This window comes from Mycobacterium szulgai, from assembly GCF_002116635.1.
In the GTDB taxonomy this organism is placed as follows: Bacteria; Actinomycetota; Actinomycetes; order Mycobacteriales; family Mycobacteriaceae; genus Mycobacterium; species Mycobacterium szulgai.
Map to the genome: position 1 here is coordinate 171,765 of NZ_LQPW01000005.1, position 57,671 is coordinate 229,435.

The 57,671-nt window shown below is 64.6% G+C and carries 47 protein-coding genes, 6 tRNA genes and 2 pseudogenes (2 of these 55 cut by a window edge); 30 read left to right on the forward strand and 25 right to left on the reverse strand.

Annotation, left to right across the window (positions count from 1 at the left end; translation table 11 throughout):
• Together AWC27_RS01010 and AWC27_RS01015 are read left to right on the forward strand one after the other, a co-directional pair.
• Positions 1-1,696: the 3' portion of a PE family protein gene (locus AWC27_RS01010; protein WP_085668631.1), read on the forward strand. Its footprint begins 29 nt before the window's first position; only the last 1,696 of its 1,725 coding nucleotides appear in the window; its start codon lies off the left edge, out of view; the stop codon is at positions 1,694-1,696.
• 98 nt (positions 1,697-1,794) lie between these two features.
• Positions 1,795-2,316, forward strand: a complete 522-nt coding sequence (locus AWC27_RS01015) for a hypothetical protein (protein ID WP_139836678.1) — start codon at positions 1,795-1,797, stop codon at positions 2,314-2,316.
• Positions 2,317-2,395: 79 nt separating this feature from the next.
• On the opposite strand, the gene AWC27_RS01020 is transcribed toward AWC27_RS01015, so the two are convergent.
• On the reverse strand, positions 2,396-5,728 hold the full coding sequence (locus AWC27_RS01020; RefSeq protein WP_139836679.1) for a tetratricopeptide repeat protein: 3,333 nt from the start codon (positions 5,726-5,728) through the stop codon (positions 2,396-2,398).
• A 362-nt stretch (positions 5,729-6,090) separates the two neighbouring features.
• Positions 6,091-6,948 carry a ribonuclease T2 family protein gene (locus AWC27_RS01025; protein WP_308207144.1) on the reverse strand — a complete coding sequence of 286 codons (858 nt, stop codon included), beginning with the start codon at positions 6,946-6,948 and terminating at the stop codon, positions 6,091-6,093.
• 69 nt (positions 6,949-7,017) lie between these two features.
• Here AWC27_RS01025 and AWC27_RS01030 point away from each other — a divergent pair, with 69 nt between their 5' ends.
• The 3 genes and pseudogenes from AWC27_RS01030 to AWC27_RS01040 all read left to right on the forward strand — a co-directional run.
• Positions 7,018-9,102 carry a hypothetical protein gene (locus tag AWC27_RS01030; protein ID WP_085668827.1) on the forward strand — a complete coding sequence of 695 codons (2,085 nt, stop codon included), beginning with the start codon at positions 7,018-7,020 and terminating at the stop codon, positions 9,100-9,102.
• On the forward strand, positions 9,099-10,433 hold the full coding sequence (locus AWC27_RS01035) for an RNA-dependent RNA polymerase family protein (protein ID WP_085668829.1): 1,335 nt from the start codon (positions 9,099-9,101) through the stop codon (positions 10,431-10,433). The genes AWC27_RS01030 and AWC27_RS01035 overlap by 4 nt, the downstream gene beginning before the upstream one ends.
• 178 nt (positions 10,434-10,611) lie before the next feature.
• Positions 10,612-10,827: pseudogene (locus AWC27_RS01040) on the forward strand (site-specific integrase); the annotation flags it as partial.
• A 31-nt stretch (positions 10,828-10,858) separates the two neighbouring features.
• On the opposite strand, the gene AWC27_RS01045 reads toward AWC27_RS01040, so the two are convergent.
• A tRNA-OTHER gene (locus tag AWC27_RS01045) sits at positions 10,859-10,950 on the reverse strand.
• 858 nt (positions 10,951-11,808) lie between these two features.
• On the opposite strand from AWC27_RS01045, the gene AWC27_RS01055 reads away from it, so the two are divergent.
• Positions 11,809-14,775 carry a protein kinase domain-containing protein gene (locus tag AWC27_RS01055; protein WP_245846767.1) on the forward strand — a complete coding sequence of 989 codons (2,967 nt, stop codon included), beginning with the start codon at positions 11,809-11,811 and terminating at the stop codon, positions 14,773-14,775.
• 9 nt (positions 14,776-14,784) lie between these two features.
• Positions 14,785-14,958: pseudogene (locus AWC27_RS31715) on the forward strand (site-specific integrase); the annotation flags it as partial.
• 49 nt (positions 14,959-15,007) lie between these two features.
• On the opposite strand, the gene AWC27_RS30760 reads toward AWC27_RS31715, so the two are convergent.
• A tRNA-Phe gene (locus AWC27_RS30760) sits at positions 15,008-15,078 on the reverse strand.
• Between the two features lie 627 nt (positions 15,079-15,705).
• Here AWC27_RS30760 and AWC27_RS31720 point away from each other — a divergent pair.
• Together AWC27_RS31720 and AWC27_RS01070 are read left to right on the forward strand one after the other, a co-directional pair.
• Positions 15,706-16,020 carry a hypothetical protein gene (locus tag AWC27_RS31720; protein WP_245846751.1) on the forward strand — a complete coding sequence of 105 codons (315 nt, stop codon included), beginning with the start codon at positions 15,706-15,708 and terminating at the stop codon, positions 16,018-16,020.
• A gap of 373 nt (positions 16,021-16,393) precedes the next feature.
• Entirely contained in the window at positions 16,394-18,151 is a 1,758-nt protein-coding gene (locus tag AWC27_RS01070) for a PPE family protein (RefSeq protein WP_281255871.1), read from the forward strand.
• 686 nt (positions 18,152-18,837) lie between these two features.
• On the opposite strand, the gene AWC27_RS01080 is transcribed toward AWC27_RS01070, so the two are convergent.
• Complete coding sequence (locus AWC27_RS01080; protein WP_139836680.1) at positions 18,838-19,146, reverse strand: hypothetical protein; 309 nt, start codon at positions 19,144-19,146, stop codon at positions 18,838-18,840.
• 94 nt (positions 19,147-19,240) lie between these two features.
• Between AWC27_RS01080 and AWC27_RS01085 the strand changes: the two genes are divergently transcribed.
• Positions 19,241-20,338: a tyrosine-type recombinase/integrase gene (locus tag AWC27_RS01085; protein WP_085668644.1), complete on the forward strand. Its 1,098-nt coding sequence runs from the start codon at positions 19,241-19,243 to the stop codon at positions 20,336-20,338.
• Between the two features lie 41 nt (positions 20,339-20,379).
• Here the strand turns inward: AWC27_RS01085 and AWC27_RS01090 are convergent.
• The 3 genes from AWC27_RS01090 to AWC27_RS01100 all read right to left on the reverse strand — a co-directional run bounded on the left by AWC27_RS01090 (position 20,380) and on the right by AWC27_RS01100 (position 20,665).
• Positions 20,380-20,453 (reverse strand) — tRNA-Phe (locus AWC27_RS01090).
• A 29-nt stretch (positions 20,454-20,482) separates the two neighbouring features.
• Positions 20,483-20,556, reverse strand: a tRNA-Asp gene (locus AWC27_RS01095).
• Positions 20,557-20,592: 36 nt separating this feature from the next.
• Positions 20,593-20,665: transfer RNA gene (locus tag AWC27_RS01100), tRNA-Glu, on the reverse strand.
• Positions 20,666-20,789: 124 nt separating this feature from the next.
• On the opposite strand from AWC27_RS01100, the gene AWC27_RS01105 reads away from it, so the two are divergent.
• A tRNA-Lys gene (locus AWC27_RS01105) sits at positions 20,790-20,862 on the forward strand.
• Positions 20,863-20,941: 79 nt separating this feature from the next.
• Positions 20,942-21,751: a TIGR04255 family protein gene (locus AWC27_RS01110; protein WP_085668645.1), complete on the forward strand. Its 810-nt coding sequence runs from the start codon at positions 20,942-20,944 to the stop codon at positions 21,749-21,751.
• Between the two features lie 16 nt (positions 21,752-21,767).
• Here the strand turns inward: AWC27_RS01110 and AWC27_RS01115 are convergent, their stop codons facing one another.
• Complete coding sequence (locus AWC27_RS01115) at positions 21,768-22,673, reverse strand: class I SAM-dependent methyltransferase (protein ID WP_085668647.1); 906 nt, start codon at positions 22,671-22,673, stop codon at positions 21,768-21,770.
• An 83-nt stretch (positions 22,674-22,756) separates the two neighbouring features.
• Between AWC27_RS01115 and AWC27_RS01120 the strand changes: the two genes are divergently transcribed.
• Genes AWC27_RS01120 through AWC27_RS01130 form a run of 3 tightly spaced genes read left to right on the forward strand, consistent with a single transcriptional unit; the run spans position 22,757 to position 23,931 of the window.
• Positions 22,757-23,269, forward strand: a complete 513-nt coding sequence (locus AWC27_RS01120; RefSeq protein WP_085668649.1) for a nucleoside deaminase — start codon at positions 22,757-22,759, stop codon at positions 23,267-23,269.
• Between the two features lie 47 nt (positions 23,270-23,316).
• On the forward strand, positions 23,317-23,688 hold the full coding sequence (locus AWC27_RS01125) for an ArsR/SmtB family transcription factor (RefSeq protein ID WP_085668651.1): 372 nt from the start codon (positions 23,317-23,319) through the stop codon (positions 23,686-23,688).
• A gap of 39 nt (positions 23,689-23,727) precedes the next feature.
• Entirely contained in the window at positions 23,728-23,931 is a 204-nt protein-coding gene (locus AWC27_RS01130) for a zinc transporter Slc39a7 (protein ID WP_085668833.1), read from the forward strand.
• Between the two features lie 4 nt (positions 23,932-23,935).
• Here the strand turns inward: AWC27_RS01130 and AWC27_RS01135 are convergent, their stop codons facing one another.
• The gene (locus AWC27_RS01135) at positions 23,936-24,937 is read right to left on the reverse strand and encodes an oxygenase MpaB family protein (RefSeq protein WP_085668653.1); all 1,002 of its coding nucleotides are present in this window, start codon (positions 24,935-24,937) and stop codon (positions 23,936-23,938) included.
• Between the two features lie 72 nt (positions 24,938-25,009).
• On the opposite strand from AWC27_RS01135, the gene AWC27_RS01140 reads away from it, so the two are divergent.
• The 5 genes from AWC27_RS01140 to phoU all read left to right on the forward strand — a co-directional run bounded on the left by AWC27_RS01140 (position 25,010) and on the right by phoU (position 30,974).
• A complete protein-coding gene (locus AWC27_RS01140; protein ID WP_085668654.1) occupies positions 25,010-25,639 on the forward strand; it encodes a TetR/AcrR family transcriptional regulator in 630 nt (209 codons plus the stop codon).
• A gap of 151 nt (positions 25,640-25,790) precedes the next feature.
• The gene (locus tag AWC27_RS01145; protein WP_085668656.1) at positions 25,791-26,807 is read left to right on the forward strand and encodes an acyl-ACP desaturase; all 1,017 of its coding nucleotides are present in this window, start codon (positions 25,791-25,793) and stop codon (positions 26,805-26,807) included.
• A gap of 7 nt (positions 26,808-26,814) precedes the next feature.
• Positions 26,815-27,948, forward strand: coding sequence for a tRNA dihydrouridine synthase DusB (gene dusB, locus AWC27_RS01150; protein WP_085668658.1), 1,134 nt, complete (start codon positions 26,815-26,817; stop codon positions 27,946-27,948).
• A 150-nt stretch (positions 27,949-28,098) separates the two neighbouring features.
• A complete protein-coding gene (locus tag AWC27_RS01155) occupies positions 28,099-30,249 on the forward strand; it encodes an LCP family protein (protein ID WP_085668660.1) in 2,151 nt (716 codons plus the stop codon).
• Positions 30,250-30,305: 56 nt separating this feature from the next.
• Positions 30,306-30,974, forward strand: a complete 669-nt coding sequence (gene phoU, locus AWC27_RS01160; protein WP_085668661.1) for a phosphate signaling complex protein PhoU — start codon at positions 30,306-30,308, stop codon at positions 30,972-30,974.
• 4 nt (positions 30,975-30,978) lie between these two features.
• Here phoU and AWC27_RS01165 read toward each other — a convergent pair whose 3' ends face one another.
• The 11 genes from AWC27_RS01165 to AWC27_RS01215 form a co-directional block, all read right to left on the reverse strand.
• Entirely contained in the window at positions 30,979-31,992 is a 1,014-nt protein-coding gene (locus tag AWC27_RS01165) for a methyltransferase (protein WP_169726684.1), read from the reverse strand.
• A gap of 11 nt (positions 31,993-32,003) precedes the next feature.
• Positions 32,004-33,227, reverse strand: a complete 1,224-nt coding sequence (locus AWC27_RS01170) for a cytochrome P450 (protein ID WP_085668665.1) — start codon at positions 33,225-33,227, stop codon at positions 32,004-32,006.
• A gap of 11 nt (positions 33,228-33,238) precedes the next feature.
• Positions 33,239-34,309: a hypothetical protein gene (locus tag AWC27_RS01175; protein WP_085668667.1), complete on the reverse strand. Its 1,071-nt coding sequence runs from the start codon at positions 34,307-34,309 to the stop codon at positions 33,239-33,241.
• A gap of 18 nt (positions 34,310-34,327) precedes the next feature.
• Positions 34,328-35,254, reverse strand: coding sequence for a branched-chain amino acid transaminase (locus AWC27_RS01180; RefSeq protein WP_085668669.1), 927 nt, complete (start codon positions 35,252-35,254; stop codon positions 34,328-34,330).
• Positions 35,251-36,261 (reverse strand): hypothetical protein, encoded by a 1,011-nt coding sequence (locus AWC27_RS01185; protein ID WP_085668671.1) that lies wholly within the window; start codon positions 36,259-36,261, stop codon positions 35,251-35,253. The genes AWC27_RS01180 and AWC27_RS01185 overlap by 4 nt, the downstream gene beginning before the upstream one ends.
• 127 nt (positions 36,262-36,388) lie before the next feature.
• Positions 36,389-37,165: a phosphate ABC transporter ATP-binding protein PstB gene (pstB, locus tag AWC27_RS31725; RefSeq protein ID WP_085668673.1), complete on the reverse strand. Its 777-nt coding sequence runs from the start codon at positions 37,163-37,165 to the stop codon at positions 36,389-36,391.
• A complete protein-coding gene (pstA, locus tag AWC27_RS31730; protein WP_085668675.1) occupies positions 37,166-38,092 on the reverse strand; it encodes a phosphate ABC transporter permease PstA in 927 nt (308 codons plus the stop codon).
• Entirely contained in the window at positions 38,089-39,006 is a 918-nt protein-coding gene (gene pstC / locus AWC27_RS01200) for a phosphate ABC transporter permease subunit PstC (protein WP_139836681.1), read from the reverse strand. Before pstC ends, pstA begins: the two co-directional genes overlap by 4 nt.
• 86 nt (positions 39,007-39,092) lie before the next feature.
• Positions 39,093-40,211, reverse strand: coding sequence for a phosphate ABC transporter substrate-binding protein PstS (pstS, locus tag AWC27_RS01205; RefSeq protein ID WP_085668678.1), 1,119 nt, complete (start codon positions 40,209-40,211; stop codon positions 39,093-39,095).
• A 74-nt stretch (positions 40,212-40,285) separates the two neighbouring features.
• Positions 40,286-41,170, reverse strand: coding sequence for a mycothiol synthase (gene mshD / locus AWC27_RS01210; RefSeq protein WP_085668680.1), 885 nt, complete (start codon positions 41,168-41,170; stop codon positions 40,286-40,288).
• Positions 41,167-41,937 carry a winged helix-turn-helix transcriptional regulator gene (locus tag AWC27_RS01215; RefSeq protein ID WP_139836682.1) on the reverse strand — a complete coding sequence of 257 codons (771 nt, stop codon included), beginning with the start codon at positions 41,935-41,937 and terminating at the stop codon, positions 41,167-41,169. Before AWC27_RS01215 ends, mshD begins: the two co-directional genes overlap by 4 nt.
• Before the next feature lie 493 nt (positions 41,938-42,430).
• On the opposite strand from AWC27_RS01215, the gene lmeA reads away from it, so the two are divergent.
• The 6 genes from lmeA to AWC27_RS01245 all read left to right on the forward strand — a co-directional run bounded on the left by lmeA (position 42,431) and on the right by AWC27_RS01245 (position 49,431).
• Positions 42,431-43,240 carry a mannan chain length control protein LmeA gene (gene lmeA, locus AWC27_RS01220; protein WP_085668682.1) on the forward strand — a complete coding sequence of 270 codons (810 nt, stop codon included), beginning with the start codon at positions 42,431-42,433 and terminating at the stop codon, positions 43,238-43,240.
• Between the two features lie 253 nt (positions 43,241-43,493).
• Positions 43,494-44,327: a sulfurtransferase gene (locus AWC27_RS01225; RefSeq protein ID WP_085668683.1), complete on the forward strand. Its 834-nt coding sequence runs from the start codon at positions 43,494-43,496 to the stop codon at positions 44,325-44,327.
• Between the two features lies 1 nt (position 44,328).
• The gene (locus AWC27_RS01230; protein ID WP_083111745.1) at positions 44,329-44,631 is read left to right on the forward strand and encodes a DUF1416 domain-containing protein; all 303 of its coding nucleotides are present in this window, start codon (positions 44,329-44,331) and stop codon (positions 44,629-44,631) included.
• A 141-nt stretch (positions 44,632-44,772) separates the two neighbouring features.
• Positions 44,773-45,447, forward strand: a complete 675-nt coding sequence (locus AWC27_RS01235) for a heme-binding beta-barrel domain-containing protein (protein WP_085668685.1) — start codon at positions 44,773-44,775, stop codon at positions 45,445-45,447.
• 15 nt (positions 45,448-45,462) lie between these two features.
• Positions 45,463-47,838: a hypothetical protein gene (locus AWC27_RS01240; RefSeq protein ID WP_085668687.1), complete on the forward strand. Its 2,376-nt coding sequence runs from the start codon at positions 45,463-45,465 to the stop codon at positions 47,836-47,838.
• Positions 47,839-47,928: 90 nt separating this feature from the next.
• Positions 47,929-49,431 (forward strand): sensor domain-containing protein, encoded by a 1,503-nt coding sequence (locus AWC27_RS01245; protein ID WP_085668689.1) that lies wholly within the window; start codon positions 47,929-47,931, stop codon positions 49,429-49,431.
• Between the two features lie 245 nt (positions 49,432-49,676).
• Here the strand turns inward: AWC27_RS01245 and AWC27_RS01250 are convergent, their stop codons facing one another.
• On the reverse strand, positions 49,677-50,540 hold the full coding sequence (locus tag AWC27_RS01250) for an aminodeoxychorismate lyase (protein WP_085668838.1): 864 nt from the start codon (positions 50,538-50,540) through the stop codon (positions 49,677-49,679).
• Positions 50,541-50,664: 124 nt separating this feature from the next.
• Between AWC27_RS01250 and ygfZ the strand changes: the two genes are divergently transcribed.
• On the forward strand, positions 50,665-51,777 hold the full coding sequence (gene ygfZ / locus AWC27_RS01255; protein WP_085668690.1) for a CAF17-like 4Fe-4S cluster assembly/insertion protein YgfZ: 1,113 nt from the start codon (positions 50,665-50,667) through the stop codon (positions 51,775-51,777).
• A gap of 99 nt (positions 51,778-51,876) precedes the next feature.
• Positions 51,877-52,053 carry a DUF3073 domain-containing protein gene (locus AWC27_RS01260; RefSeq protein WP_085668691.1) on the forward strand — a complete coding sequence of 59 codons (177 nt, stop codon included), beginning with the start codon at positions 51,877-51,879 and terminating at the stop codon, positions 52,051-52,053.
• Between the two features lie 29 nt (positions 52,054-52,082).
• Here the strand turns inward: AWC27_RS01260 and purM are convergent, their stop codons facing one another.
• The 3 genes from purM to AWC27_RS01275 all read right to left on the reverse strand — a co-directional run bounded on the left by purM (position 52,083) and on the right by AWC27_RS01275 (position 55,295).
• Positions 52,083-53,183 (reverse strand): phosphoribosylformylglycinamidine cyclo-ligase, encoded by a 1,101-nt coding sequence (gene purM / locus AWC27_RS01265; RefSeq protein WP_085668693.1) that lies wholly within the window; start codon positions 53,181-53,183, stop codon positions 52,083-52,085.
• Positions 53,184-53,239: 56 nt separating this feature from the next.
• The gene (gene purF / locus AWC27_RS01270; RefSeq protein ID WP_085668694.1) at positions 53,240-54,766 is read right to left on the reverse strand and encodes an amidophosphoribosyltransferase; all 1,527 of its coding nucleotides are present in this window, start codon (positions 54,764-54,766) and stop codon (positions 53,240-53,242) included.
• Between the two features lie 139 nt (positions 54,767-54,905).
• Complete coding sequence (locus tag AWC27_RS01275; RefSeq protein WP_085668696.1) at positions 54,906-55,295, reverse strand: sterol carrier family protein; 390 nt, start codon at positions 55,293-55,295, stop codon at positions 54,906-54,908.
• Positions 55,296-55,314: 19 nt separating this feature from the next.
• Between AWC27_RS01275 and AWC27_RS01280 the strand changes: the two genes are divergently transcribed.
• Together AWC27_RS01280 and AWC27_RS01285 are read left to right on the forward strand one after the other, a co-directional pair.
• Entirely contained in the window at positions 55,315-56,529 is a 1,215-nt protein-coding gene (locus tag AWC27_RS01280) for an MCE family protein (protein WP_085668698.1), read from the forward strand.
• An 11-nt stretch (positions 56,530-56,540) separates the two neighbouring features.
• Positions 56,541-57,671 carry the 5' portion of a haloacid dehalogenase-like hydrolase gene (locus AWC27_RS01285; RefSeq protein WP_085668700.1) on the forward strand. 147 nt of this gene lie beyond the right edge of the window, so only the first 1,131 of its 1,278 coding nucleotides appear in the window; its start codon is at positions 56,541-56,543; its stop codon lies off the right edge, out of view.

The window sequence follows — 57,671 nt, forward strand, 5'->3', positions numbered from 1 at the left end:
GATGGCGGCGGCCGCTGCGGACGTGGAGGCACTTGTTTCGACGATCAACGAGGCCAAGGCGGCCGCGGCGCGGGCGACAACCGGTTTGATTGGGGCGGGCGCCGATGAGGTATCTGCGGCAATAGCAACCTTTTTCAACACCTATGCCCAGGAGTGCCAGGCGGTCATCGGGCAAGCGGCGCTGTTGCATGGTGAATTCGCCCAGTCCCTCGCCGCGGCTGGCAACGCCTATGCAAACGCCGAGGCCGTGAACCTCAGCGCGCTCGCTGCGCCCCTGCGGGCGCTGTCGGCGAGCCCGCAGACCGGGGGCGCGCTGACTGCGCTAACGCCGGCAGCGATGACCGGCCAGATAGTCACTTTCGTCATGGCTGGCAGCGGAACGCCGACACCTTCGTCGGATTTCGTGAACAACATTTTCAACACGTACGTCGTGCCCAATTTCCCCGTCGGCCTTCCGCCGCTAGGCCTGTCACTGCCAGCAGGGGAATACCCAAACACCGGAGTCAAGGATTTGACCCAGGACGTATCAATAGCCCGGGGCGTCACGATCCTCAACAACGCGATCCAAGAGCAACTCAAAGCCGGCAACACGATTAACGTCGTGGGCTACTCGCAAAGCGCCAACGTCGCCTCGCTGGAAATGCGGTTGCTGGCCCCTGGCAACGTACCGAGTTCACTGCCGATAAGCTTTGTGCTGCTGGGCAATTCAATGAACCCCAACGGCGGCTGGGACGCGCGCTTCCCGGGTCTTAGCCTGCCGAGTATCGGCTTCACCACCCTCGGCGCGGCTCCCACCAATTCCTTCCCGACCAAGGTCTACACCATCGAATACGACGGCTGGGCCGATTTTCCGCAATACCCGATCAACATTGTCTCCGACCTCAATGCCCTGGCGGGCATGGTGACCGTGCATACGGGTTATGAAAGTCTCACGTCCACCCAACTCAGCTCAGCGGTCGTATTGCCGACGCAAAACCCCAGCACCACCACCTTTTACATGATTCCAAGCCAGAATCTGCCGTTGCTGGAGCCGCTCCGGTATATCCCCTACGTCGGGGACCCCATGGCAGATTTCGTCCAGCCGATATTGCGCCCCCTGGTCAATTGGGGTTACGGCGACCCGAACTACGGCTGGTCCACCGGTCCGCCCGATGTGCCTACCCCGTTCGGATTCCTGCCGCCGCTGAGCGCCACCCTTGCCCTGGGGCCCGCCATGCTCAACGGAATCCCTCAGGGAATTGCCGCGGCGACCAATACCCTGTACGCGCAAGGACTCCCGCAGTTGCCGTCGCTGCAGGGCCTGACGGACGCGCTCACGTCGCTCTCGTCGGGGCCACTGGCCCTCCCCAGCGGACCGTCCTCGATAACGGACATCTTGCGGGGTCTGCAGACGGCGAACACCCAGGTCGTCGGCTACGCGACGAACGCCTTCACGACCGCCTACGGGATACTGCAGCCGACCGCAGATATCGCGACTGCCGCTTTCGTCTCCGTGCCGTCCTATGACGTGAACCTGTTCCTGAACGGAATGATCCAAATGGCGAGCGGTCAGCCCCTCGACGGGCTACTCAACGCATTCGGCACTCCGATTGCCGCCAATGTTGGATTACTGCCCCTGCTGGGCGGTTTCGAACTGGCGGTCCTCGCCGAGGCGGCGGATTCGATCCTGACCGGGACGCCGAACCCGAGCCCGTGACCGCTCTTGCGAGCGTCGCCTGGCTACAAGTCTCGCTTGTACCCCTGCAAGAACGCGATCGCTACTGTGACGCCGTCGCCGGCTGAATGATCAATGCCATGAACACTTCAGCAAACCCCACCAAGACCCACGGCGGCACGATAAGGACCCCACGCGCCACGGGCATCGGACTGCAGCGACGCGGCATGGCCGGCGCTCTGCTGGCCACGGCGATCACCGCGACCACCGTCGGCCTCGCGCCCATGGGCCACGCCGACGGCGGCGAGGCAACGTCGCCTGCGCAACTGCAATCGCTGATACCCACGCCGGCGAACACCCAGCGCACCGACGGCCCGGTCGCCATCCCGAACAACGGCATCCGGATGCACTTCATGGTCAACGGATCGCCAATGGCCGTGCTCGACGGGTACAAGTCCGCACTCGAGGGCAAAGGCTGGACGGTGACCGTCCAGAGCTCAGGCGGCTATGGCGGAGACGGTGGCGCCACCTACACCGGCACCAAGGGCAACGCCTACGGCGTGTTCACCGGAGGAGGCGGGGGTAACACCACCGACGTCAAGGCCTGCGCGTGGCCGTCAAAGCCCGCCAACCCCAACTGTGGTGGCGACAACGGACGCTAACGAATTCACCCAACTGCCAGGGGCGGCCCACCGGAGCCGCCCCTGGGCGATGTTGAAATCGACCGCAGCAGCAGGACGATCAAACAATGCCGAGGGTGACCAGGATGGCGCCCCCGATCACCCCGGCCGCTCCTACCGCCCCCGCCTTGCCGACATTCGCTCCGTCCAGCGGGTCGACCGGGACCAGCATCGACCCGGCCATGATGAGCGCAGCAACCGCGAACGATTGGCTGAGCGGCACATTCAGCCAAGCTGACTCGACGAACAGCATGATCGCAAGCACTGCCGATGTGAACGGAGCAGCGAGGTGGAGCCGTTGGGACTTAGGGTCTGCCTTGGCCACCGGCAGCGGGGCCCAGGTAGTACCGATAGCTCCGGTGGCCAATCCGAACAGCATCCCGGGAAGCCATGACGTTTGTGCCGCCGACACTTTGGCCTGTGCCGCGACGGCTACGCGCGCATACATCACCGCACCGGCCATCAGCATGATCCCCAGCGAATAGGCGACTATTTCGGTCAGGCTGCCGATATGACGCAGATAGGCCAGCGAGAACGAAACGACGGTCGCGCCGAGCGCCCAGATGGGTCGCCGCAGCCAGGCGGGGCCACGAATATTACTCTGTCGCTTGATGATTAGATCTAGCCAGCGCTTGGCCAGATCGCCCCCGCGCTGACTGGATGCCCGGGCCAATCCGACGCCCAGAACTACCACACCCAGCAAGCCGGCCGTAGCGATCGGTGCCGCCTTCTGCGTCTGGGCCAGACTCCAGCGTGGTGGGATGGGCTTAGACAGGTCGAGAGCGGTTCGGTACACGTTGCCGTCAATTGTCAATTCGTGACGACGATCCTTCAACGTTGGGTCAAGCGTGAACGCCCTTGCAAACGCCCCCTGGGACGCGAACAGATGCATTGGGCCGCTGCGACCCTCGAGCACACCGAGATTGAACCACCCCAGGGCGTACTTCGGGTTGGCGCCCACTGCCCGGCGAAATGCGCTCTCGGCAGCGGCATAGTCGCGTTGCCGGGCGAGCTCGACGCCCAGATCGTTGGCAACCGCGAACCCACCCGGGTCACTGCGTAAGGAACGTCGATCGTAATCGGCCGCCTGGCCGGCGTTGCCCGCGCGGTCCGCGACGAACCCAGCAGTCATCAAAAACACCGGATTCATCGGGTCGGCTTGAACTGCCTTGTCTGCGTTGGCTGCTGCGAGGTCGGTAGCTCCCGCGCCGAGGTACGCCAAAGCCAGATTGTTGTATACGACCTCGGGCCGGCCGTTGTGGTCCTTGAGCTTGTCGATCCAGCGCGCCGCCAAGTTGTAATCGTCGATTGCGCCGGGTAGATCCCCGGTTGAGCTCTCGTGGTCGGCGAGTTGCACGGCGGCATAGTAGGACACCATCGCGAATTGGAGTGCTGCGTCAAAGGATTCGACAGAGTCCATATTCGCGCTGTGAAATGCATAGCCTCGCGTGCCGAGATCTTCGAGCGGGCGCAGCAGGGCGACGGCCTCTGCGCCCCGGTTGGCCTTCATCAGCGCCGCTCCGCGGTCGAGCTGGGCCTGAGCGACGGTTAAGCTGTCGTTCCATTTCGCTAGCATCGCCCGCCGCGCGGCTACGCCGAACTGGGCGGCCGCTTCGTTGAATTGGTCTTGCAGGAAGGCGATTTCGCCCAGACGTAGCGCGGGCATCGGGCTGTTGTCACCGTCGCGGTCATCCCAAGCCGCTACCACGGTCCTGGCACCGGGTAGATCTCCTGCCCAGCGCAGCATGTTCTGCCACTCGTCGGTGAGCTGATCTGTTGTGAGAGATGACTGTCCAGTCACTGGCTGGTGCGCGGCCAGCTCGGCGATCGACCGGACGGTATCCGTTGGGGCCCAGCCGCATCGGTAGCTCATCTGGTTTGGGCGGCTGGTCGGGAACTCGGCTGGCCAGCCGGCCAGCGCCGAGGCGGCCTGTCCGGCGATGATCGCGTCTCGCCGCCACGCCAGCGATGGGCAATCGGTGAGCGTATCGGTCATTGGAACGGCTTCACGGTATCGAGGAATAAACCCCAGATCCTCAACCACCCCACCGCCACGGCCGCCCGCCGGTGTCAAGCGGACCTCCATAGGAGCAAGAGTGTCTGCCCCCATCGAGAGAGGCAGTGTGGCATCGAACGGCAAGCCCCGATCGAAAGTCGTTGGCGCTGGGTAAAACATCACCGCGTCGGGATACGCGGCAGAGGCGGACCGCTCGAGACGGTGGGCAACATCCTGTGCAGCATCGAAGTGGTGGGCGGCCTGCTCAGCGGCCAGCAGCACCTCAAGTGCCGCACCGGGATGCGGCGAATCGCCAACGGCTCGCCTCGCCAGCTGTACCGCCCGCTCTGGATCCTCCAGACCGATAAGAGCGCGGGCGCGACCAAGATCGGCATTATGGCGATCGCCCAGTTCGGCAGCCCGGTTGTACTGCGCCACAGCCAGCCGAAGGTCGTCACGCGCGGTGAACGGATTGCTCTGCAGCAGTAGCAGACCGGCACGCAGGTAGGCGTCGCCGAGGCCGGTGACCACTGACGTATCCCGCGGAAATTGACTCGCCAAACGCTGAAACGTGGCAAGGGCCATCGCGATACCGGTGCGTGCATAGCTGTCGACACGCATGGGGCGCGGATCCATGTCACCACTCAGTCTCCGCATTTGAGCCTGTCCCGTGATCCAGCCCGGCGTCGGGTCATTCGGACAGGCGGCCGCACTGCTCCGATACTCGTCGAGAAGCGTTTCTGGTGAGCTATATTCGTCGCCGGCCACGAGCAGTAGCAGGTCGAGCTGCGCGTCGCAGCCGCCTGAGGTGCGGGTTCGGTCGAGCACGGCATATGCCGCGGGCCCCGCAAGTCGCACTGTCTGGCCGGTTTGCGCTTGCGTTAGCGGTTGCCCGGCGAGTTCGATGAGCGCCGCGGCCAGTGCCGTCGCATTGCGGCGAAAATCGCCTTCGGGGGCCTTGGCGAGGATCGGCTCCAGCACCGGGTAGTGGTACGGATAGCCGTAGCGACCCGAGTGGGGATCCGACGACGGCGCAAGCTCGTCCGTTGACGACAACACACCCAGCAACGCTTGCGCGCCCGGTTCGCCTAGGGCAGCCACCGCATAGGGATAGACATCATGAAGATTCGCTATCCGCTGGCCGGTAGGCAGCCCGACGGGCAGCTCACGAAGCGCGGTGGTGCCGGACTTGGTGGCGCCCTCGACCAACGGGGCGGAGTCACCGGGCGGCAATGGCAGCCCGTCGGCGGCGAGGCGTGCGGCTGGCGCGAGCGCGATTATCAGCAGTACGCCGAGCAGTGTCAGCCCGCTGAGCGCCACTGTCGACAGCCGAGGTGCCCGCCGCCGATCCGTTGTCTTCGACGACTGGCTAGTACCGACGTCCTGGACCGCGGTCATACCCGGCCGTTCGATGCCGCATAGACGGCTGTTCGATTCATGGCCGTGACCCCGATTCGCCTTTACGTCGGTCACGCGGTCGAGCAAGTTGGCCGCATCTGGTTTGCCCAGCGTCGCAGCGCCGGATGATCTGCAGAAGGGGCTTAAGTCCCAGTCGTCGTCGACGGATGACTCTCAGCCGTCGGCAAGTTCCCGGACTGGCCGGAACGGAATTGCTGGCAAAGGGCGTGTCGCGGGACGGATACCCGCCCAAAGCGGCCGCCGTTCGTTCGCCCGGGTGGCGACGGCCTCAGGGGTATTCGGCGGCAGCTATTGCGGCCGGTGCGCAGTCGTCTGTCGGACGGAAAATGCCAGCAGATCCTTTATGGCACACGCCCCGACCGGCACCCGGCGGATATGGACGGCCCTTTGACGAGCACGTCCCTCAGCGACACTGTTCCGCCATCGTGTCCAAGTTGGACGACCGGCGGAAACGACAGGTGCACCTCGTAAACAACGAGTCCTTCCCGGTCAACGTTGCGACATTTAAGGCCAACGCGCGTGCCCGCCCCCTTTCCAAATTCGGCATCCAAGCGGTCGCGCAGTGCGCTGACGGATAAACGCCCGCCCACAGCAGCCCCGAACACCGGATCGAGGGTTTTTCTGGCCTGTTCGGTGAGCGATACGGCGTTGCCGAAATAAACGGCCGGAGTGACACCTGAACACGTCCCATGCCGATACCACTCATGTGCGGCCATGACCGTGGCGTCAGACATCATCGACTGCAATTGCATTTGAACGTCCTCAGGCAGAGTCACCTTGGCATCGGGTGAACCACCGGGACGCCCGGCACCGTGTTCTGGGACACCGCAGAATTGCTCGCTAGCCGGCTGGGGCCAAAGTCCGTGGAGAATCAACGTACGCCCAATCTTGCTGACGTGCCCGTTTCCGCAGCCCGGGCTGGACGACTCCACCTTGCAAAGACTTGGCCCCCATGTCATAACCAGCAGACTTGAGGTGCTACTTCCGGGATCGTTCACCGACGAACCGGGCCAGCGATCAGTGACCAGAAACCTCAAGACGATGACTGCGACGACCACCGCCGCCAAGCCGGCTGATACGGAAATTACGGCTACGTCGCCCCGCTTCATGCTGCAATCTTCCCAATAGCACAAAGGCTCACCACAATCATGCGTTGGCGTTGACGCAATGACGGGGCAGAAAGGTCTGAGAATCACCATTCCCAATAACCGCGTCGAAGGGCGTGCAAGGGTTCCCGCGTGTTCGTGAAACTCCACGGAGAAGCCCCGGTGACCGACATCGACCGTTGGTTTGACCGGACAGCGCGTCGGCAAAACCACACGGTCTCCCTTTTCGCGAGCCTTCTCACCGGCAGGATCTTTGCGTACTTCCGCTACCGTCTGCGCTATGCGCTGCTGCTCGATACGGCGCGATTCCTTGTCCACGCCATAGAGTTTCTGATCCTTCTCGCCAGCCTCGGCAGACTCGCCGCGTTCACCATTGTGGTTCTACGCGTCGGCAGCCTGGTCGTCAGCGGCGGCTGGTGGGGCCTCCTTGAGGTCATGCGCCAGCGGCTCAGAGCGTTCTCCCGGTCCGGGGAGCGGGATGCGGCCGAGCACGAGATCGGCTGCTGGCTGGTGCTCTCGGTGATCGTGGGATCGACGCTGACGATCGTTGGCGGTGTCGCCCTGGCGGTCCGGCTTCCGTCGGGTCACGATCCGGTCGGACTTCTTTATGCCTTTCTGGTGGTCCTGGAGACTGCTGTGCGTTTTTCGGTCCGGGTGCTTCATTCCGGCATATACGCCACGCGGCGCATCTACCGCCCATTTTGGTCGTTGCTCGCGCCGACCGTCGTGCAACTGGTGGTGCTCAGCGTTGGCTATTACTTGTACCCGACTGCAGCAATCATCGTCGCGATCATCACGTCAAATGCGATCGGCATCTGGATCACAGTTCGCTATACGCTCAGGATTTACCGGTTGATGGGATTTCGGCCGAAATTCGGGACGATACATGACATTTGGCCAGCGCTCCCGCGGATCCCGCCTCGGCTAGCGTTCAAGGCAACGCTGGCCGGACTCGGCCTACGCCTTGATGCACTGGTCGTTCTCACGATACTGGGCATGTACCGGACCAACGACCGGGCGTTTGACCTTATCGCGGGCGTACCGGCCTGGCGGCATGTCGACACCTTCCAGTTTTTCTACCTGATACTGCCGTTATTCCGTGGCGCCTACGACGGCACCGGTCTCTTCTATTTCGACTTTGCGCGCCTGCAACAAATCCCGGCACTTCGCGATTTTCAACTTTCATTCTTTCGCAAGCTTTTATTGACGACGCCGTTCATCTCGCTTTTCTTCTGGTCACTGGCGGCCGCGCTGGGACTGCTTGTTTTACACGACGTACCGATCACCTTCATGCTCGCCCTCCTTCCTCTCTTTGTCATTCGCAGTGTCATCGGCATCTACCAGATCCGGCTTTTCGCCGAAGGCTATTTCGGGACACTCATCGCAACCATCGCGTTATGGGCTGCGTTGCTGTGGCTGGTATGGCTCGATCCCCATCCCGTCTCAGATCTGCTTGAGGTCATGGCCGCCATGATCACCGTTCTCATCGTTCTGATTAATCTGCAGCATCTTCGGGACCGTGAGCCCCCGCCGCTTCCCACCCTGCTGGCGTTGGGAGACTGGATGCGGGAACTCGGCCACGAGTCCGGGCCCGTCCTCGTCGGCAAAATCACGGTCCCCAAGTGGATCCCGGCGAAACAGAGATCCGCTGCGGTCAAGCTGATGCAGGAAACATTTGATGGCACCGGATACGTTGCGTTTGGGTCACCGACGACACTTTTCTATTACCAGCGAGCACCGAACGGCGATACCGATCAACAGCCTCACCTGGCGCTGCAAGCGACCACGGGCGGCGCAGCAAACCGTGGAAAACCCTTGCATGTGCCGAGGACAAACGGACGCGATGCATTGGACCGGCTCCTCACCGAGAACTGGGTACAGGCCGTTGATGAGTTATCGCCGGAGCCGGACGGTCCCCACACCCTGACCCTGAAATTCCGCACGCTTTTTGCCGACGGCATAGTCTTCGACCTGGAAACGCTCGAGGGAACCCAGGACATGCACAACCTGGAAAAGAGTGTTTTGGTCAGGGCGCTGCCAATGGCCGTGCGCTGCCTTGAAAACGGTGTCAGCGTTGTCGCGTTGTCGGGTCGCCTCCTGACACCGGTCTTCCATCATGGAAAGTTGCGTTTGCTGTTTCTATTGCCGCACGATCCCGAGCCTGCGCTATTCGAAAGCTGGATGCGGATCATCAACGATTGGCATGTCCGCCGGGGCAGCACTGCGGCGGCGGGGTGCGTTTCGTGAAGCCTGAACCGGTCGACATCGAGAAACGACTGGCCGAGCCGAAAACGTATGAAGACACCATCATGCGGATTTTCGCGAAACGAAGGCAGCGTGGATTGGCTTTCAGCGAGGCTGGTGGGGGCGTCACCTATTTCAGCACCGCAACCGAGCGGCGTGCGCTTTCCCGAGCAATCGCCCACAGTGTCGCCACCGGCGAATACCGCCCAGAGCCCGTGGACCTCCGCTTTCTCGAGTACAAGGGTAAGTGTCGCGCCCTCCACCTACCCACCTTCGTCGACCATGTGGTTGGTTCGGCGCTCTTCCAGCTTCTTTCCCATAACGCCCGCTGCCATGGCCTGCCCGGCGTCTATTCCTACCTGCCCGGCTTAACGAACGTGGCAGCAACGCGGGCCCTTGCCGAATTTGTTCGCGCTCACCGCAAACGCGTGGGGGTCAAAGGTCCGCCGCTTTATGTCCTGCAGTCCGATTTCGAACACTATGGCGACGATCTCCCCGTTGGTCCCGACGCGGCGCTGTGGCGCATCCTGCGCGAGGTAGCCACACTCGGGAGTCCGCGTGGCGAACTGGGGCCGGATGTCTGGGATCTCATCACCCGCCTGGCACGCCCCGCCGTGCGGGATCGGGACGGTACGCAGTTCACGCGGCTCTACGGCACGGCGATGGGAACCCCTCTGGTACCGATCCTCGGGAATCTGGCGGTCGTACCCATGGACGCCGCGATCGTTGCGATCGACGGCATTTTCTACGCGCGATACAACGATGACTTCATCGTGGCGCATCCGGACCTTGCCGCACTCCACGAGGCAGATGCCCGGATCGATGCCCTGCTCGACGACTTGGGCGTCAAACGCAAACCCGCGAAGGAGTTCCGCACCGCCCTGGGCGGCAATGGCCTCTCCTGCGCGGCGGACCCCGCCTACCGCGGCCGCGACCGGATCGACTGCCTCGGACTGTCGGTGAGCCATGCCGGCACGATCGCCCTGGCGCCACATCGACTGCGCCGCTTCGTCGGACACATTGCGACCCGGATCGATGCTGCCGCAGCTGCCCTGGCGCCGTGGCCGGCCGGTGAACGAGCGCGTCATCTCGTGCGCGCGACAAACGTAATGCTGGACGCGACGAATCCGTTCGCGGTTCCCGGCCTCTCCGTTGTCCTGGAGACGACAACGGACCGGGGAGTCCTCAAGGACTTGGATTTCCGCATCGCACGCAAGATCGTGCAGGTCGCCACAGGGCGGCCGGGCGTGCGCGGCTTTCGTGTGCTGCCGCCTGCGGTACTGCGGCGCGATATGGGCTTGGTATCGCTCGTACACCTGCGGAATTTGCGGTGACCACCGCTAAGTGATTAGTTCTTCTCGAGGGCGCGGACCCCGCCGTTGTGCGGTCGTTCCGAGGGACCACAGAGGTTGCGGCTTTCGGTCCCTCAATTGTGTGTTCTTCCCGCGCCCTCCTTTTTCTCTGCACAGCGCCGTGGTGACCTCCGCCTCCACCAAACGGCGTCTTCGTGCGATCAAACGGCTGCGCCGCACCTACGGCAGCCTCGCCCGCAAACCCGGGGCGGACCTTCGCTATGTCCAGAAGACCATGGGGCACTCGACCTCGACCGTCACCGCCGACATCTACAGCGACCTCTACTCAGACGAACGCGACCACGTCGCCACAAATCTCGACCGGCTCAACAACCTCGCCAACATACGGCGAAGGGACAGGACCAACCATCAATAACTTGCTGTCACCGCATACAAGCAGTCAAATATGGTGGCCAGGGGCGGGATCGAACCGCCGACCTTCCGCGTTTCAGGCGGAGTTCCCGCTTACACCAACGTGTTTCAGCTCGTCAACCCAGCCTGAAGACCATCAATTGGCCCCGTGGAGCAGCTGTTCCCCAGGGTTGGCCCCATTTCGGCCCCATGGAACCAGCTGCCCGACCAAGCCCGGACGCCCCTCGCTAATGGTTGGCGTACGTGTTCACGCCTTTAGATAAGCCTGACCTTGGCGCGTACCTCAACCGTCCGGCGTACACCACTACATCAGTCGAGGCCGAGGGTCCACTCACTGAGGTGGCGGGAGGACGCCCACGCACTGGTTGGTAGCCGGATTCCACAACGACCCGTAATCACAATTCAGGGGCTGGCCTGACACCGGACCTCGGCACACATTGGCAACAGGGTCCCACCACGCGCCGTTCTCGCAATCCAGCGGCGTGACTCCTGAGGGGCGGCATACGTTGGCCACTGGGTCCCACCACGAGCCGTTGTCACAATCAGCCCGGCTAATTGCCGGTGTCGCGATCGCCGTATATGCCATCGGCGCTAACGCTGCCGTCACGACCACTGCCACGCGCCGGCCAATTCTCTTCATAAACGGGCCCTTCCGCGGAAAACTGTCCCTCGTTCGCTAGCTGCGACTACTTCGTGTGTAACCGCGCCCTGAATGCCCTAAACCGCCTTGCATGTCGGTTACTCCTACCGCAGAGCGGCCCGTCGCCGGCCAGGTACCGACGGGACTTGCAGTCGACGCCGTTGCGTTATCGGACTCTGCAAAGCTCGACACTTTCGCGCCAGGCACTTTATTGCCGATGGTTGCGAGGCCGAAAATCCTGTAGTGCTTCCTGCCACGTAATTGGGGTCCTATCATTTTGGCCTATGGCGCCAGCAACTGATTGTGGTTGACGTGGATCCCACGCTGCGGAAAGCGGTTGTCGATGTGGCCGCGGAATTGGCTGGATTGGGGTTCGCTGATGCGGTTGAGATCGGTCGGGGTGGGTTTGGGGTGGTGTATCGCTGCAGACAGGTGGGGTTGGGTCGCCTAGTCGCGATTAAGATGCTGACCGCGTTCTCTGATGATGATCGCGCCCGGTTTGCCCGTGAGCAGCATGCGGCAGCGCGTTTGACTGGGCATCCCCACATTGTCGCAGTGTTGCAGGTGGGTCAGACGCCCAGCGGGTGCCCGTTTTTGGTGATGCCGCTGTGTGTACACGGCTGCTGGGCGGAGCGCATCTGCGAGGCGGGGGGGTTGGGGGTCGACGAGGTCGTGCAGGTCGGGGCCAAGATCGCTGGTGCGTTGGCCGCCGCGCATCGGGCGGGAGTGGTGCATCGCGATGTGAAGCCGGCCAACATCCTACTTACCGAATACGGTGAACCGGCGTTAGCCGATTTCGGGATCGCTCATGTCCGTGGGGGGTTTCAGACCATTGCGGGATTCTATAGCGGCACACCGGCGTTCACTGCCCCGGAGGTGATCGCCGGGGCTGACCCCGGCCCGAGTGCTGACGTCTACGGGTTGGGCGCCACGTTGTTCGTCGCACTGACCGGCCATGCCGCTTTTGAGCGCCGCTGCGGCGAGGACGTGGTTGCCCAGTTCGTCCGGTTTACCAGCGGGCCAGTGCCCGATCTGAGTGACCATGCCATCCCCGCCGAGCTGGCCGCCATCATTTCGGCCGCGATGGCCCATGACCCCGCCGCTCGACCGTCGGCGGGCGAACTCGGCGAGCAGCTACGCCAGCTTCAACTACACCAGCATCCCGGTCTTGGCCCTGCGGCACGACCGGCCACCTCACCGACCACTGCGCTGGGCCCAACGCGGGGCAATTTGCCGCTGCTGCCCGGCGAGGTGGTGGGTCGGGGTGCCGAGGGGGCGCAACTGCGCAATCTTTTCGCAGACTCGCGGCTGGTCACTGTGACCGGCGTGGGTGGAGTCGGCAAAACCACCCTGGCCATACATGCCGCATCCGAATTGCGCGCCGAATTCCCCGACGGGGTGTGGCTGGTCGAGCTGGCCGAACTGCAGGACGGCACGCTCCTGAACGAAAGGGTGGCCGCCGAGCTGGGGGTGCGTGATCAGCCCGTTCGTCCGCTCAGCGACGTGTTGATGGGAGTTCTAAGCGAGCAGCACGCACTGCTGGTGCTGGACAACTGCGAGCACCTCATCGACGATGTGGCGAAGTTCGTCGAGATGGCGCTGCACCGGTGCTTACGGCTGCACGTACTGGCGACCAGCCGCGAGGTCCTCGATATCACTGGCGAAACCGTGCTGCCACTCTCCCCGCTGGCCGTACCCGACCCCGACACCGCCCCTGGCTTGGACGGGTTGGCAGGCTACCCCGGGGTTGCGTTGTTCGTGCAACGCGCCCGCGCCGCGGCCCCTGACTTCACGCTGGACAACCGCAACTGCTGCGCGGTGGCCCGCATCTGCGCTCGGCTAGAGGGCTTGCCGCTGGCCATCGAACTGGCCGCTGCCCGGATACGTGCCATGTCCGCCGAACAAATCGCCGAGGGACTTATTGACCGCTATACGCTGCTAAGCCGCGGCCACCGCGGCGCCCCCAGTCGCCACAAAACCCTCGCCGGCTGTATCGACTGGAGCTACCAACTCTGCACCCGTAGCGAAAAGCAGCTGTGGGCAGCGGTCGCGGTGTTCACCGGAAGCTTCGATTTGCCCGCCGCACGCTACCTTTGCGGCGAGGACCTAGGCCCCGATGGCCTGCTATTGGACCTGCTGAGCTCCCTGGTCGACAAGTCCATCCTCATCGCCAGCCAGCAGGGCGACCGCGTGCGCTTCCGACTCCTTGAAACCTTGCGCGACTACGCCAAAACCCATGTCGCCCAAGCCGAACAGGACCGGCTAAGGGCCCGCGAGGCCCACTGGTGTCATCAACTCGTCACACAGGCCAGTACGGAGTGGTACAGCCATGCTCAGCTGTTCTGGTCGACGCGACTGATGCAAGATATTGCGAACATCCGTGACGCGCTGCAATTCGCCCTGGGCGATGACCCGACTATGGCCTTGGAGATGGCGGTGGCCATGCGCCCCGTTTGGATGTTCCGCGGGATGCTCGGCGAAGCACGCCACTGGCTTGAGCGAGTACTCAAGGCGACATCAACACAACTGAGCCTTCCACGAATCCACGCGTTGGGGGGCTTTGCGACGATCGCTTTCTTACAAGGTGATCTCTCCGCAGCTTGCTCTGCCATCGCCGAGGCGCGCCATCACTTGGAGGAGACACCAGACGCAGAACTAGGTGCCGGAATCGACTGCATTGACGGCTACCTTGCCGTGCAAGGTGGTGAGATTGACCGGGCGGCTCAGTGTTTCCAGCAGGCCTTGGCCGTGGCGACCGGCTACGAGGTGCGCACAGCATCGATGTACTACCTAGGCTGGGCATTTGAGGTCTCGGGCGATCTTGACGAAGCGATGAGCTGCTTCGAAGCGGCGTTGGAGCTTACGAAATCCCAGGGGGATTCGATCTACCAGTCACGGGTACTGACGTCGGTGGGCATGGGACACTGGCTGCTCGGCGAGCCCCAAAAAGCAGAACCAGCCCTAACCGAGGGCCTTCGCCTCGCACAGTTGGTCGGCGATCCTCTCAACGGGGCGCAGTCCTTGGAGACCTTGGCCTGGATTGCTAGCTCGCGTCACGATTGGCGGCACGCTGCAGTCATGATGGGAGCAGCCGATGCGCTGAGCCGAGCGATCGGTAGCCCACTGCTGTACATCCCCGATCTAATTGCCTGCCATAACGTCTGCGACAACCAGGCTCGCGAGGAGCTCGGCGCGGAGGGATTCGAGGCCGCTTGGGCCGACGGCGCCGCTCTCAATTTCGATGAAGCCGTCGTGTTGGCCTTGGATGCGAGTAACAACTGCCCGGACCAGATGGTCAGCACGACGCGGTGAAAGCGGGCGGCCCGCAAATCAGGCGCCGAACTTCGCTATGTCCAGAAACCATGAGTCATTCCACGCCGACCCGTCACCGCGAACATCTATAGCGACCTCTACGCCGACGAACTTGACCGCGTAGCCACCAACCTCGACCGGCTCCACGGAACCGCCGAAATCCAGGCGACCGGACAAAAACCAAGACCAACCAGCCATAGCGTGCTGTCACGGCGTCCGCGCAGGTCAGAGATGGTGGCCAGGGGCGGTCGAACCGCCGACCTTCCGCTTTTCAGGCGGACAGAACGGCCGCTGGCCTGCGGTTTAACGACGTTCATGCGTCAAATACGGCGCGCTGAGCGCGCCTGACGCAGGCTGCCCGTCCGACGATCGGACACAAACCGGACACGGTGACAGCACTCCCGACAGGGGACCCTTCTTCGCCCGTCAGTCAGTGATGCGCGCCGAGGGCTCCCGGGGAGCAGGTACCCGATGCCCAAGATCACCGGGGCGACCGCGTATCCAACACAGACGACTGCGGAGCGACCCACTCTTGGGCCGGACCCAACCCGAACGGCCAGCCGGAACACGGGTGGAGCCGCGGACGCCGGTAGACCGCGAGTGCCCGAGGCCGTCAAGGCCGCAGGGTGCGAGAGCGGTAGCGATCGGTCGGACGGCGGGAGCGGCGTAGGCCGTGTTCCGGCTGGGACCAACGGGGCTTGTTATATGTGCCGAAAATGTCCGCGACTCGCTCGCCGATGGGGTCGCGACTGGCGATCTGCGGGCGATCGAGGCATTGGGGCTGCGGTTCCCAAGTCCCGAGATGGTCACCGCGGCTGCGGCACTGTTCGAGCCGGCAGCACCGTGGGCTTCCGGTCCTGACCATCGAGGCACCGAACCTGAATCGGGACGTTTTCACATCACCGTCGGCCCCGGCGTCGTGCGCCTCGGGTGGACCAATCCCGTCCGCGCAGAAAGGCCGCCGAGCGAACCGTCGGTCATCACCAACGTGACGTCGAGAATGCCAAGCTGCAAATCAGAGACGACCTCGCCCGCACAGGTGGGAGCGATGATCAGGCCGTCGTGTCTTCGACGCGACGGAGCGCTACTTCACCCGACCAGCGCAATACCGGTGGGGTCATCACCGAGTGGTCCCGCAAATCACGCTCGGCGATGTGCCGCACGTTCGCCGAGCTTGACTACAGCCCACTGGTCGAATCTGGCCGTGTCCCGGCGATGGTCACACTCACCTACTCCGGCGACTGAGAAGTCGTTGCCCCAGACGGCGCCAGCGTGAAGCGGCATATGGTGTTGTGACGCAAACGATTTCAGCGCGAATACAGCGAGCCGGTTCGATACATCTGGAAAATTCAGCGGCGCGGCGCCCCGCACATTCACCTCTGGATGGCTCCACCGATGTCACCAGGCCGCTCGGGGCGAGGGTTCGCTCAATGGCTATCCGAGACTTGGGCACAGATCGTCGATCGCCGCAAGGCGTGCATTGCGGGTGCGTATGCCGTTGTCGCGAAAGAATTCTCACAATTTTTGAAAACGACACGTGTCTAACAGCGGCGTCGTATCGTCTGTCAAGTCGGGTAGGGCGCCGTCACACAAGACGAGGTTACTGGAGGTCAGCGCGGTGAACTTCTCGGTTCTTCCCCCAGAGATCAACTCTTTGCGGATGTACCTCGGCGCTGGGTCAGCGCCCTTGCTCGAGGCCTCAGCGGCCTGGTCGGGTCTTGCCGATGAATTGGGTACGGCCGCGGACTCGTTTTCCTCGGTGACCTCGAACCTGGCCGGGCAAGCCTGGCAGGGTCCGGCTTCCCAGGCCATGGCTAGGGCGGCGCGTCCGTACGCCGAATTCCTGCGGGCCGCTTCCCTGCGCGCCACCACCACGTCATCTAGCGCACGAACGGTGGCCAGCATATTCGAGGCGGCCAAGGCCGCCACCGTTCACCCTGAAATCATCGCGGCCAATCGGCAAGCCTTCGTGCAGGCCGTGCGCACCAACATCTTCGGCTTCAACGCGCCCTTCATCGCCGCCGCCGAGGCGGCCTATGAGGAGTTCTGGGCCACCGATGTCGCCGCGTTGGTCGGCTATCACGGTGGAGCCTCAGCGGTGGCCGCGCAGTTGTCGTCCTGGCAGCAGACACTGCAGCACCTGCCGGGCATCGGGCAACTCTTGGGCGGCGCACCTGCCGGGACCGCTACGGCCGCCCCTACCGACCCCAACATCGGTGTAGGCAACAAGGGCGGGGGCAACATCGGTAGCGGCAATAACAGCGGCACCGGTGCGGGCAACGTCGGCAACGGCAACAAGGGCAGCGGCAACTTCGGTAGCGGTAACCGCGGCAACGGCAACATCGGCTTCGGGAACAGGAGCCCCCGCACCACCGGCGTGCGAGGCAACATCGGTTTGGGCAACTTCGGTTCGGGCAACTTCGGTGCGGGCAACTTCGGAAACAACAACGTCGGCTTCGGCAACGGCGCAGGCCCTGTCCCCGGCCTCGCCAACAGCAACTTCGGGCTGGGCAACTCCGGTAGCTTCAATCAGGGCGGCGGCAACACCGGCATCGGAAACATCGGAGCGGGCAACACCGGCACCAACAACATCGGCTTCGGTAACACCGGCAACAACAACCTCGGGATCGGGCTGACCGGCAACAACCAGGCGGGCATCAACCTGGCCGGGCTGCTGAACTCGGGCAACGGCAACATCGGGCTCTTCAACTCCGGCACCAACAACATCGGATTCTTCAACTCCGGGGACGGCAACGTCGGCATCTTCAACTCGGGCCGCAACCTCACTGCTGCCACCCTGGGCGACATCCAGAGCATCGGCATCGGCAACTCCGGCTTCGGCCACCTCGGCGCCGGCAACTCCGGCCGAGCATCATTCGGCTTCGGCAACTCGGGCTTTTTGGACACCGGCATCGGCAACTCGGGCGCGTACTCTACCGGGTTCGGGAATTCGGGAGTAGTAAACACCGGCTTCGGCAATTCCGGACAATTCAACACCGGCTTCGGCAATTCAGGCAGTGTCAACACGGGTGCCTGGAACTCCGGGAACTTCAACACCACCGTCGGCTCCACCACCGATGTCAGCGCCACGACATCGGGCTTCGGCAACACCGGTACCAACGTCTCAGGCTTCAACAACTCCGCCTCCGGCGGAGGGGTGAACGGCAATATCTCGGGCTTCTTCAATAGCGCCAGCGGCGGATCGGCTCAAAACGGGAATCTTTCTGGCTTGTTCAACACTGGTGTGTCGGTCGCCTACCTGCCCTTCTTCCCAGACCCTGGCGTCGTCAGCGGCTTCGGCTCCGGGGTGCTCAACACGGGCACCGGCTTCATCGGCCTGTTCAATATCGCTCAACTGCTCAAGCAACTGGGGTAGCCTCGGGTACCTCTGCAATGGAGAGGCAGAGGATGTTCCTCGGTGCGGGCTGGGCGCCCATGATGAACGCGGCCCCGGCCTGCAATGGGCTGGTCGGCGACATCAGCACGGCTGCAGCACCTTTCACATCGGTGACCTCCGGTCTGACAGCACCGGCGAGGATGTCCCGAGTTCCGTGGAGCTTCCGGGTGAGTATCAGGCTGCGCTCACCTCGTCGTTGTGCACGACGGGTCCGACAGATTCAGCGAAATCGAATATGGCGGGTTACCAGTAGTGGCTGTTTCGATTGTGTGCCAACAGAGTTAACTATTCAGCCTTGTTGTCGGATCTCAGTGAATCTGGCGGTTATCGCGATAGGCCTGGCGGCCGGTGGATCGCCCGGCGATTCTCAGCAAAACCCGCGGGCCAAAACCCGGGATCATGCCAAGACTTACGCCCGAAACTTGTGGGAGATCAATATGCACGAATACTGCTGCCGTACAGCGCATTATGTCACAATGACGGATGCGGCCCACGGCGAGGCGCTGCCCGCGGCTGCCGACTACGGCGCCCGAATCACCAACGCCCTCAACGATCCGGGCGTGCCGGCGGATGGGCGGCCAAGAACTGCGTAGCGATGGCGATCTTTATCGTGTTAGTGAATTCCGGGTCGTCGGCTGATTCGCCGCGCCACACCTCGTCGCCGTCTATGAGATCTCGCCGACCTGCGCGAGTAGATCTTCATAGCCGTCGGCACCTTCTTGGTCGCTGTGCATGGCTCTCTCCAATGCAGAAATGAGATCTGGCGCTGTTGCGTACCGCCTTGATAGATCCGTCGCAAAGGCATTGTGAAGAACGCTCGCGACCCTCAGACGTTGACGCGGCTCGACGAGAAGGCCGTCCAGTATGCTGCGTGCTTCGGGTCGGCGGTGGGGCATCACGTCACGCTCGTCTCTGAGTACCGGGGGCTCGTGCCCGGTGACGATGTAGAAGAAGATGCCGGCCAGTTGCGTCACATCGCTTACGGGATTCCGACCACCACTGCGGTGCTCCGGCAGGCGAAGGAACCGGTTTCCGATTTCCTCGTTCAATCGGGTCCGGGAAGCCCTCATGTCCAAGCCTCGCTGCCAAGTCCGCTACCTCATTCGCGACCCCGACGCCCCATCAGGATGGGTCGAAACTTCAGCCACCTTCCCGACTTTGCGTGAGGCCAAGGCGTTCAAATCCGAACGTGACAACGAAGCCGCCCTCGGTGCGCGTCGGTTCGACCCCCGCCTCGGTCGCGCACCGCTGCAACGGATTTGGACGCAGTTCGCCGACTCCAAGAAACCAGCGGTGTCGCCGAAGACTTGGAGCGGCTACACCCAGCACTGGGAATTGCGCATCAAACCGCGGTTCGGCCACATGCCAGTCGACGAAATCACCCGCGCCGACGTTCAGACGTTCGTTGACGGCCTCAAAGTCGGCCCCTGGGCGAATGTTTCCACGCTGCGGCTCATGCGCTCGATTCTCGATGTTGCCCACCAGGACGGCCGCATCCACCGCAACCCTGCCCTTGGTGTCTCGGCGGGCCGCATTCCCGAGCGGGAACGTCACCGGTATCTGACCGCCCAGGAGGTCCAGGCCCTTGCCGCCGCGTGCGGAGACCAGGGCGACGTCGTGACGATCCTCGCGTACACGGGCTTGCGCTGGTCCGAACTCGTCGGCCTCCGCGTCAAGGACATCGACCTCAGCGCGCGTCGCCTCTACGTCCGACGGGCAGCGCCCGAAGTTGAAGGCCGCATCGTCATCGGGCCACGCAAGACCCGCGCCGGTATCCGTACCGTCCCGCTCCCCCAGGTCGTCGTCGACATCCTCAAAACACGGATCGGCGGTCGGGCGCCCGACGAGCCTGCCGCCACCTCACCCAATGGCGCGATGCTGCGCTCCAAAAACTGGCGCCGCCATACGCACTGGAATCAGGCCCTTGAGAAGACCGACCTGGCCCCGTTGACGATCCATGATCTACGTCACACTTACGCCAGCCTGGCTCGGAACTCCGGGGCTGACCTTCGCTACGTACAAAAGACGATGGGCCACTCGACACCGACCGTCACGGCGAACATCTACAGCGACCTTTACGCGGACGAACTGGACCAGGTGGCGACAAATCTGGATCAGCTTCACGCGGGCGAGACAAAACACCGAAGACCGGACAAAGAAAACTGACAACCGAGTGCATGAACCGTGTCTATACAGGCAGAACGTAGTGGCCAGGGGCGGGATCGAACCGCCGACCTTCCGCTTTTCAGGCGGACGCTCGTACCGACTGAGCTACCTGGCCGGAAGGCAACATGTGCCTCGCCGTATCGGCGACCCTGACGGGACTCGAACCCGCGACCTCCGCCGTGACAGGGCGGCGCGCTAACCAACTGCGCCACAGGGCCTTGCTGTACTGCTGCTCCGCGATTCCGCGTAACAAGTACCCCCTACGGGATTCGAACCCGCGCTACCGCCTTGAAAGGGCGGCGTCCTAGGCCGCTAGACGAAGGGGGCCAGAACCGAATCTCTCCGGGGCACTCGCAACATGGTGATCGTTGGGAGCCACGTCAGCTTAGGTCACCCCGGGCCTAATCCTCAAACGAGGCACCCGTGGCAACCCAGTATCCTAAGTCTCCGCGCCCCTATAGCTCAGTTGGTAGAGCTACGGACTTTTAATCCGCAGGTCGTAGGTTCGAGTCCTACTGGGGGCACAAAACGGGCCCCGAAACCACCTCCGGCGGCCGAGTAGGCCGCGTTAAGCACGTCACACCGCTTGGCTATGCTCGCGGCATGCTTCCCGACACAAATGGAGTCCAACCCAACGCGCCCGTTGCCCTGGTGACCATGGAAATCCGTCACCCGGCAACGGATGCCCTCACCGAATCGGCGAGCCGGGAGCTCAAACAGCTACTGATCAACGACTTGCCGATCGAACGTCAGGCACAGGACGTCAGCTGGGGCGTGACGGCGCCGGGCGCCCCGCCACAACCGGTCGCGGATCGCTTCGTTCGCTACGTCAACCGCGACAACACCGTCGCAGCTTCGCTGAAGAACCAAGCGATCGTCATCGAGACCAGCGCTTACAGCAGCTTCGAGGCCTTCACCGACATTGTGCTGCGAGTCGCCGATGCGCGGGCCCAGGTCTCAGCAATCGTCGGCGTGGAGCGCATCGGTCTGCGCTACGTCCTGGAAATCCGGGTGCCGGCCGGTGTCGATGGCCGCATCGAGTGGAGCAACTGGATCGACGAGCAATTGCTGGGACCGCAGCGCCTCACTCCGGGCGGCCTCGTCCTGACCGAATGGCAGGGCGCCGCGGTGTACCGCGAGCCGCAGCCCGGAAAGTCGCTCATCGTGCGCTATGGCCCGGGCGTGGGGCAGGCCCTCGACCCGAGCTACCACCTGCGCCGCACCACGCCTGCGCAAACCGGACCGTTCTTCCTGATGGACATCGACAGCTTCTGGACTCCGCCCAGCGGGTCCATCCCCGAATACAACAGGGACGCGCTGGTTTCGACGTTCCAGGATTTGTACGGACCGGCGCGCGTGGTATTCCAGGACATGATCACCAGCCGCCTGAAAGACGAGCTGACGCGCCAGTGAGCGCCGCGGAAAGGGGCTAGGTCCCCAGCACCGCGCGGCTGTAGGTCACGTCGGAAAACGCGGTCGCAAGTTCGTCCTCGGGGTACGCAAAGCCGTTCGCCTCGTGCAACTCCTTGACCGTGTGCGACGCGGTCCGCCAGCCACCGCGACTCAAGTAGTCGACGATGTGACTGCGCGTGCCGTGATAGACGAGAACGTTGAAGTCGACGTCGAACCCGAGCTCACTCATCCGGTCATGATGTGAGCGCCACCGCTCGTCCTCGAAAATCGCTGTGTCGGGCACGAATTCGAAGGCCAGTCGGCTGCCGGGGGCGCTTAGCGCGGTGATGTTGTCGAACAGCGCGTCCTGCGCATCGTCGGGCAGGTAGACAAGCAGCCCTTCGGCGCTCCATGCCGTCGGCAGCGTCGGATCGAAACCGGCCGTCTGCAATGCCGCGGCCCAGTCGTCGCGCAAATCGATGGCGACGGTACGGCGCTCGGCGGTGGGTTCGGCACCCAATTCGCGCAGTGTGGAGGTCTTGAACTCGATCACCTCCGGCATGTCGACCTCGTAGACCACGGTGCCCGCCGGCCACGGCAGCCGATAGGCGCGCGCGTCCAGACCGGCGGCCAAGATGACGACCTGGCGGACGCCGCGCTCGGTGGCGTCAAGGAAGAATTGGTCGTAAAACCTGGTGCGGCAAGCCATTCCGCGCGCCATTCGCTCGGGATCGAACTCGGAGTCCTCCTCGACCGGAATCTGTCCGTTCACCATGCGGGTGTAGACGTCCATCCCCACCGCGCGCACCAGGGGCGCGGCGAACGGGTCGTCGATGAACGCGTATTCCGGATCGGCGGCCAATGCGCGCTGCGCGGCGACCATCGTTGCCGTCGCTCCCACGCTTGTCGCTAGGTCCCAGCGATCACGATCCGTGCGCACCATGCAGCTCCCTCATCCCCAAACCAAAAAAATATAGATGATCTAGTTAATATCACAGGCTCGCAAAACAGCTACCGTTGCCAACCGTGACCGACTTCGCGCAGCGCACCATCGACCTTGCCCGCCAGAACGCCGCCGAGGGCGGCCGCCCGTTCGCGACGGTCATCGTCAAGGACGGCCAAATCCTTGCCGAGGCCGTCAACCAGGTCGCGCAGACCAGCGATCCGACGGCCCACGCCGAGATCGTCGCCATCCGCGAGGCGTGCATGAAACTGGGCACCGAGCATCTGGTCGGCACCACCATCTATGTGATGGCCCATCCGTGCCCGATGTGTTTGGGATCGCTCTACTACTGCTCACCCGATGAGGTCGTCTTCCTGACGCAACGCGCCGCCTTCGAGGCGCATTACGTCGATGTCCGTAAGTACTTCGAGCCCGCCACCCTGTATGCGGAGTTCGCCAAGAATTGGCAAGACCGACGCCTGCCGATGCGCCAGGACCCGCGCCCGGAGATCAACGCCGCCGCCGTGGAGGTCTTCCAGTTCTGGCAGGAATGCAACGGCGGCGATCGCATAGCAAGCAACGATTCGACGACCTGACCGCCGCCCGACATGACAGCGCCGCCCGGCTGCGCTACTATCTGCGTATGCATGCAGATAACAGAGCAGCTCGGTTGCCCGACGATCAGGTCAGCCTGGTGGTCGAGGTGTTCCGGATGCTCGCCGACGCCACCCGCGTGCAGGTGCTGTGGTCGTTGACCGACCACGAGATGTCGGTCAACGAACTCGCCGAGCATGTGGGCAAGCCGGCCCCGTCGGTCTCCCAGCACCTCGCGAAGCTGCGGATGGCGCGCCTGGTCCGCACCCGCCGGGAGGGAACCACGATCTTCTACAGCCTGGAAAACGAGCACGTGCGCCAGCTGGTAACCGACGCCGTGTGCAACGCCGAACACGCCGGTCCCGGGGTACCTCCCCACCACCGCGGAGAAGGCGGATTGCACGCCGTCAATAAACCCTAATTGTCAATAATCGCAACACAATTAAAGGAGATGATATCGATGAGCGGTACGCACACGCACGACACACCACACACCCACGAACACCACCACGGCGACGTCGCTCACAGCCACGCCCACACCAGCCATGAGCACGAGCACGTCGCACACGAACACGAACACTCACACGAGGACGGCACCAAGCACGCCCATCAGCACGTGCACCAGCCCGGCCTCGAAGAGGCACACAGCCACACCCACGGATAGGGATCTATGCCTTCGGGCAGTAGTGCATGGGGTTGTCACGCTCGTCCAGCGGCGGCAGGTTGCGCGCCGGCGTATGAACCAGCGGCGTGTCGGCCGGGATTCGCCCCCTCGCGCGATCCCAGCCGGCACGTGCCCGCGGGTGCTTGCGGTAGCGCCGCGGGACGAGCGTGAACACCGCACGCACAACGTCACCGAAGCGGCGGTGCCACCACTCGTCGCGACGCGACCACTGATAGCCCATCAGCTCGCGCACGGGCGGATCGTAGAGGCCCACGGTGACCCAGACGAAGAACGGCGCCAACAACTTTCGCTGCGCGGCCCACAAGAAGTCGGGAATTTGTTGCGCGAATGGCGGTTTGGGCAGCTCGGTGAGGTCGAGCACGGCCCGGGCCGCATAGTTGGCCTCCAGCACGTTGCGGCACATATGGTCCCAGTAGAGCTGGAATTCCTCCCAGGACGCCGGCACCGGGCGCATGCTCATCCCGTACATCCGGTACCAGTCGATGTGTTCGTCGAACAGCTGGCGCTTCTGCGCCTCGGTCAGTCCGCCGCAGAAACGCTCGGCGACATGGATGGTGCCGACGAAGAATGTGGCGTGCGCCCAGTAGAAGACATCGGGGTTCAGCGCGTGGTAGCGGCGGCCCTGCCCGTCGACGCCTTTGATGTCGACGTGGTAATCGCGTACCTCGGAGCCGGTGGTCGCGGCGCGGTCGCCGTCGAAAACCACTCCCGCGATCGGATACAACGACCGCATCAACCGCGGCCAGCGCTCCCGGAAGAAGGTCGAGTGCTCTTCGACCGCCGCGCCCAGCTGCGGATGCATGTTCTGCATGGATCCCGCCCAGGGACCCTGCAGCATGCCGCGCCAGTCGCCGAAGTACTTCCACGTCAGGGAATCGGGGCCGAGCGGCATCGGCGGCGCGTCGTAACCCAATGGCGACACCGGACAGCCCGCGGCCACTTCGGTGCTGGTCAGTGGGCATTGAGCCGACGTATCTTGAGTCACTGTTGTTTTTCCCCTGGCGTCAGCGTCAAATTCTGACTACGTACGTTGTCACTTTTGGAGTCTAGGAGGGAAGTGCAGACCGGTCAAAGACGGGGCGGCCGCTGGTCGGGCGTTCCCATCGAGGATCGTCACGCCTTGCGACGCGACGACCTCATTGCCGCCGGAGTGGAATTGCTCGGCGAACGTGACGGACCAGCGCTCACCGTTCGCGCAGTCTGCCGCAAGGCGGCGTTGACCGAGCGCTACTTCTACGAGAGCTTCGCCGACCGCGACCAATTCGTGCGCGCGGTCTATGACGACGTGTGCACGCGAGCGATGGCGACCCTGATGTCGGCGAAGACCCCGCGGGAAGCCGTCGAGCAATTCGTCGCACTGATGGTCGACGATCCGGTCCGGGGCCGCGTCTTACTACTGGCGCCTGCGGTGGAACCGGTCCTGACGCGCTCCGGCGCGGAGTGGATGCCCAACTTCATCGAGTTGCTGCAGCGCAAGCTGTCACAGATCGTTGATCCCGTGCTGCAGAAGCTGGTCGCCACCAGCTTGATCGGCGCCCTGACCGGCCTGTTTACCGCGTATCTGAACGGCCAGCTGGGTGCCAGCCGCACCCAATTCATCGATTACTGCGTCGACATGCTGCTCAGCACGGCGGCTACCTATGTGCCGCAGCGTGAGCCCGGCGAGAACTCGACCGCCGCGCGCTAGTTAAAACCCCGGCAGATCCGGGAAGTCCACCATCAGCTGCGTTCGCCGGTTGGTCTATACCGTGATGCGCCACACCGCGGTGAAACTTGATGCTACTGGCAGACACAGATATATTGACTGCTACCAACAGATACAGATAACTGGAGGGCCCATGTCAGCCGAGCTGACCGACCTACAGCTGCTGCACGAACTTGAGCCGGTCGTCGAGAAGTACATGAATCGGCACGAGAAGATGCACAAGAACTGGAACCCGCACGACTACATCCCGTGGTCGGACGGCAAGAACTTCTATGCGCTGGGCGGCCAGGATTGGGACCCCGAGCAGACCAAGCTCTCCGATGTCGCCCAGGTGGCCATGGTTCAGAACCTCGTCACCGAGGACAACCTGCCTTCGTACCACCGCGAGATCGCGATGACCATGGGCATGGACGGCGCCTGGGGACAGTGGGTCAACCGCTGGACCGCCGAGGAGAACCGGCACGGCATCGCGCTGCGCGACTACCTGGTGGTCACCCGCGCCGTTGACCCGGTGGAGCTGGAGAAGCTTCGCCTCGAGGTGGTCAACCGCGGTTTCAGCCCCGGCCAGAACCACCAGGGTGGGCTCTTCGCCGACACGCTGTTCGACTCGATCCTCTACGTCACGTTCCAGGAACTGGCCACCCGCGTCTCGCACCGCAACACCGGTAAGGCCTGCAACGAGACCATCGCCGACCAGTTGCTCGCCAAGATCTCCAACGACGAGAACTTGCACATGATCTTCTACCGCGACGTCAGCGAGGCCGGGATCGACTTGGCGCCCAACCTCGCGATGACGGCGCTGCATAAGATCCTGCTCAACTTCCAGATGCCCGGATTCTTGGTGCCGGAGTTCCGGCGCAAGGCCGTCATGATCGCCGTCGGCGGCGTCTACGACATCCGAATCCACCTCGACGAGGTGGTGATGCCGGTGCTGAAGAAGTGGCGCATCCTCGAGCGCGAGGACTTCACCGGCGAGGGCGCCCGGATGCGTGACGAGATCGGCGAGCACATCCAGGAGCTCGAGCGCGCCTGCGACAAGTTCGAAGTCACCAAGCAGCGCTATCTCGAGCGCGAGGCCCGCCGGTCGGAGAAGATCACCGCGCGCAAGGTGCTCTCCACCAAGGGCACGCTGAAGATGAGCGGGCGGTAGTTGACCGTTGCGCATCGGCCCAATCGAGCTCGCCAGCCCGGTTGTGCTGGCGCCGATGGCCGGTGTGACGAACGTCGCATTCCGGACGTTATGTCGTGAACTAGAGCAATCGAAGGTCGGCACGGTCAGCGGGCTGTACGTCTGCGAAATGGTGACCGCACGCGCGCTCGTCGAGCGCAACCCGGTCACCATGCACATGACGACGTTCTCGCCGGACGAGACGCCCCGCTCGCTGCAGCTGTACACCGTCGACCCGGACACCACCTACGCGGCGGCCCGGATGATCGCCGACGAAGGCCTGGCCGATCACATCGACATGAATTTCGGCTGTCCGGTACCCAAGGTGACCAAGCGCGGCGGTGGGGCGGCATTGCCGTTCAAGCGGCGGCTGTTCGGCCAGATCGTCGCCGCCGCTGTACGCGCCACCCAGGGCTCCGGCATACCGGTCACCGTCAAGTTCCGCATCGGCATCGACGACGAGCACCACACGCACCTGGATGCCGGCCGCATCGCCGAAGCCGAAGGCGCCGCCGCGGTCGCGCTACATGCCCGCACGGCCGCGCAACGCTACTCCGGCACCGCCGACTGGAACCAGATCAGTCAACTCAAAGCCCATGTCCAGACGATTCCCGTACTGGGCAACGGCGACATCTACGACGCCAGCGACGCGCTGGCCATGATGGCGACCACCGGATGCGACGGCGTGGTCATCGGTCGCGGCTGCCTGGGCCGGCCGTGGTTGTTCGCCGAGTTGTCGGCCGCCTTCACCGGCAGCCCGGCACCGAACCCGCCGACGCTGGGCGAGGTGGCCGACATCATCCGCCGGCATGGGGCGTTGCTGACCGCGCACTTCGGCGAAGACAAGGGCATGCGCGATATCCGCAAGCACATCGCCTGGTACCTGCACGGCTTCCCGGCCGGATCCGATCTGCGGCGCGCACTGGCCCTGGTCAAGACGCTCGATGAGCTGGATTGTCTGCTGGATCGATTGGACGCGACGGTGCCGTTCCCGGAAGCCGCGACCGGCCCGCGCGGCCGCCAAGGGTCACCGGCGCGAGTGGCCCTGCCGGACGGCTGGCTCAACGACCCCGAGGACTGCCAAGTGCCCGAAGGTGCCGACATCATGCATTCTGGTGGTTGAACCGAGATGCTCCTGAAATCGCGTCTTGGCCGATAAATCAGTACGATGTGTGCCTTACGGCATGCGCGCAGCGCTGGTCAGGTAGCGCTGCGTTGACGTTTGTGCACAGCACCACTGACATCCGCATCAAAGTTCGGAGGCCGGTAGGACATGAGTGACGGCGATAAGGACGCCACTCCTGGCCGCCGGCACGCCCGCACCGGCAGTGATGCTGACTGGCTTACCGCAAACCATGGAGCAATGCCAGGCGCCGCGCCGTGGGAGCGATTCTCAGCCCCGGTCGACGATGATCTTTGCCGATGGTCGGCTCCGTCGTCGGAGCCGTCGGTTGAGGCCGAGCAGCCCGAAGAACCCGAAGACACCTCGAGCACCGGATCTCACATCGGCGGTGGCGTCAGCGTCGCGGAACTGATCGCCAAACTCGGCGCTACTGTTCCGCAGCAACCCACTCACCATCGCGTCGCCGCAGAGCCCGAGCCGGACCCGGAGCCTGAAAAAACCGACGACGCCTACGACTCCGACGGACAGCAGGACACCCAGGTCATCCCGATCCCGGCCTACTCTTTTGAGCTTTTCTCCGAGATTCCCGATCTCGCGGCGGCCAACTATCCCGATGACGAAGCCGACCGCGCGGACGCCGAGCAGGCCAGCAAGGCCCTGTCGGCTCGCGGTGGTGGATCCGCCGGCGCAGGCAAAGCCCCCAAGAACCGCGAGTCAAAACCGAAACCGCGCCGTCGCCGGGTGCTGCTGGCCGGTCGTTCGCTGGCGGCGGTGGTTGCCGTGCTGGCGTTGTCCCTGACCGGTGGCGCATGGCAGTGGAGCGCCTCGAAGAACAGCCGCCTCAACACCGTCAGCGCACTCGACCCGAGCTCCGGTGACATCGTCGACCCCAATGCGCAGTACGGGGACGAGAACTTCCTGATCGTCGGGATGGATTCGCGCCTTGGGGAGAATGCCAAAATCGGCGCCGGCGACACCGAAGACGCCGGCGGCGCCCGCTCGGACACCGTGATGCTGGTGAACATCCCGGCCAACCGCCAACGGGTGGTCGCCGTCTCATTCCCGCGTGACCTGGCGATCAACCCGATCCAGTGCGAGGCCTGGAACCCCGAGACCGGCAAATACGGACCCATCTATGACCAGAAGACCGGGAAAATGGGTCCGCGAATGGTCTACACCGAGACCAAGCTCAACTCGGCATTCTCCTTCGGCGGTCCGAAGTGTCTGGTCAAAGTCATTCAGAAGCTGTCGGGCTTGAGCGTCAACCGGTTCATCGCCGTGGACTTCGTCGGGTTCGCCCGAATGGTCGAGGCGCTCGGCGGTGTCGAGGTGTGCAGCACCACCGCGCTGCGCGACTACGAATTGGGCACAGTGCTCGACCACGCCGGACGCCAGCGAATCGACGGGACGACCGCGCTGAATTACGTGCGTGCCCGTCAGGTCACTACCGAGAGCAACGGCGACTACGGCCGAATCAAACGACAGCAGTTGTTCCTGTCCTCGCTGCTGCGTTCGTTGATCTCCGCGGACACGCTGCTCAACCTCAACAAGCTGAACAATGTCGTCAACATATTCATCGGCAACAGCTACGTCGATAACGTGAAGACCAGAGACCTGGTTGAGCTGGGTCAGTCGTTGCAGCACATGGCGGCCGGGCACGTCACGTTCGTCACCGTGCCAACGGGCGTCACCGATCAGAACGGCGACGAGCCCCCGCGCACCGCCGACATGAAGGCGCTTTTCACCGCGATCATCAACGACGACCCGCTACCGCTGGAAAACGATCACAACGCCCAGACGCTGGGCAGCTCGCCCACTACCGGCCCGACCACCGCGCCGACGACCAAAAAGGCACCGGAAACGAATCCGGCTAACGATTCGCACAGCGAGCAGATGATGACCACCTCGCCGCAAGAGGTCACGGTGCAGGTCTCCAACGGGACCAGCACCGCGGGCCTGGCCGCCACCGCCGCCAGCCAGCTCAAACGCAACGGCTTCAACGTGATGGCGCCCGACGACTACCCGAATTCGCTCAAGACGACAACGGTGCGTTTCGCGCCGGGTAACGAGCAGGCCGCCGCGACCGTGGCTGCGGCGCTGGGCAATGCGAGGGTCGAGCGGGTTACCGGTATCGGCAAGGTGATTCAGGTCGTCCTCGGCCCGGACTTCAGCTCGGTGACGACTCCCCCGCCCAGCGGCTCCTCGGTCAGCCTGCAGATCAGCCGCAATTCGACCGCGACGCCGACCAGACTTCCCGAAGACCTGACCGTCACCAACGCCGCAGACACCACCTGCGAATAGCCGCTTTGGGGCAGTGCCTCAGCGCGTTTCCCGGATGAAGAACGTAGGCTTTACCCATGCGGACCGCCTACCATGAGCAACTCTCGGAGCTGTCCGAGCTGCTCGGGGAGATGTGCGGGCTAGCCGGAATCGCCATGGAGCGGGCCACCCAGGCCCTGTTGCAGGCCGATCTGGTGCTGGCCGAACAAGTGATCTCCGACCACGAAAAGATCGCGACGCTGAGCACCCGCGCCGAAGAGAATGCCTTCGTACTGCTGGCCTTACAGGCACCGGTCGCCGGCGACCTCAGGTCGATCGTGAGCGCCATCCAGATGGTGGCCGACATCGACCGAATGGGGGCGTTGGCCCTGCACGTCGCCAAGATCGCCCGCCGGCGCCACCCACTGCACGCGCTGCCCGAAGAGGTCAATGGATACTTTGCCGAAATGGGCAGAGTCGCAGTCGAATTGGGTTCAAGTGCGCAAGAGGTGGTGTTGTCCCGCGATCCCGAGAAAGCCGCGCGGATCCGCGAAGAGGACGACGCGATGGACGATTTGCACCGGCACTTGTTCAGCGTGCTGATGGACCGGGAATGGAAGTACGGGGTGGCCTCCGCCGTCGACGTGACGTTGCTGGGCCGCTTCTACGAGCGCTTCGCCGATCACGCCGTCGAAGTCGCTCGCCGAGTCATCTTCCAGGCGACCGGCAAATTCCCCGAGGACGAGGCGTCCCAGGCCCCGCAGTAGCGGATTACAGCCGCTCGGCTTCGATGACGTGCATGAGCGAATGCGTGGGCACCACGCGCAGCAGCCGGAAGCCGGCTGCGGCAAAGAGTTTCTCCATCGCCGAGCGGGTACGCTCGCGGCCTCCGTTGAACAAGACCAGCATCTCGAGGTCGAGCAGTTTGGCGAAGCCGGGACTGTTGCCTTGTCCGATCACCGCGTCGATGACGAAAACCCTGGCACCCGGCTTGGCTGCGCGGTGGATGGTGTCCAGGATCTTGGTAGCCAGGTCATCGTTCCAGTCGTGCAGGATGTGCTTGAGTACGTAGCCGTCGCCAGCCGGAACCTCGCTGAAGAAGTCGCCCGCCACCAGCGCGCAGCGTGCGGCCGCCGGGGAGCCGGCGACGTTGGCGCGGGCCAGCTCGATTACTTCGGGCTGGTCGAACAGGATTCCGCGCTGGCCTGGATTCTTCTCCAATGCACTGAGCAGAAACGCGCCGTGGCCGCCCGCGATGTCGACGAGGGTCGGCACACCGGAGAAGTCGAAAGCAGCATGCACAGCATCGACTTCCTGGGCGGAGAAGGCGGTCATCGCTTCGCCGAATATCCGGCCGAACTGTGGATTGTCCTTCATGTAGTCGAATGCGTATGCCCCGTGTACGGATTTGAACGCGCACTCGCCGGTGCGGACGCTGCGCCGGAATTCGCCCCACGCGTCCCAGGCCGGGCGGCCACCGAACATCATCGCCATGGATCGCATCGACCCCGGGGCGTCAGCGCGCAGCGCGTCCGACAGCGGCGTGTTGGCGAAGCGGCCCCCGTCGTCCTCGGCGAAGACGCCGACGCTGGCCAGCGCCCGCAGCAGCCGATACAGCGAGTCCGGATCCGCACCGCATGCGGCCGCAAGATCTCCCACCGACCTGGGTCCGGCGCCAAGCTCGTCGGCGACGCCCAGTTCGGCGGCCACCGAGATGGCCTGTGACACCCACTTGCCGGCCAGCAAGTCGAGCACGCTTACGGCCGGTGAGACAGCGCTATCCATGGCCGCACCCCTTACTCCGCCCGGACGGGCAGCTTCTTCACTCCGTTGAACCAGTTCGACCGGATGCGAGGGGCGGGCCCGGCGGGCGCGAGATCGGGCAGCCGCCTTAGGCATTCGCCGAGCGCGACGCGCGCCTGCATCCGCGCCAGCGCGTTGCCCATGCAGAAGTGCGGGCCGTGAGCGAAGCTCAAGTGGTCGTTGGGGGTTCGTGCGACGTCGAGGATGTCGGGTTCGGCGAAAACCTCTTCATCGCGATTCGCCGAAGCGAAGAACACCGCGACCTTGTCGCCGGCGGCGATCTTCTGCCCGCCGATCTCGGTGTCGCGGGTCGCGGTGCGGCGAAAATGCAGGATCGGCGGGTCATAGCGAAGAAACTCCTCGACCGCGCTGGCGATGAGAGCCGGATCTTCGAGGAGCCGGCGGCGCTGATCCGGGTGGTTCATCAGCGCGAGCATCCCGTTGCCGAGCAGCAGCCGAGTGCTGTGTGTGCCCGCCGCCAGCAGCAGCAGGAAGAACATCCCGAACTGGTGGTAGCTGAGCTTGTGCCCGTCGACCTCGGCCGTCATCAGCCGGCTCAGCAGGTCGTCGCGGGGCACCTTGCGCCGCTCCTCGGCGAGCATATGCGCGTATTCCATGAAACGCCTGGTGGTTTCGGCGCGGTGTTCCTCGGAGGTCTGGTATTCCGCGTCGTCCGGGGTGAGCAGTTCGTGAACCCACCGATTGACCATCGCTCCATCGGTCGCCGGCACGCCGACCATGTAGAGGATGGTGCCGATGGGCAGCTTGGCCGCGAATTGATCCATGAAGTCCACGCTTTCGCGCGCCTCCAGCTTGTCGACGAGGGTGTCGACGAGCAAGGCGACCCGGCCCTTCACCCAGGCACCCACACTGCCCAGCCCGTATGGCGTGAACGCCTGACCGATGATCGCCCGGTGGCGGGTGTGCCGCGGCGGATCCATGTTCGCCAGGTGCTCTGGCGAGACTCGCATGTCCTCGATCGGAAGGTCGGCGATCTGTGTGCCGCCACGCTGCGACGAGAACGCCTCAGCGTCGCGCAACACCCGAAGGGAGTCGCCATGCTTGGTCACGGCCCAAAAACCGCGGCCCTGCGGCTCGTGGTGGAAATAGACCGGCGCCTCGCGTCTGAGTAAGGCGAACCGGTCGTGCGGCACCCCGGCGAGGTAGACGTCGGGGCTCAGGATGTCGATGTCAAGTAGGTCTTGTTGCACACTCATCGACGGCTCAGCTACGCCGCGCGGGTGAGTTCGACGAGCCGGTGGGTCATCGCGCCGATCATCGTCCAAGCCTGCCCGAGGACCTGTTCGAGTCGCTCATAGGTACGCGGGCCGACCTTGCGGACGAGTTCCTCCCCGATCGCCGCGTGTTCGTCGTCGGCCTCGACGTGGAGCTCAAAGTAGTTGTTGTTCAGGTACTTTGCCAGTACCGGCATGGCCTTTCGGTGGTATACCGAGCTGGCGTTCTCGATCACCAGGTGCACGATGGCGGCCTTCTCCACATCGTCGAGGACGAACATCTGATGTGCGAACCAGTCGGTGATCGCCTCCATGATGGCGTCCCGGAACGGTGGCTCGTCCGAGTCGACGACGTCGGCGCGGTCGGCGTGCAGGGCGTCGTGGCCCAGCTCTTCGGTCATGTGGCCGAAGAAGACCCTTTCGAACAACGGATCCCGCACCGAGGCCTGCCGCGAGAAGAGGAGCGTCTGATTGCCATCAACCCAGATCTGCAGGGCATCTTGATACCTCTTTCTCTTGTGGGCATCCTCGAGCGTGCCGTCGGCGAGCAAGTCGAAGACCGGTAGCTGGCCGAACTCCTCGATGCGCTCCCGATTCCACGCGAGCAGCCTGGCGTGTGAGCTCGATTCATCGGCGAACAGGACGCGGGGCTCCTCCGGGATCGTGTACAGGCCGGCACCGAACTGGATCGAAACACCCGAAAGCCCTTCGGGCCCAGCCACGAAACCGTGATGACAACCGGGCGGAACCACGACGACGTCGCCGCCGGCCACTTGGCGGGTGATGTCGCCATCGAGCGTGCCCCAGCCCTCGAAGAAGATCATCATCGATTGGATCGGGTGAACGTGGGTGTCAAGCTGCTCCCCCGAGTTAAGGCGCACCCAGCTGATCGCGAACTCTGAGCTCGGCGGGAGGAACCCGGCCAGAGCCTGGTGCCAACGGAAGTCGCGCAGCTCTCCGAGTGCGTGTACGACACCGTCCTGCTCGACGCTGCGGATCGCCGGGATCGCTTCCCGCGGGACCACGCCGCACAGCACATCCCGCTCATTGGCCACCGTAGTCATATTGTCCTCCAATCGTTTTCAGGTCAGCGTGATCCACTTATGAGCCTCATCTGTGCAGCCCCGCACCGTCGCCGCGTAGAGCTTGGCGAGCTGGGACGTCACCGGCCCGCCGGTACCGCGGCCGATGGTGCGGCCATCGATCTCCCGGATCGGCGTCACTTCCGATGCCGTGCCGGTGAAGAACGCCTCGTCGGCGCTGTAGAGATCGTCGCGGGCGAACCGCTGCTCGCGAACGCGAATATCCATCCGCTGTGCGAAATCCAGGATCGTGTCGCGGGTTATGCCCTCGAGCGCCGAGGTCACCGGGGGCGTCCAGAGCTCGCCATGGCGAACGATGAAGACGTTGGCGCCGGTGCCCTCGGTGACGAAACCCTCATGATCGAGCAGGATCGCGTCGTCGGCACCGGCAGCCTTTGCCTCGGCGAGGGCAAGTATCGAAGTCATGTAGTTGCCATTGGCTTTGGCGCGCAGCAGCAGCGAGTTGGGATGACTGCGAACATACGTGGAGGTCTTTACCCGGATGCCGCGCTCGGCCGCGGCGCCGGACGCTCCTTCAGCCCACGGCAGCGCCAAGACGGCGACCCGCAGCGTCAGCTGATCGGTATGGGGGCTGAGGCCGCGGACCCCGTCATAGAACACGAAGGGCCGCAAGTAGGCGTCACCGAGCCGGTTCTCCCGAATGACGTCGACCTGGGCCTGTACCAGGTCATGGGGCTTCCAGCTGTCGCGCAACGGCAGCCCGAGGATCTGGGCGGAACGGTACAGCCGCGCGGTGTGGTCGCAGAGCCGGAAGACCGCGCTGCGCTTACCGGCGCGGTAGGCACGCACGCCTTCGAATACGCCGAACCCGTAGTGATTTGCCCACAGCGGAGTGTGTGCATCTTCGTGACGGACAAGCGCGCCGTCGAGCCAGACCAGTAGTCCGGGCGACGGCGATTCGATCACGCTGCACCGTCGGTATCGCGGCGCACCAACTCGGCCAGGCGGTTACCCATTGCGTCGAACATGTCCCAGCCGTCCTCGAGGATGCGGTGCAATCGCCGGTACGCCAGCGGGTGCAGGCCGGTGAGCAACTGCGCGCCGAGGTCTTTGTGCTGCCCGTCTTCGAGGTGCGCTTCGTAGTAATCCATTGCGCCGCTGGCCCTGAACACTTCCCGGGTGGTCGCCTTGCTGAAGAAAGCTTCCGCTGCGGCCTCCAGGACGAGGTGCACCAGGACCGCCTTTTCCGCGTTGTCGCGGACGAGCATCTGATGGGTAAACCAGCTCAGCGTCGCGCTCATGACGGGATCGGGGGCCGCGGCTGAGTCGCCGGGGGGCAGGAGCGTGTTGTGCCCGAACTCGTCGACGAAATGTTCGTGGAACTTGCCTTCGTAGGCGTGGTCGGAGCAGGTGGCCTGCCGGGCAATGATGGTCTTCTGAAAGGTGTCCGACAGCGGCCGGAGCAGACGTATGAACGCCGCCCGCTTCGCGGGGTCGTCTAAGGTGCCGTCGTCAACCAGCCGGAACATCGCGCCCTGACTGGTCCTGCGTATCCGCTCTTCGTTGCGTTCGATGAGTGCGGCAAGCGACGAAACCCCTTCTGCACCATCATCATCGGTGGCGCTTCGGGCGAAAGTGATGACAAGTGCCTCCAGGCCGTAGCGCGCGGTGACAAGCAGCCGGTAGGTGCCGTTCGCCGGAACGGTAACCACGTCTCCGGCTGCGATGCAGCGTCCGTCGAGAAGTCTTGCCTCGCCGCGGAATACGAGAAGTATCGTGTCGAACGCGACGTTGCGCTCGACGACCTCGTCTTCCCCGGCCTCGATCCAGGCGAGCGAGAAGCGGGCGCCGTGGGGCAGCAACGAACGCAGCGTTTCATGGGCGTTGAAGGCCCTATAGCGAGGTCCGCTCGCCAGATCCTCGGACGGAATCTCACGGGATCCGACTACGTGAATCGATTGATTGAGCCCCATGGCGTTTTGCCCCTTCGTGACTGCTTGAACGGGGACAACGTTGCCTGGCGACTGCTGCGTAAATATTGCTGAATTGTTGAATAACCTGGTCGTCGGCTCATAGCCAGCTCATAACTGGCTGTGCGGGCTAGCCGAAGCGCCCGGAGATGTAGTCTTCGGTGGCCTTCTGGGTGGGATTGGAGAAGATCTTCTCGGTGTCGTCGATCTCGACGAGGCGCCCCGGTTTGCCCACGGCTTCGAGGTTGAAGAATGCCGTCTGATCGCTCACCCGCGCGGCCTGCTGCATGTTGTGGGTGACGATGACGATGGTGTAGTCCTGCTTCAATTCACTGATCAGGTCTTCGATCGCCATCGTCGAGATGGGATCCAACGCCGAGCACGGCTCGTCCATCAGCAACACGTCGGGTTGCACCGCGATCGCCCGCGCGATACACAACCGCTGCTGCTGTCCACCGGACAATCCGCCGCCCGGCTTGTCCAGCCGGTCCTTGACCTCGTCCCACAGATTGGCGCCACGCAGCGAGTATTCCGCGGTTTCGTCAAGCAGCTTGCGATTGCGAATGCCCTGCAGCTTCAAACCGGCCACCACATTGTCGCGAATGGACATGGCGGGGAAGGGGTTGGGCCGCTGGAACACCATTCCGATGGCGCGCCGCACGCCGACGGGGTCGACGCCGGCGCCGTAGATATTCTCGTCGTCGAGCAGCACGGTGCCTTCGACGCGGGCTCCGGGGATCACCTCATGCATCCGATTCAGGGTGCGCAGCACGGTCGTTTTGCCGCAACCCGAGGCGCCGATGAAGGCCGTCACGCTGCGCGGCAGAACCGACAGCGTCACATCGGAAACGGCGTGAAAGGCGCCGTAATAGATGTTGACACCCTTCAGGTCCAATCGTTTGGCCACTTATGCTCCTGCCGTCAACTTCTTGGGCGCAAAGATCTTCGCAAACACCCTGGCGCCGATATTGATGACCGCGATCACCAAGATCAACGTCAGCGCGGCGCCCCACATTCGATCTGTGGGAATCGGGTTGGTCCCAGCGCCAGCCGATCTCTGGTCATACATCATGCCGGGCAGAGATCCCATGAACCCGCTTAATAAGTCAAAGTTCATCGCTTGTGAATAACCGACCAGGATCAGCAGGGGTGCGGTCTCCCCCAGCACCCTGGCCAAAGCCAACATGATGCCGGTGATGATGCCGGACAAGCCGGTCGGAATCACGATCCTGGCAATGGTCTTCCACTTGGGCACGCCGAGCGCGTAGCTGGCTTCGCGCAGGTCAACCGGGACGATCCGCAGCATTTCCTCGGTCGCCCTGATGATCACCGGAAGCATCAGCATCACCAGCGCGAGCGACACCGCGAGCTGGGAGCGGGAAAGACCCAGCCCCGCGACCCACACCGCATAGACGAACAGGGCCGCCACGATGGACGGCACCCCGGTCAGGATGTCCACCATAAACGTGACCAACCGGGCCAACAGGCTGCGACCCCCGTATTCGACGAGGTAGATGGCCACCAACAGGCCGATCGGGACCGAAATCGCGGCGCACACCAAGCCCTGCAGCAGGGTGCCGACGATTGCGTGGTAGGCGCCCCCGCCCGCCACGAACGGCGTCATACCCGCTTGCGAATGCGTCCACCACACCGCGGACCTGAGTACCTTGCAGCCCCTGATCAGTACCGAGCACAGCACCCAGACCAAAGGCGCCATGGCAATCGCCATCGACAGCGACACCAGCGCGGTGGCCACGCGGTTCGCGATGCGGCGCCGGCTGCTCAGCCCGGAGAGGCTGCGCGCCTTGAGGGGGCGGTCCAGCATCGAGGTCATCGGGACGGCCTCCCGATACGGGTCCCGGTCAACACGGCGCGCGCCAGGGCGTCGACCACGAAGGTGAGCACGAACAGCACCAGCCCCGCGGCGATGTAGGCGCCCGCCTTGTACTGGTCGGTGAATTCCGACGCCGCACCCGCGATTTTGCTGGCGAATGTGGCGCCGCCGTCGAATATCGACCATCCGAACGCATCCTGGGTGCCGCGCAGGATGATCAGCATCGCCATCGTTTCCCCCAAGGCACGGCCCAGACCAAGCATCGCGCCGCTGATGTAGCCGGACCTTCCGAAGGGCAGGACGGTTGTCTTGACTACTTCCCAGCGAGTGGCGCCCAAGGCCAGCGCCGCCTCGATCTGATCGTGCGGAGTCTGGACGAAAACTTCACGGGTGACGGCCGTGATGATTGGCAGGATCATCACGGCCAGGACGATCCCCGCGGTGAAAATCGTGCCACCGCCGCCAACCGTTGTATTGCCGCTGGCGAACAAAAAGCAGTGTCCCAGGCTGTGGTTGAGCCACGTCGCAACCGGTTGCAGCCGCGGTGCCAGTACGTATAAACCCCACACGCCGTAGATGATCGAGGGCACCGCGGCCAGCAGATCGACCAGATAGGACAGCGGTGCCGAAAGCCGGTCCGGCGCATACTGCGTCAGAAAAATCGCCACGCCCAGCGCGACGGGCATCGCAAGAACCAGGGCGAACAGCGACACGAAGACCGTCACCTGCAGCAGATCGAGGATTCCGAATCGCATCGCCGACGTGTCCTCGGTTGCCCAGGCGCCGCCGTAGCTGAAGAAGTTTTCCTGGTTGCGCGATAGCGCCGGAAGCGCTCGCCACAACAGGAAGACGCCGATTGCGCCGATCAGCACGACGATCAGGACACCGGACCCCTCCGACAACCCGCGAAACATCCGGTCACCCAAGGACCCGTTGGCTGGATTGGGCGTTGTCACTGTGATCCCATCACTGTCGGTGGCGCCGAGCCTCCTATTCGGCCTTACTCCATTGCATTGATCGCCACGACCAGGCGCTCCTTGACCTTATCGGGCAATGGAACATAGCCCGCCGATGCAAGGCCCGTTTGGCCGTTGTTGACAGCGGTGGTCAGGAACGCCTTGACCGCGGCGGCGGTGTCGGGGTCGTACCCCCTCGAGCACACGATCTCATAGGTGGCCAGCACCAACGGGTAAGCGTTGGGGTCCTGCAGACCGTAGATCGAGTTCAGCTCGAGTACGAGGTCATTGCCCGCGGCCGCGAACGAGACGGCATTTATGGCGTTGCGGGCCGTGTCCTCGGTGAGCGGGACCACGCCATTGCCGGTGTCGATCTGCGCGAACGGCACGTGGGCGTGGTCGGCGAAACCCTTCTCGACGTATCCGATCGAGCCGGCGGTGGCCTGCACCGCCTGAATCACCCCGGCCGACCGCTGCGCACCTTCGCCGACACCGCCGTGAAATTCGGTGCCCACCCCTTTGGTCCAGCTTTGCGGTGCGGCAGCGGTGAGGTATTTCTGAAAGTTGTCGGTGGTTCCCGACGAGTCCGCCCGGAAGATCGGCGTGATGGTCGTGTTGGGCAGCGGCACACCGGGATTCAGAGCCACCAGCACCGGGTCGTTCCAGGTGCGGATGACGCCGCTGAATATCTTGGCGACCACTTCAGCGTCGACGGTTAGCGTTTGCACACCAGTTAGGTTGTACACCAACGCAATTGGACCGAAGACCAATGGCAGATCCCACGCGGCGTGACCCTTGCACCGGTTGGCCGCCGGACCGATCTGCGCAGCGACCAGCGGCGAATCCGACCCCGCGAAATCGACATGGCCGGCGATGAACTGGTCCCGGCCGGCGCCCGACCCGGTCGGGTTGTAGGACACCTTCTTGCCCGGGCACAGCTGACCCCATACCTGGTTGAACAGTGCCATGGCGTTCTGTTGGGCCGTCGACCCCTCCGCCGTCAGCGCATTTCTACCGCCACAGGACGCCGCGCCTGGGGCTCCCCCGGACACTGCGGAGGAGGCATTGTGACGGTTGTCGTCGCTGCCGCACGCGGCCAGAACTCCACCACAAATCGCCGCAACCGCCAACGCCATTGCCCTGCCCACCGTGTCGAGCCTCACCGATCTCGCTTCCCCAAACGCTTTTCGACGGTTGCCGGCTGCTGGCCACCTCCCCAGGGAGATAGCCAACTCATTCAGAAAGTATGCGCGTAGGCCGTATCGACGCTGTAGGTGGTGAAGCCCAAGTTGCGGTACGTCCGGATCGCGGCCGCGTTGTCGGACTCCACGTAGAGCAGCACGGCGGGATCGGCCGCTTCGGCCAGTCGCCGCGCCAGGGACGCCAGGCCGATCGCGGTCAACAACTGTCCGATCCCGCGACCCTGCGCCGACGGGTCAACGCCCAGGACGTAAACCTCCCCAAGATCCTCGGAATGCACTTTGGTCCAGTGAAAGCCCAGCAGTTTGTCTGCATGGTCTTCGAATGCCAGGAACAGGCCCGACGGGTCGAACCATGGTTCGGCGCGCCGCTCGGCCAGTTCGACTGGGGTCCAACCGCCCTGCTCGGGATGGTGGACGAACGCCGCGTTGTTGACCCGCAGCAGCTCTGCATCGTCGCCGGTTCCGGCGTACGTGCGGATGTGCAGCCCGTCGGGGATCTGCGGTTCGACGACGTCGTTCAGCGGGCGTCGCATCTGGACCAACTCGCGGACGGGTTTGAGGCCGAGCGCCTCGGCGGTCGCCTGGGCGGGCCCCAGCGTGCCGTGCGCCCAGAACTGGTTGTGCCCGTCGGTCTTTGCCAGTGCCGCCGATGCCATTGCGGCGCCGACGCCGCGGCGACGGGCCTGCGGGTGCACGACCAGCTCCGCCATCACGCCGCCCGGACTGAGGTTGAGGTAGCCGACGATTGCGTCGTCGGCATCGGTGGCCAATAGATGCTCAGTCCGTTCGACGCCGAGCTCCCGCAATACTTGTTCGCCGACGGGCGCGACCCCGTCGGACTCGACTGCCGCCGCGACGATTTCGCGCACGGCGCGCTGCTCATCAGCGGTCAGTGAAGCACGCCAGTCGAGTGACGTCACTGACTGCGCAACGGGTCGACCAGTGGACCTTGGACGCCATCCCGGTCGGGCTCGGAGTCGCTGTCGTCGTCGGGCTCGGCGACCGGGGCCCTGCCCCGGGCCGGCCGAACAGCCTTGTAGCCCACGTTGCGCACCGTGCCGATCAATGCTTCGTATTCGGGGCCCAGCTTGGCCCTGAGTCGTCGTACGTGGACGTCGACGGTTCGAGTGCCGCCGAAGAAGTCATAACCCCAGACCTCGTGCAGCAGCTGCGCGCGGGTGAACACCCGGCCGGCGTGCTGCGCCAGATACTTGAGCAGCTCGAACTCTTTGTAGGTGAGGTCGAGCGGACGCCCGCGCAACCGCGCGGTGTAGGTACCTTCGTCGATGACCAGCTCGCCCAGGCTCACCTTGCCGACGCTTTCCTGGTCAGCCAAGCCACCGCGGCGGCCAACCACCAGGCGCAGTCGGGCGTCGACCTCAGCAGGGCCGGTGGTGGGTAAGAGAATTTCGTCCAGGCCCCAGTCTGCGCTGACGGCCACCAGCCCACCTTCGCTCACCACCGCCAACACGGGGGCTGAGCGCCCCGCCGTAGTCAGCAGGCGGCATAGGCCGCGCGCGGCCGAGAGGTCATTGCGCGCGTCGACGAGCACCGCGTCGGCATTTCCCGCCTCCAGTAAGGACGACGCCTCCGCCGGCGCGGTCCGCACTGTGTGAGGAAGCAGAGACAGCGACGGCAGGACCGGGTCGGGATACAGCTCCGAGGTCAGCAGTAATAACTCCAACAAGCCCCTCCAGCGTCGTGGGAAAGGCATCTCCCAGGGTCATCGCGCGATGTGATGTCAGTGGCCAGCTGATCTAACGATAACTTGCCACCTGGTGTTTGGCGCTGCGACGAGGCGTTCCAGAACGGAACGCTGAGAAGCCGCGCCAATCTAGACCCGCGCTGCGACGAGGCGTTCCAGAACGGAACGCTGAGTGTGAACTCTTGGCGTCGAGCGTGCGCTCACGGCGCAAAGACCGCAATTCGGCCGCCGTGACCGCACACTCGACGCCCAAAGCTCACACTCGACGCCGTGGCCGCACGCTCGATGCACGGTCAGCGATCAGTCCACTTGAAACCTCCGCAACACCGGTCCTGCCGCGAGCCAGCGACCCAACCGTCGCTCAGAGGCGGGCAAAACCGCATCCAGCATCGCAGATGCTCCTGAGCCAATTGCGGCCTAATGTGACGCAAGAAGCAAAGCGCAAGACCGATGCGCAGCGCCGATAGGCCACAATATGCGGATGCGCAGGGTGCTGATCGGCGTCACGGCAGCGGCCATCGTCGTCGCCACTCTCCTCATCGGCGCCGTCGGCGTCGATTTCGGAGCCAGCATCTACGCCGAATACCGCCTGTCGACTACGGTGCGAAAAGCGGCCCATCTGGGCTCGGACCCCTTCGTCGCCATCCTCGGCTTCCCCTTCATCCCCCAGGCGATGCGAGACCATTACAAAGAGCTGGAAATCAAGGCCTACGCGGTCGCGCACTCGACCGTCGGCCAGGCCACCCTCGAGGCAACAATGCACTCGATCGACCTCACCTACGCATCCTGGCTGATCAGACCCGACGCCAGACTTCCGGTGCACAAGCTGGAAAGTCGCATCATCATCGACTCCAACCACCTGGGCCGCTACCTGGGCATCAATGACCTGATGGTCCAGGCGCCCCAACTGGAGAGCAACGACGCGACCGGCGGCACCACCGAATCCGGGATATCCGGCAGCCACGGCGTGGTGTTGAGCGGCACCCCGAAATCAGCCAATTTCGACCACCGCGTCAGCGTTGCGGTAGACCTGTCCGTGGCTGCCGACCAGACCACCCTGGTGCTCACCCCCACCGCCGTCGTAACCGGGCCGGACACCGCCGACCAACAGGTTCCCGACGACAAGCGCGAAGCGGTGCTGCGCGCGTTTGCCGGCAGGCTGCCGAACCAGAAGCTGCCGTTCGCGGTAGCACCCAACACGGTGGGCGCGCGGGGCTCCGACGTCATCATCGAAGGCATCACCCGTGACGTCACGATCGCGCTGGACGGATTCAAGCAGTCGTGAGCGCTGACCCACTGTTGGCTTGATCACTATGTCATTGGGTAAGCTTGCCGGCGTGTCAGCCCGCATCGAGCCCCTGCGCATCACGCGCCGCACAGCTGATTTGTGCCGTATCGCGGGCTGTTGCTGTTGCTGTAGCTGCTGAGTAGTCGCGCCGACCCACGCAACGCTCGGAACCTTTCCCTGAGGTGTTCCCGTTCCGTGCCACAGGCGCATTCACACGCTTTAGTCAGAAGAATCGAAAGGATCCAAAACCATGGCACGCTCTGACGTCCTGGTCTCCGCCGACTGGGCTGAGCGCAACATCGACGCCGCCAACGTCGTCTTCGTCGAGGTCGACGAGGACGCCAGCGCTTATGACGGTGGTCACATCGCCGGCGCGATCAAGCTGGACTGGCGCACCGACTTGCAAGACCCGGTCAAGCGCGACTTCGTCGACGCCCAGCAATTCTCCAAACTGCTGTCCGACCGCGGTATCTCCAACGACGACACCGTCATCCTCTACGGCGGCAACAACAACTGGTTCGCCGCCTATGCGTACTGGTATTTCAAGCTGTACGGCCATGAAAAGGTCAAGCTGCTCGACGGCGGCCGCAAGAAGTGGCAGCTCGACGGCCGCCCATGGTCCACCGACACCGTCAGCCGACCCGTCACCTCCTACACCGCGGCCGCGCCGGACAACTCGATCCGGGCGTTCCGCGACGAGGTGATCGCGGCCATCAACGTCAAGAACCTGGTCGACGTGCGCTCGCCCGATGAGTTCTCCGGCAAGATCCTGGCCCCAGCCCACCTGCCGCAGGAACAAAGCCAGCGGCCCGGGCACATCCCCGGCGCAATCAACGTGCCGTGGAGCAAGGCAGCCAACGAAGACGGCACCTTCAAATCTGACGAGGAGTTGGCCAAGCTGTACGCCGACGCCGGACTGGACGGCGAGAAGGAAACGATTGCCTACTGTCGGATCGGGGAACGGTCCTCGCACACCTGGTTCGTCCTGCAGGAATTGCTCGGGCACAGGAATGTCAAGAACTACGACGGCAGTTGGACTGAATACGGCTCCCTGGTGGGCGCCCCGATCGAGTTGGGAAGCTGATATGTGCACTGCACCAAAGCAAGGACTGACGTTGCCCGCCAGCGTCGACTTGGAGAAGGAGACGGTGATCACCGGCCGGGTGGTGGACGGCGACGGGCAGGCTGTCGGCGGCGCGTTCGTTCGCCTGCTCGACTCGTCCGACGAGTTCACCGCCGAGGTCGTGGCATCGGCCACCGGTGACTTCCGGTTCTTCGCCGCGCCGGGATCCTGGACGCTGCGCGCGTTGTCGGCGGCCGGCAACGGTGATGCCGTGGTGACGCCCTCGGGCGCCGGCATCCACGAGGTCGACGTCAAAATCGCCTGACGGCCCAACCCCACGGCCCGGCCCAAGAGGAAATACACTCGTCCCCGTGGTGCTGTTCTTCGAGATCATGCTGGTCCTGGCGACCGTGGTCATCTCCTGGTTCGCGCTGTATGCGCTGTATCGGCTCATCACTGACGAGTCGTGACCTCAGACGAGGGCTCGGATAAGGAAGGGACGGCCGATCCCCCGGTTTCCGGCGACCGCGCCGTGGCCGCCGCGGCTGAACGCGCCAAGCTGACCGCGGCGCGCAACATTCCCGCCTTTGACGATTTGCCGGTTCCCTCCGACACCGCAAACCTGCGCGAAGGCGCCAACCTCCACGATGCGCTACTGGCGCTGCTGCCGCTGGTCGGTGTGTGGCGCGGCGAAGGCGAAGGCCGCGCACACGACGGCGACTACCGATTCGGTCAGCAGATCGTGGTGTCGCACGCCGGTGGCGACTACTTGAACTGGGAAGCCCGCTCCTGGCGTCTCAACGAGGAGGGCGAGTACCTGGAGCCGGGTCTGCGCGAGACGGGCTTCTGGCGTTTCGTCGCCGACCCCGACGATCCCAGCGAGTCGCAGGCGATCGAGTTGCTGCTCGCGCACTCGGCCGGATATGTCGAATTGTTCTACGGGCGGCCGCGTACCCAGTCGTCCTGGGAGTTGGTGACCGATGCGCTGGCGCGAAGCCGGTCGGGAGTTCTGGTCGGCGGGGCCAAGCGGCTCTACGGCATCGTCGAGGGTGGAGACCTCGCCTACGTCGAAGAACGAGTGGACGCCGACGGCGGGCTCGTACCGCACCTGTCGGCGCGGCTTTCCCGGTTCGTCGGATAGCCGGGAGGTCGGCGAATGCGTCCCAGACGACGTGCCCCGCGGCCGCTGCGTTGGGCTTTGGCCGGCTCCGGCGTGCTGCTGATCGTTTACCTGGCCGCGGTGGCGGCGCAGCCCGCCATTCTGCACGTACTGCCCTCGTGGCTGCGCTGGTTCGGCGAACCGGGTTCGATGGCGACGACCGCGATCGTGGTAGCGGTGCTGGTCGCGGTGTGCGTGATGACCTTCCGGGCCAATACCAGCCACCGCCTGGTCGGGGTTTCGTTCAGCGTGATCGCGGTTCTGATCAGCATGAGCGCGGTGCTCGGCCTCAGCGCGTACTGGGCTTGCCACGACGCCAACCACCCCGCTGTCTTCACGCCGCTGATGTTGACGGCCCAGCTGATCAAGGGCAGCAGCGGCGACTACTCACTGGGCGGCCACGTGTGCCCAAGCCCCACCCCGGTCGGCCTCGAAGTGGCGCGGATGGCCGCGGTCTCGGCGATCTTCACCGGGTTGGGTGGTGTCGTGGTCGGCGTGTTCCGGTCGCAGGTGGACCGGTTGCGGGCCAACCTCGCCGATTCCGTGACCGCCGTCGTCGGGGTCGACAACGACACCGAATCGATGATCAGCGGGATCGCGCGGACGCTGGATCGGCGCAGCACGCTGGTGGTGATCACCGGCGCCGGCGACGATCGCGTACAGCGGGTCCGCCGGCTGGGCGCGCGAGTGGTGTTGGCGGACTTCAATACTCCGTCCACCCTGGTGTCGTTGCGGCTGTGGCGGCATCTCGGACGGCTGTACCTGATGGCGCCCGACCCGGCGACCAATCTGCTGTGGCTGGACCTGATCAGTCGCCGGCTCGCCGAGGTCGGCACCAAGCAGCGGCTGCCGCTGATCGTGCGCATCGACGACCCATGGCTGGCCGAGGCATGGCGTGCTCAGCAGTTCGGCGGTGCCGACACCCGGTGGGCCGCCGATGTCGTCGGCAAATACGAGGTGACCGCCGGGCGGCTACTCGACAGCGTCATCGCGGCAAAAGATATTAAACGGGTATTCGTTTGCGGCACTTCACAATTGACCTTGGCGCTGTGCGCCGACCTGACCCGTCGCGCCCTGGAGCGCGACTTTTACTCAGCGCCCGGCGAGACGCCGCTGCCCGCCCTCACCCTGGTCGAGAGAAATGCGGACGAGTACCTGCAGGATCACGAATTCTACCGGCAGCAAGCAGGATTCATGTCAGACGGACCGCAGATCGACGCGATCACCGAGGCCCCGACCGTACCGACCCTGCTGCGACTGATCGGCGACGACGACCCGGAAACCAGCGCCGTGATCCTGGTCGACAGCAATGCCTCCACGACGGGCACCCGGCTGGCCGCTCGTTTCCCCGGGATGCCCGTCTACGCCTGGGATCTCAACACCAACATCGCCGACGACGCGATCCAGATTGTCGGCATGCTGCAGCCCTATTCCCTGGTTTTGGACACCCTTGAGGGCCAGGTACAGGACGCGTGGGAACGCGCAGCGAGGCTGATTCACGAGCGGTACGTCGCGACCATCGACCCGACGTGGACGCGCGGCCCGGCTTCGGTCCCGTGGACCGAGCTCGACGAGTTCTACCGTGGCTCCAACCGGCGCCAGGTACGCAATGCGCTATGGATGGTGGAACAGATCGCCGGCCACACCTGGAACACCTGGGGCAACCCACCGGCGCAGTTATCCGGACGCGACATGGCGAATCTGCCGCCGCTGCAACAGCTTGACCTGATGGGCTTCGACGAGGCCTCCGCGCTGGACATGGCCAAGGCCGAACACGAAGACTGGTGCCGCTACTACCGTCGCAACGGCTGGAAATACGGCTCGCCGCGCGACGACGCGCGCAAGATCCACGACAAGATCGTGGATTGGTCAGTGGTGGAGAGCAACCCCGACCTGCTCAACGCGGCCGTGCGCAGTTTGGCGGCCACGCTGTGGAGCTTGCGCCAACTCGGCTATCGCTCCCGTCCACTGTGGCAATCGTTCACCCGGGTCGGACTCGTCTCCGCCGAGCAGCGAGACACCCCGTGGACATGGAAGTCGGACTCGGGACACACCATGCAGGCCGAGGCCGGCGACTGGGCGGTGCAGCTCGACGGAAAGACGTGGTCGGTCCGCGACGACATCTTCCGCGATACCTACGAACCGGCCGGTGACGGGCAGTGGCGCCGCAAGGGACGCGTGCAAGCCCGGCCAGCGCATGCCGGCGAGACCGTGAACACCCTCGAGGGGCCGACGGTGGCCGCCGAAGGCGACTGGGTGGTGCGCGGCGTGGACGGTGAGCAATGGCCGGTCCCAGCTAAAGAGTTCGCGCAGCGGTATACCGAATTTCGTCAGCCGGCAGACGCCGACGCGCAGGACAGGGTTGATAGCTGACAGCCCGATTGCTGTGGATAGCACCATGCGCTACCGTCTCAGCACGGATTCGCCGTGTTAGCTCCCTGTGTCTCAGTTGAGGAGACTGCTATGGCCATATTCATCAGCTACTCGAGCCAGGACAGGTCGTCGCTGGAAGCCCTGACGACCGCGCTGAAGCGTGCGCAGCAGCAGGTCTGGTTCGATCAGGAGCTCGGTGGCGGCGACGCCTGGTGGAACGCCATCCTAGAGCAGATCCGCTCGTGCGATGTGTTCATCGTCGCGCTGTCGAACAACTGGCTACTGTCCAAGCCCAGTCTGGCCGAGCTGCGTTATGCGCAGGCCCTGAACCGGCCGATTCTTCCGGTGCGGGTCGGGCCTGTGGACAGCATGCGGGTCAATCCCGTAGCCACCCTGCAGATCATCGACTACACGAACCCGACCGTCGACGCCGGCATCCAGCTGGTCACCGCCATCCACGGGCTGGCGGCCAAGGCTCAGCCGCTGCCGTCGCCGCTGCCCGAAGAGCCGCCGGTGCCCTTCGGCTACATCACGCGGTTGGGCAACACGCTTGCCGAAAAGGAGCTCAGCCCCCAGCAGCAGCTGCAACTATTGGTCGAGCTGCGATCGGGACTCGATGAGGACGGCGACGATCCGAGCGCGCGGGGCGACATCGCCCAGCTGCTGCGCATGCTGCGCCTGCGCCACGACGTCACGTACCGCACCCGCAGCGAAATCGACAATGTGCTGGCAGAGATCGAGGCCAAGGACAAGCCCGCGGCTAAGCCGGCCGCACCCGCTGCCAAGGCGGCCCCGCCGACGCAGCCCAGCGCCGCCCCGCGGCCGCCGGCGAGTCAACCCACCCCCGCGGCACCAGCTGGTGGCCAATCTAACAAGCGTCTGCTCATCATCGGCGGTGCGGCGCTAGCCGTCGTGGTGGCGATCGTGTTGATCGTCGTCTTTGCCACGCAGGGCGGTGGCGGTGGCGCCAAAAAGCCGGCCGCAAAACCGGGAACAGCAACATCCTCCGCCGGAGCCGGCGGAGGAACAACGGCGCGCTTGGAGCCAGTTCTGTTGGGAGTCCAGGAAATCAGCAGTATCTTGGACGACCCCAACATGGTGGCTTCCGGGCACGGCGATCAACTGCGTCCCGCGCAGGGAACGTCGTCCATTCCGGACTGCACCGGATTTTTCGAGCCGCTTGAGGAAAGCGTCTACAAGCCGCACGGCGCAACCGAATCGCGCTTCGACATATTCAAGACCAAAGACAGCGAAACAGGCTCCCGGGTTGTCGAAGCCGCGGCGGCGTTCCCGACGGCCGATAAGGCCCGGCAGTTCGTCGAGGCGTCGGCCGCTAAGTGGCGGGCGTGCGCCAATCAAACCGTGAAGTTCACCAGCTCGGGCAAGGCCGCCGAGTGGAACGTGGGAGAGCTCACCGGCGCGGCGCCGAAGATCACCATGGTGCGCACGTTGGCCGACGGCAGCGGCCGCACCTGCCAGCATGTGCTGAGTGCCGTGGAAGACGTAGTTATCGACGTCGCGGCGTGCGGGCCGCAGAGCAGCGACGGAGCCGCCAGGATCGCCGATCAGATGGGCACCAAAGCGAAGAGGTAGCACACCGCACCGACGCTGAACATGGAACGGCCCCCGAGCGATGTCCCGGTTGGACAGACCGGAAACTCGGGGGCCGGGTGGCTGCGGGGAGTTCGCCAGCGCGCGTTGTCGCCAGCTCTTCCGAGCCAATTGCAGCAGCTAGCGCGCAGCCACCTCACATGTCCATGAAGCTATCAATTTCGCGGACCACCTCCTTCCCTGTGTACGGCCGACCGTACCCGCACTTCGGCCTGCCGACAACAGATTTAGCGGTCGCTGACGATGGCGGCATCCACCAACTCGGCAACCGCGGGGGCAAGCGGCGAACGCGGTAACCGCCGACCGTCAAGCGTGTGCACGCGGGCGGCCAGGGTCATGCTGGAAATAAGCCAGATTCCCTGGGCGTCAAAGAGATCGGTGACGCGCAGCGCCCGGTAGTCGCAGTCATAACCCTTGTCCCGGGCGACTTCGAAAAGCGCTTGTTGCGTGGTGCCGCGCAGGATCGGATACCACGGCGGCGGGGTCAGCAGGCACGGCGACTCCTGACCGTCCACGGCGATCACCACCGTCGAACGGGGGCCCTCCAGGACGTAGCCGTCCGAACTGACGAAGATGACGTCACCGGCGCCCTGCCGGGCGGCGTGGCGCAGGACGGCCATGTTGACCGCGTAAGAAAGCGTCTTGGCTCCTGCCAGCAGCCAGGGCATCGCGTCGGCGCCGACGGCGGGCAACCCGCGATCCAGCGTGATCACCGATACTCCGTCGCGGCGGACCGCCGCCACCCGCTCGGGTACCGGGTTGACCATCACATAAGCCGTCGGGACCGTCGGGGAGCTCTCCCGGCCACGGGTGTAGATCAGCCGCAGCGCGCCCTCATCAGCGGTGCCGCCGGACCACTGCCGAGTCGCCGCCTCGATCGCGTGCCGCCAGCTGGGCAGGTCGGGTTCGGGCAGGTCCATCAACCGCGATGAGTGGGTGAGTCGCTGCAGGTGCGGCTCCACCAGACAAGCGCGGCCGTCGCGGACCAGCAGCGTCTCGAAGACGCCGTCGCCGCGTACCACCGCGAGGTCGTCGGCGTGCAGCAGCGGCGTTCCAGGCTCGAGCACCTTTCCGTCGAGCGTGACCACCACACCAGTCATGACCCAGCAGCCTAGACCCGCGCCTTGGACGTCGAACGTGACGCTGCAGTCACCCTCGGCGCCGAACGCGACGCTGACGTCACATTCGGCAAGCGACGCTCCGTAGAGTGGCGGAGTGACCGCAGTAGCAGCTCCCGACCCCGGGCCCGACGCCGGCGCGATCTGGCATTACGGCGATCCGCTGGGCGAACAGCGCGCGGCGCAAACCGACGCCGTGCTGATCGACCGCTCACATCGCGCCGTGATCACCCTGACCGGCGAAGACCGGCAGACCTGGTTGCACACCATCTCCACCCAGCACGTCAGTGAGTTACTCGAGGGCGCCAGCACACAGAATCTCAGCCTGGACGGACAGGGCCGCGTCGAGGACCACTGGATCCAGACCGAACTGGGCGGCACCACGTACCTCGACACCGAGCCCTGGCGGGGCGAGCCGCTGCTGGACTACCTGCGCAAGATGGTGTTCTGGTCTCAGGTCACCGCGGAGGCCGGCGACCTGGCGGTGCTGTCGCTACTGGGGCCCCGGCTGGCTGACCAGCAATTACTCAACGCTATGGGACTGCACGCCCTTCCCGACACCGCGGCGGTGCCGGTCAGCCGCGGCTTCGTCCGCAGGATGCCGGGCTCACCTGCCGGCTACATCGAACTGGACCTGCTGGTACCGCGCGGCGAGGTGGCGGATTGGCAGCAGCGCCTGACCCAGGCGGGGGCCCGGCCGGCCGGCGTCTGGACCTATGAGGCCCATCGGGTGGCGGCCCTGCGCCCACGCCTTGGAGTCGACACCGACGAACGCACGATTCCGCACGAGGTGGGCTGGATCGGCGAACCCGGCGCCGGCGCCGTCCACCTCGACAAAGGCTGCTATCGCGGGCAAGAGACAGTGGCCCGGGTGCACAACCTGGGCAGGCCGCCCCGAATGCTGGTGCTACTGCACCTGGATGGGTCGGCCGACCGGCCGTCCACCGGCGACGCGGTCCTGGCCGGCGGTCGCGCGGTGGGGCGGCTCGGCACGGTGGTCGAGCACGTCGACCTCGGGCCGGTAGCGCTGGCCCTGGTCAAACGTGGTCTGCCGGCCGAAACCGAACTCGCGACGGGCCCAGAGGGGGACGTCCCCGCGGTGATCGATCCTGAGTCGATGCCGGCCACCGATGGAATGGGCGCCGGGCGGCTGGCTGTCGAGCGGTTGCGAAGCGGGTCGACCCGGCAGGCAGGGCCAACCCACGCCTAGGCGCGAGGCACGGTAAACTGTCGTCAGGACAATAACGACACAAGAGATCGGAGCCGCCTACTCGTAGGCCGCTCCGTTATTTCGCGAGGGGGTTCCCCCATGGGCCGCGGCCGGGCTAAGGCAAAGCAGACCAAGGTTGCTCGAGAACTGAAATACAGCTCCCCCCAGACCGACTTCCAGCGGCTACAGCAGGAGCTGTCAGGGACGAGCACCGATGAGTCCGACGGCGACAGCTCCGACGACTCCTGGCACGACGAAGACGACTGGCGTCGCTAGAACCGTCTGCCCGCGTTAGGGCCCGGTTCCTAGAACCTCGGGTGCTGCCCGACCAACTTGGCCCGCGGGCCTTCCTTTCCGCCCTTGCAGATGGTCCCGAGGACCCAGCAGTCCAGGTGCCGCGCGGTCAGGATGGCCAAGGCGCGGTCGGTGTCCTCTGGGGCCACCACCGCGATCATGCCGACGCCCATGTTGAACGTCTTTTCCATCTCAGCCCGGGTGACCCGGCCGCGCTGCGCGATCATGGCGAACACCGGCGCGGGCGTCCACGTGCCGCGGTCCGCCTCGGCAACCAGCCCGTGCGGAATGACGCGCTCCAAGTTGCCGGCCAGCCCGCCGCCCGTGACGTGACAGAACGTCCGGACATGAGTCTCGGCGGCCAGCGCCAGGCAGTCCTTGACATAGATCCTGGTGGGCTCGAGCAGTTCTTCGCCCAGGGTGCGGCCGAACTCCTCCACATACCCGGCCAGGTTCATCCGGTCGATCTCCAGCAGCACCGAGCGGGCCAGCGAGTAGCCGTTGGAATGCAGGCCCGACGAGCCCATCGCGATGATGACGTCCCCCGGTTTGACGCGGTCGGGGCCCAGAATGTTGTCCGCTTCGACCACGCCCACACCAGTGGCCGACAGGTCGTAGTGATCCGGTTCCATCAGCCCCGGATGTTCGGCGGTCTCGCCGCCCAATAAGGCGCAGCCCGCCCGCATGCAGCCCTCGGCGATACCGCCGACGATTGCGGCCAGCCGTTCGGGCACCGTGCGGCCGACGGCGATGTAGTCCTGCAGGAACAGCGGCTCAGCGCCGCACACCACCAGGTCGTCGACCACCATCGCGACCAGATCCAGGCCGACGGTGTCGTGCTTATCCATCGCTTGGGCCACCGCGAGCTTGGTACCGACGCCATCGGTGGAAGCGGCCAGCACCGGTTCGCGGTAGTCGCCGCGCAGTGCGAACAACCCGGCGAAACCGCCGAGCCCGCCGCGCACTTCGGGTCTGGTGGCCTTGGTGGCCAGCGGCTTGAACAGCTCTACGGCGCGGTCACCGGCTTCGATGTCCACCCCGGCCGATGCATAGGTGATGCCCTGGTTGTCCGGTCGCAGGTATTGGCCGGCTCCGGAACCTTGATCCGTCATCGCGATAAAGGCTACCGGGCCATCCGCGGCGCCGGTATCAGGTGCCGGTGCTGTCGCTAATGCGGAACTGGAACTTCATCGGCGGCGAGCTCGCCCAGCCCGGCCCCGCGGGCCGCATTGGTGAGCATATGCTCGACGACGTTCTTGCCGAGCGCGGTTTCGCCGGGCAGTTCGATCGGATACACGCCGTCGAAGCAGGCGGTGCACAACCGCGACGCGGGTTGCTCGGTCGCGGCGATCAGTCCACGCAGCGAGATGTAGCCCAGCGTGTCGGCGTTGATGGCATGCCGTACCGCTTCGAGCATTTCGCCGCCGTCCTCGACCGCGTTGGCGATCAGCTCCGCCGGCGACGGGAAGTCGATACCGTAGAAGCACGGCCACTTGACCGGCGGTGAGGCGATCCGCACGTGCACCTCAAGCGCACCGGCCTCACGCAGCATCCGCAACAGCGCGCGCTGGGTGTTGCCCCGAACGATCGAGTCGTCGACGACGATGAGCCGCTTGCCGCGGATCACCTCTTTGAGCGGGTTGAGCTTGAGCCGGATGCCCAGTTGGCGGATGGTCTGTGACGGCTGAATGAAGGTCCGCCCGACGTAGGCGTTCTTCATCAGGCCCTGTCCGTAGGGAATGCCGGACTCTTGGGCGTATCCCACCGCTGCCGGAGTGCCGGATTCGGGCACGCCGATCACCAGGTCCGCGTCCACCGGGCATTCGCGGGCCAGCTGGCGACCGATTTCCAGCCGGGAGGCGTGCACCGAGCGGCCGGCGATCGTGCTGTCCGGCCGGGCCAGGTAGACGTATTCGAAGATGCAGCCTTTGGGCGTGGGATTGGCGAAGCGGGTGGAACGCACGCCGTCGGCGTCAATCGCCAGCAATTCGCCCGGCTCGATGTCACGAACGAACGAGGCGCCGACGATATCGAGCGCGGCCGTTTCGGAGGCCACCACCCAGCCGCGATCCAGCCGTCCCAGCGACAGCGGCCGCACCCCGTGCGGGTCGCGACACGCATAAAGCGTGTTCTCGTCCATGAAAGTCAGGCAGAACGCTCCGCGGACGGTCGGCAGCAGTTCCAGTGCCGCCTGCTCCAGGGTCGCATCGGCCGCACCGTGGGCCAGCAGTGCGCCGAGGATGTCAGAGTCCGTCGTCGCCGGGGCCGGGCAGCGCCTGGCGATCAGGCCGGCGTCGCGGGCGCGGGCCGCCAGGGCGGCCGCATTGACCAGATTGCCGTTGTGGCCCAATGCGACGCCGGTGCCGGCGGCGGTGTTGCGGAATACCGGCTGGGCGTTTTCCCAGGTGGTGTCGCCGGTAGTGGAGTAGCGGCAGTGGCCGATGGCGACGTGCCCCTGCATGGCAGCCAGCGTCTGCTCGTCGAATACCTGGCTGACCAGGCCTAGGTCCTTGAAGACCAGTACCTGGGAGCCGTCGGCGACGGCGATTCCCGCGGCTTCCTGACCGCGATGCTGCAACGCGTACAGGCCGTAATAGGTGAGCTTGGCGACATCTTCACCCGGGGCCCAAACCCCGAACACACCACACTCTTCACGGGGCGAACTCAGGTCTTGCTCGGGCTGCTGATCGGTCACGGTTTGGCGGCTCCCTGGGGCGCGATTAGTGACGTAACGGAGTTTACGGGCAACACGCCCTCCTCGCCGAATCAGACGTGGCCGATGATTATGGACAAACTGTCCATTGACCGTGAACGCACAGATCAGCCACGTTATTTCAGGCCAAATTCACCAGCGGCAACCACTGCTCGATTTCACCGGCCCGCGCGCCGGAAAGGGTCAGCGACCCCGTCGCCGCCGCTTCGGCGAGCCCGAGCAGCCCGGTGGCCACCAATAGCCACGTGCGCGGATCGGTTTCGACGACGTTGGGTGGTGTGCCACGGGTGTGTCTGGGCCCGGGCACACACTGCACCGCGACAAACGGCGGTATCCGGACCTCGACGCTGGCGCCGGGGGCCAACGCGGTCAGCGTGCGTGCGGTGAGCCGAACCGCGGTGGCCAAAGCGGCGCGGTCAGGCGCCGGCAGCGATTCGTCGCGCAACCAGTCGGCGATGGCCAACACGACTTGCCGGGTCTTTGCCGGATCGGCTCTGTCACGGGCAGCCATACCTTAGGGTCTCAGAATCATGGAGCGTCGCCGTCTGGGCAGGCGGCCACCGTACAAGATCATCGGCCTGGTAGCGCTGATGGCGGTAACGCTTGCCCTGATGGCCTTGTACGGCCAGTTCCGCGGAAGTTTCACCCCGAAGACCAAGCTCACGATGATTGCTCCGCGAGCGGGTTTGGTGATGGATCCCGGCGCGAAGGTCACCTACAACGGGATGCAGATCGGCCGGGTGTCCAGCATCTCCGAGATCACACATCAGGGCGTGCCGGCGGCCAGGGTGGTGCTGGACGTAGATCCCAAGTACATCGCGTCCATTCCGGCCAACGTCGCGGCCGAAATCAAGGCAACCACCGTGTTCGGCAACAAATATGTGTCACTGACGTCGCCGGAGAACGCTGCAGCCCAACGCATCACGACCGCCACGGTGATCAATGCGACGAAGGTGACGACGGAGTTCAACACGTTGTTCCAGACGCTGACGTCGATCGCCGAGAAGGTGGATCCGGTCAAGGTCAACGTGACCCTGAGCGCAGCCGCTGCGGCCCTGAGCGGGTTGGGTGACAAGTTCGGCACTGCGGTGGTGAACGGCAACGCCATCCTCGACGAGGTGAACCCGCAGCTGCCGCAGGCTCGCCAGGACATCGCTTGGCTGGCGGCGCTGGGCGACGTCTACGCCGACGCGGCACCTGATCTGTTTGACGCACTCAATCACGCGGCGATCACCGCACACACCGTCGATCATCAGCGTGGCGATCTGGATGCGGCGTTGCTGGCGGCGGCCGGACTGGGTGTCGCCGGTTCGGACGTGTTGGGTCGCGGCGGTCCATACTTCGCCCGCGGAGCCGTCGACCTGGTCCCCACCGCCCAGCTGCTCGACGAGTACAGCCCCGAAATCTTCTGCACCATCCGCAATTTCCACGACGTGGCGCCTCGCATCTACAAAGCCGTCGGGGGCGACAACGGCTACTCGCTGGGCGCCGCATCCGGCAGTATCGCCGGTGCGCAAAACCCGTACATCTATCCCGAGAACCTGCCGCGGGTGAACGCGCGAGGCGGACCCGGCGGCCGGCCCGGATGCTGGCAACCGATCGTCCGGAACCTGTGGCCGGCTCCGCTTCTGGTGATGGATGTCGGCGCCAGTATGGTGCCCTACAACCATTTCGAACTGCCCTCGCCGATGCTCCTCGACTACGTGTGGGGCCGCCAACTGGGCGACAACACGATCAATCCCTGAAGATTGGCAACATGACACTGCTGCCCCTACGCGCGCTGGCCGCCGTGGCTGTGACCGTGCTGGCGCTGACGAGTTGTACCGGCGGGCGTCCGGGAGCGAGCAAACCGAGCGCCGGGTGCCGGACCGTTGCCGCCGATCCCGCTTGGTACGGCGATAACCGCGACCGGATCAACGGGATGATCAAACAACTGGGCACGTGCGGCAAAACCGGATCCGTCGCCGCCGGCGCTCCCCTGGCGTTGTTCGACTGGGACAACACGACGGTGCGAAACGACATCGGCCACGCGACGTTCTTCTGGGTGATCCGCAACTCAAAGATTCGCCAACCCTCGGACTGGGGAACCACCAGCCAATTCCTCACCGCGCCGGCGGCCGCGGCACTAGCCGCCGCCTGTGGTGCCCTGGCGGCCCCCGGCCAGCCGTTGCCGACCGGTGCGGCAACGGGCACCGGGTGCGCAGACGAGCTGGTGTCCATCTACAACGACGGGCAGACCCGCTCGGGCGCAACGGCATTCGACGGGTATAACCACCGCCGGTTCAAACCCGTCGATGCCTGGTTGCTGCAATTGCTCGCCGGCTGGACCGACGCCGATGTGAGCGGATTCGCCGCCGCAGCACGGCAGCAGAATCTGGACGCCGCCCAAGGCGCCGAGCAGACCGTGGGCAGCACCCGCCAAACCGGCTGGGTGCGCTACTACCCGCAGATGCGCGACCTGATCGGAACCCTGCAGGCCAACGGGTTCGACGTGCGCATCATCTCCGCCTCTCCGGAGGCGGTGGTTCAGGTGTGGGCGGCCGACGTCGGCGTCGGCGCCGACCGGGTGATGGGCGTTCGCACCGATCACGACGGCGACGTGGTGACCACCCGCCTCGCGCTGTGCGGCGGAGAGACGAGCATGCCCTTCAACGAAGGCAAACGATGCCGGGTCAACGAGCAGGTGTTCGGTGTGCAGGGCCCGGCGGCGTTCCAGCCGCTGCCGCCGGAGCGGCGTCAGGTGTTCGGCGCCGGCGACTCCGACGGAGACGTGTCGTTCACCATGGACGCCACCGCGCTGCGACTCGTGCTCAACCGCAACCAGATCGAGCTGATGTGCCGGGCCTACGCCGACTCCGACGGCAAGTGGTTGGTCAATCCGACGTTC

Coding starts and splice junctions, on each gene's coding strand:
- pstC (WP_139836681.1), bottom strand. CDS start 39,006: ATGTTTCGCGGGTTGTCGGAGGGGTCCGGTGTCCTGATCGTCGTGCTG.
- AWC27_RS01280 (WP_085668698.1), top strand. CDS start 55,315: ATGGAGCGTCGCCGTCTGGGCAGGCGGCCACCGTACAAGATCATCGGC.
- AWC27_RS01085 (WP_085668644.1), top strand. CDS start 19,241: ATGTCCAAGCCTCGCTGCCAAGTCCGCTACCTCATTCGCGACCCCGAC.
- AWC27_RS01185 (WP_085668671.1), bottom strand. CDS start 36,261: ATGGGGCTCAATCAATCGATTCACGTAGTCGGATCCCGTGAGATTCCG.
- lmeA (WP_085668682.1), top strand. CDS start 42,431: ATGCGGATGCGCAGGGTGCTGATCGGCGTCACGGCAGCGGCCATCGTC.
- pstA (WP_085668675.1), bottom strand. CDS start 38,092: ATGACCTCGATGCTGGACCGCCCCCTCAAGGCGCGCAGCCTCTCCGGG.
- AWC27_RS01020 (WP_139836679.1), bottom strand. CDS start 5,728: ATGACCGCGGTCCAGGACGTCGGTACTAGCCAGTCGTCGAAGACAACG.
- AWC27_RS01240 (WP_085668687.1), top strand. CDS start 45,463: ATGCGTCCCAGACGACGTGCCCCGCGGCCGCTGCGTTGGGCTTTGGCC.
- AWC27_RS01170 (WP_085668665.1), bottom strand. CDS start 33,227: ATGAGTGTGCAACAAGACCTACTTGACATCGACATCCTGAGCCCCGAC.
- AWC27_RS01115 (WP_085668647.1), bottom strand. CDS start 22,673: ATGGTGCGCACGGATCGTGATCGCTGGGACCTAGCGACAAGCGTGGGA.
- AWC27_RS01125 (WP_085668651.1), top strand. CDS start 23,317: ATGCATGCAGATAACAGAGCAGCTCGGTTGCCCGACGATCAGGTCAGC.
- AWC27_RS01015 (WP_139836678.1), top strand. CDS start 1,795: ATGAACACTTCAGCAAACCCCACCAAGACCCACGGCGGCACGATAAGG.
- AWC27_RS01025 (WP_308207144.1), bottom strand. CDS start 6,948: ATGGTGATTCTCAGACCTTTCTGCCCCGTCATTGCGTCAACGCCAACG.
- AWC27_RS01225 (WP_085668683.1), top strand. CDS start 43,494: ATGGCACGCTCTGACGTCCTGGTCTCCGCCGACTGGGCTGAGCGCAAC.
- AWC27_RS01130 (WP_085668833.1), top strand. CDS start 23,728: ATGAGCGGTACGCACACGCACGACACACCACACACCCACGAACACCAC.
- AWC27_RS01155 (WP_085668660.1), top strand. CDS start 28,099: ATGAGTGACGGCGATAAGGACGCCACTCCTGGCCGCCGGCACGCCCGC.
- phoU (WP_085668661.1), top strand. CDS start 30,306: ATGCGGACCGCCTACCATGAGCAACTCTCGGAGCTGTCCGAGCTGCTC.
- AWC27_RS01230 (WP_083111745.1), top strand. CDS start 44,329: ATGTGCACTGCACCAAAGCAAGGACTGACGTTGCCCGCCAGCGTCGAC.
- AWC27_RS01110 (WP_085668645.1), top strand. CDS start 20,942: ATGCTTCCCGACACAAATGGAGTCCAACCCAACGCGCCCGTTGCCCTG.
- purM (WP_085668693.1), bottom strand. CDS start 53,183: ATGACGGATCAAGGTTCCGGAGCCGGCCAATACCTGCGACCGGACAAC.
- AWC27_RS01175 (WP_085668667.1), bottom strand. CDS start 34,309: ATGACTACGGTGGCCAATGAGCGGGATGTGCTGTGCGGCGTGGTCCCG.
- AWC27_RS01260 (WP_085668691.1), top strand. CDS start 51,877: ATGGGCCGCGGCCGGGCTAAGGCAAAGCAGACCAAGGTTGCTCGAGAA.
- AWC27_RS01275 (WP_085668696.1), bottom strand. CDS start 55,295: ATGGCTGCCCGTGACAGAGCCGATCCGGCAAAGACCCGGCAAGTCGTG.
- AWC27_RS01245 (WP_085668689.1), top strand. CDS start 47,929: ATGGCCATATTCATCAGCTACTCGAGCCAGGACAGGTCGTCGCTGGAA.
- AWC27_RS01165 (WP_169726684.1), bottom strand. CDS start 31,992: ATGGATAGCGCTGTCTCACCGGCCGTAAGCGTGCTCGACTTGCTGGCC.
- AWC27_RS01145 (WP_085668656.1), top strand. CDS start 25,791: ATGTCAGCCGAGCTGACCGACCTACAGCTGCTGCACGAACTTGAGCCG.